Annotated in this window: 46 protein-coding genes; 21 read left to right on the top strand and 25 right to left on the bottom strand. The window is 71.4% G+C overall.

The annotated features are described in order from the left end of the window. Positions 1-339: 339 nt before the first annotated feature. On the bottom strand, positions 340-1,347 hold the full coding sequence (locus ACFZBT_RS38285; RefSeq protein WP_391114310.1) for a stage II sporulation protein M: 1,008 nt from the start codon (positions 1,345-1,347) through the stop codon (positions 340-342). 128 nt (positions 1,348-1,475) lie between these two features. Between ACFZBT_RS38285 and ACFZBT_RS38280 the strand changes: the two genes are divergently transcribed. Continuing rightward, the gene (locus tag ACFZBT_RS38280; RefSeq protein ID WP_391114307.1) at positions 1,476-2,432 is read left to right on the top strand and encodes an RDD family protein; all 957 of its coding nucleotides are present in this window, start codon (positions 1,476-1,478) and stop codon (positions 2,430-2,432) included. A gap of 37 nt (positions 2,433-2,469) precedes the next feature. Here the strand turns inward: ACFZBT_RS38280 and ACFZBT_RS38275 are convergent, their stop codons facing one another. Together ACFZBT_RS38275 and ahcY are read right to left on the bottom strand one after the other, a co-directional pair. Further along, positions 2,470-3,084, bottom strand: coding sequence for a hypothetical protein (locus tag ACFZBT_RS38275; RefSeq protein WP_391114304.1), 615 nt, complete (start codon positions 3,082-3,084; stop codon positions 2,470-2,472). Between the two features lie 116 nt (positions 3,085-3,200). Further along, positions 3,201-4,658, bottom strand: a complete 1,458-nt coding sequence (gene ahcY, locus ACFZBT_RS38270; RefSeq protein WP_391114301.1) for an adenosylhomocysteinase — start codon at positions 4,656-4,658, stop codon at positions 3,201-3,203. 531 nt (positions 4,659-5,189) lie between these two features. Here ahcY and ACFZBT_RS38265 point away from each other — a divergent pair. Continuing rightward, entirely contained in the window at positions 5,190-7,232 is a 2,043-nt protein-coding gene (locus tag ACFZBT_RS38265; protein ID WP_391114299.1) for a fructose-specific PTS transporter subunit EIIC, read from the top strand. 73 nt (positions 7,233-7,305) lie between these two features. Here ACFZBT_RS38265 and ACFZBT_RS38260 read toward each other — a convergent pair whose 3' ends face one another. The 7 genes from ACFZBT_RS38260 to ACFZBT_RS38230 all read right to left on the bottom strand — a co-directional run bounded on the left by ACFZBT_RS38260 (position 7,306) and on the right by ACFZBT_RS38230 (position 14,764). Next, positions 7,306-8,286: a cation diffusion facilitator family transporter gene (locus ACFZBT_RS38260; RefSeq protein WP_391114296.1), complete on the bottom strand. Its 981-nt coding sequence runs from the start codon at positions 8,284-8,286 to the stop codon at positions 7,306-7,308. A 144-nt stretch (positions 8,287-8,430) separates the two neighbouring features. After that, positions 8,431-9,582, bottom strand: coding sequence for a mannose-6-phosphate isomerase, class I (gene manA, locus ACFZBT_RS38255; RefSeq protein ID WP_391114293.1), 1,152 nt, complete (start codon positions 9,580-9,582; stop codon positions 8,431-8,433). Between the two features lie 87 nt (positions 9,583-9,669). Beyond that, positions 9,670-10,797, bottom strand: coding sequence for an SIS domain-containing protein (locus ACFZBT_RS38250; protein WP_391114290.1), 1,128 nt, complete (start codon positions 10,795-10,797; stop codon positions 9,670-9,672). Between the two features lie 112 nt (positions 10,798-10,909). Next, positions 10,910-11,080 (bottom strand): Trm112 family protein, encoded by a 171-nt coding sequence (locus ACFZBT_RS38245; protein ID WP_184598287.1) that lies wholly within the window; start codon positions 11,078-11,080, stop codon positions 10,910-10,912. A gap of 71 nt (positions 11,081-11,151) precedes the next feature. Next, positions 11,152-12,516, bottom strand: a complete 1,365-nt coding sequence (locus tag ACFZBT_RS38240) for a phosphomannomutase/phosphoglucomutase (protein WP_391114286.1) — start codon at positions 12,514-12,516, stop codon at positions 11,152-11,154. A 106-nt stretch (positions 12,517-12,622) separates the two neighbouring features. Continuing rightward, positions 12,623-14,221: a lactate permease LctP family transporter gene (locus ACFZBT_RS38235; RefSeq protein WP_391114283.1), complete on the bottom strand. Its 1,599-nt coding sequence runs from the start codon at positions 14,219-14,221 to the stop codon at positions 12,623-12,625. Between the two features lie 120 nt (positions 14,222-14,341). Further along, positions 14,342-14,764, bottom strand: a complete 423-nt coding sequence (locus ACFZBT_RS38230) for a DUF3499 domain-containing protein (RefSeq protein WP_189726709.1) — start codon at positions 14,762-14,764, stop codon at positions 14,342-14,344. Positions 14,765-15,058: 294 nt separating this feature from the next. Between ACFZBT_RS38230 and ACFZBT_RS38225 the strand changes: the two genes are divergently transcribed. Next, on the top strand, positions 15,059-15,514 hold the full coding sequence (locus tag ACFZBT_RS38225; RefSeq protein WP_391114279.1) for a metallopeptidase family protein: 456 nt from the start codon (positions 15,059-15,061) through the stop codon (positions 15,512-15,514). A gap of 13 nt (positions 15,515-15,527) precedes the next feature. Here ACFZBT_RS38225 and ACFZBT_RS38220 read toward each other — a convergent pair whose 3' ends face one another. The 3 genes from ACFZBT_RS38220 to ACFZBT_RS38210 form a co-directional block, all read right to left on the bottom strand. Further along, positions 15,528-16,994 (bottom strand): DUF5719 family protein, encoded by a 1,467-nt coding sequence (locus ACFZBT_RS38220; protein ID WP_391114276.1) that lies wholly within the window; start codon positions 16,992-16,994, stop codon positions 15,528-15,530. Further along, a complete protein-coding gene (locus ACFZBT_RS38215; RefSeq protein WP_391114273.1) occupies positions 16,991-20,716 on the bottom strand; it encodes a glycosyltransferase in 3,726 nt (1,241 codons plus the stop codon). Before ACFZBT_RS38215 ends, ACFZBT_RS38220 begins: the two co-directional genes overlap by 4 nt. 163 nt (positions 20,717-20,879) lie before the next feature. Then, positions 20,880-21,143, bottom strand: coding sequence for a WhiB family transcriptional regulator (locus ACFZBT_RS38210; protein WP_003990679.1), 264 nt, complete (start codon positions 21,141-21,143; stop codon positions 20,880-20,882). A gap of 660 nt (positions 21,144-21,803) precedes the next feature. Here ACFZBT_RS38210 and ACFZBT_RS38205 point away from each other — a divergent pair. The 4 genes from ACFZBT_RS38205 (at position 21,804) to ACFZBT_RS38190 (ending at position 25,686) form a co-directional block, all read left to right on the top strand. Continuing rightward, positions 21,804-22,310 (top strand): cupin domain-containing protein, encoded by a 507-nt coding sequence (locus ACFZBT_RS38205; RefSeq protein ID WP_391114270.1) that lies wholly within the window; start codon positions 21,804-21,806, stop codon positions 22,308-22,310. Between the two features lie 33 nt (positions 22,311-22,343). Further along, positions 22,344-23,303 (top strand): 2-phospho-L-lactate transferase, encoded by a 960-nt coding sequence (gene cofD, locus ACFZBT_RS38200; RefSeq protein WP_391114268.1) that lies wholly within the window; start codon positions 22,344-22,346, stop codon positions 23,301-23,303. Continuing rightward, positions 23,300-24,613 carry a coenzyme F420-0:L-glutamate ligase gene (locus ACFZBT_RS38195; RefSeq protein WP_391114266.1) on the top strand — a complete coding sequence of 438 codons (1,314 nt, stop codon included), beginning with the start codon at positions 23,300-23,302 and terminating at the stop codon, positions 24,611-24,613. The genes cofD and ACFZBT_RS38195 overlap by 4 nt, the downstream gene beginning before the upstream one ends. A 71-nt stretch (positions 24,614-24,684) precedes the next feature. Continuing rightward, the gene (locus ACFZBT_RS38190; RefSeq protein ID WP_391114264.1) at positions 24,685-25,686 is read left to right on the top strand and encodes a DNA-3-methyladenine glycosylase family protein; all 1,002 of its coding nucleotides are present in this window, start codon (positions 24,685-24,687) and stop codon (positions 25,684-25,686) included. A 172-nt stretch (positions 25,687-25,858) separates the two neighbouring features. On the opposite strand, the gene ACFZBT_RS38185 is transcribed toward ACFZBT_RS38190, so the two are convergent. Both ACFZBT_RS38185 and ACFZBT_RS38180 read right to left on the bottom strand, forming a co-directional pair. Then, positions 25,859-26,941, bottom strand: a complete 1,083-nt coding sequence (locus tag ACFZBT_RS38185) for a sugar phosphate nucleotidyltransferase (protein WP_391114261.1) — start codon at positions 26,939-26,941, stop codon at positions 25,859-25,861. Positions 26,942-27,075: 134 nt separating this feature from the next. Next, positions 27,076-28,530, bottom strand: coding sequence for an N-acetylmuramoyl-L-alanine amidase (locus ACFZBT_RS38180; RefSeq protein WP_391114258.1), 1,455 nt, complete (start codon positions 28,528-28,530; stop codon positions 27,076-27,078). A gap of 149 nt (positions 28,531-28,679) precedes the next feature. Between ACFZBT_RS38180 and ACFZBT_RS38175 the strand changes: the two genes are divergently transcribed. The 6 genes from ACFZBT_RS38175 to ACFZBT_RS38150 all read left to right on the top strand — a co-directional run bounded on the left by ACFZBT_RS38175 (position 28,680) and on the right by ACFZBT_RS38150 (position 38,366). Next, the gene (locus tag ACFZBT_RS38175) at positions 28,680-29,435 is read left to right on the top strand and encodes a TIGR03089 family protein (protein WP_391114255.1); all 756 of its coding nucleotides are present in this window, start codon (positions 28,680-28,682) and stop codon (positions 29,433-29,435) included. 279 nt (positions 29,436-29,714) lie between these two features. Beyond that, positions 29,715-30,950 (top strand): LCP family protein, encoded by a 1,236-nt coding sequence (locus ACFZBT_RS38170; protein ID WP_391114253.1) that lies wholly within the window; start codon positions 29,715-29,717, stop codon positions 30,948-30,950. Between the two features lie 240 nt (positions 30,951-31,190). Further along, entirely contained in the window at positions 31,191-32,957 is a 1,767-nt protein-coding gene (locus ACFZBT_RS38165) for an LCP family protein (RefSeq protein ID WP_391114250.1), read from the top strand. A gap of 73 nt (positions 32,958-33,030) precedes the next feature. Continuing rightward, positions 33,031-34,671: an LCP family protein gene (locus ACFZBT_RS38160; protein ID WP_391114247.1), complete on the top strand. Its 1,641-nt coding sequence runs from the start codon at positions 33,031-33,033 to the stop codon at positions 34,669-34,671. Positions 34,672-34,857: 186 nt separating this feature from the next. Continuing rightward, positions 34,858-36,609: an LCP family protein gene (locus ACFZBT_RS38155; protein WP_391114244.1), complete on the top strand. Its 1,752-nt coding sequence runs from the start codon at positions 34,858-34,860 to the stop codon at positions 36,607-36,609. A gap of 92 nt (positions 36,610-36,701) precedes the next feature. Next, positions 36,702-38,366 (top strand): LCP family protein, encoded by a 1,665-nt coding sequence (locus tag ACFZBT_RS38150; RefSeq protein WP_391114241.1) that lies wholly within the window; start codon positions 36,702-36,704, stop codon positions 38,364-38,366. Between the two features lie 52 nt (positions 38,367-38,418). Here the strand turns inward: ACFZBT_RS38150 and ACFZBT_RS38145 are convergent, their stop codons facing one another. Beyond that, positions 38,419-39,456 carry a glycosyltransferase gene (locus tag ACFZBT_RS38145; RefSeq protein WP_391114238.1) on the bottom strand — a complete coding sequence of 346 codons (1,038 nt, stop codon included), beginning with the start codon at positions 39,454-39,456 and terminating at the stop codon, positions 38,419-38,421. Positions 39,457-39,583: 127 nt separating this feature from the next. On the opposite strand from ACFZBT_RS38145, the gene ACFZBT_RS38140 reads away from it, so the two are divergent. Beyond that, the gene (locus tag ACFZBT_RS38140) at positions 39,584-41,074 is read left to right on the top strand and encodes an LCP family protein (protein WP_391114235.1); all 1,491 of its coding nucleotides are present in this window, start codon (positions 39,584-39,586) and stop codon (positions 41,072-41,074) included. A 31-nt stretch (positions 41,075-41,105) separates the two neighbouring features. On the opposite strand, the gene ACFZBT_RS38135 is transcribed toward ACFZBT_RS38140, so the two are convergent. Beyond that, on the bottom strand, positions 41,106-41,663 hold the full coding sequence (locus tag ACFZBT_RS38135; protein WP_391114231.1) for a hotdog domain-containing protein: 558 nt from the start codon (positions 41,661-41,663) through the stop codon (positions 41,106-41,108). A gap of 119 nt (positions 41,664-41,782) precedes the next feature. Here ACFZBT_RS38135 and ACFZBT_RS38130 point away from each other — a divergent pair, with 119 nt between their 5' ends. Continuing rightward, positions 41,783-43,084: an LCP family protein gene (locus ACFZBT_RS38130; RefSeq protein WP_391114227.1), complete on the top strand. Its 1,302-nt coding sequence runs from the start codon at positions 41,783-41,785 to the stop codon at positions 43,082-43,084. A gap of 59 nt (positions 43,085-43,143) precedes the next feature. Here ACFZBT_RS38130 and ACFZBT_RS38125 read toward each other — a convergent pair whose 3' ends face one another. Then, positions 43,144-43,509 carry a four-helix bundle copper-binding protein gene (locus ACFZBT_RS38125; protein WP_391114224.1) on the bottom strand — a complete coding sequence of 122 codons (366 nt, stop codon included), beginning with the start codon at positions 43,507-43,509 and terminating at the stop codon, positions 43,144-43,146. A gap of 243 nt (positions 43,510-43,752) precedes the next feature. On the opposite strand from ACFZBT_RS38125, the gene ACFZBT_RS38120 reads away from it, so the two are divergent. Further along, positions 43,753-44,958, top strand: coding sequence for a phospholipase D-like domain-containing protein (locus ACFZBT_RS38120; protein WP_391114222.1), 1,206 nt, complete (start codon positions 43,753-43,755; stop codon positions 44,956-44,958). 54 nt (positions 44,959-45,012) lie between these two features. Here the strand turns inward: ACFZBT_RS38120 and ACFZBT_RS38115 are convergent, their stop codons facing one another. After that, entirely contained in the window at positions 45,013-46,170 is a 1,158-nt protein-coding gene (locus ACFZBT_RS38115) for an acyl-CoA dehydrogenase family protein (RefSeq protein WP_391114219.1), read from the bottom strand. A gap of 189 nt (positions 46,171-46,359) precedes the next feature. On the opposite strand from ACFZBT_RS38115, the gene ACFZBT_RS38110 reads away from it, so the two are divergent. Continuing rightward, positions 46,360-47,703 carry a nucleotide sugar dehydrogenase gene (locus ACFZBT_RS38110; protein WP_391114217.1) on the top strand — a complete coding sequence of 448 codons (1,344 nt, stop codon included), beginning with the start codon at positions 46,360-46,362 and terminating at the stop codon, positions 47,701-47,703. A gap of 98 nt (positions 47,704-47,801) precedes the next feature. Here ACFZBT_RS38110 and ACFZBT_RS38105 read toward each other — a convergent pair whose 3' ends face one another. Continuing rightward, a complete protein-coding gene (locus tag ACFZBT_RS38105) occupies positions 47,802-48,308 on the bottom strand; it encodes a CGNR zinc finger domain-containing protein (protein ID WP_391114214.1) in 507 nt (168 codons plus the stop codon). Between the two features lie 116 nt (positions 48,309-48,424). Here ACFZBT_RS38105 and ACFZBT_RS38100 point away from each other — a divergent pair, with 116 nt between their 5' ends. After that, complete coding sequence (locus ACFZBT_RS38100) at positions 48,425-48,796, top strand: VOC family protein (RefSeq protein ID WP_391114211.1); 372 nt, start codon at positions 48,425-48,427, stop codon at positions 48,794-48,796. A gap of 14 nt (positions 48,797-48,810) precedes the next feature. Further along, positions 48,811-49,203, top strand: a complete 393-nt coding sequence (locus ACFZBT_RS38095; protein WP_391114208.1) for a VOC family protein — start codon at positions 48,811-48,813, stop codon at positions 49,201-49,203. 30 nt (positions 49,204-49,233) lie between these two features. On the opposite strand, the gene ACFZBT_RS38090 is transcribed toward ACFZBT_RS38095, so the two are convergent. Together ACFZBT_RS38090 and ACFZBT_RS38085 are read right to left on the bottom strand one after the other, a co-directional pair. Further along, the gene (locus ACFZBT_RS38090; RefSeq protein WP_391114205.1) at positions 49,234-50,367 is read right to left on the bottom strand and encodes a membrane dipeptidase; all 1,134 of its coding nucleotides are present in this window, start codon (positions 50,365-50,367) and stop codon (positions 49,234-49,236) included. Positions 50,368-50,473: 106 nt separating this feature from the next. After that, a complete protein-coding gene (locus tag ACFZBT_RS38085) occupies positions 50,474-50,833 on the bottom strand; it encodes a MerR family transcriptional regulator (RefSeq protein WP_391114313.1) in 360 nt (119 codons plus the stop codon). A gap of 52 nt (positions 50,834-50,885) precedes the next feature. Here ACFZBT_RS38085 and ACFZBT_RS38080 point away from each other — a divergent pair, with 52 nt between their 5' ends. Continuing rightward, complete coding sequence (locus ACFZBT_RS38080) at positions 50,886-52,019, top strand: alkene reductase (protein ID WP_391114202.1); 1,134 nt, start codon at positions 50,886-50,888, stop codon at positions 52,017-52,019. Here ACFZBT_RS38080 and ACFZBT_RS38075 read toward each other — a convergent pair. The 3 genes from ACFZBT_RS38075 to ACFZBT_RS38065 are packed head-to-tail and all read right to left on the bottom strand — an operon-like array spanning position 51,968 to position 54,815. Then, a complete protein-coding gene (locus tag ACFZBT_RS38075) occupies positions 51,968-53,146 on the bottom strand; it encodes a membrane dipeptidase (RefSeq protein WP_391114199.1) in 1,179 nt (392 codons plus the stop codon). The genes ACFZBT_RS38080 and ACFZBT_RS38075 overlap by 52 nt on opposite strands. Positions 53,147-53,151: 5 nt before the next feature. Further along, entirely contained in the window at positions 53,152-53,679 is a 528-nt protein-coding gene (purE, locus tag ACFZBT_RS38070; protein WP_184598238.1) for a 5-(carboxyamino)imidazole ribonucleotide mutase, read from the bottom strand. After that, the gene (locus ACFZBT_RS38065; RefSeq protein WP_391114195.1) at positions 53,676-54,815 is read right to left on the bottom strand and encodes a 5-(carboxyamino)imidazole ribonucleotide synthase; all 1,140 of its coding nucleotides are present in this window, start codon (positions 54,813-54,815) and stop codon (positions 53,676-53,678) included. Before ACFZBT_RS38065 ends, purE begins: the two co-directional genes overlap by 4 nt. A 163-nt stretch (positions 54,816-54,978) precedes the next feature. Here ACFZBT_RS38065 and ACFZBT_RS38060 point away from each other — a divergent pair, with 163 nt between their 5' ends. Further along, positions 54,979-55,473: a GtrA family protein gene (locus ACFZBT_RS38060; RefSeq protein ID WP_391114192.1), complete on the top strand. Its 495-nt coding sequence runs from the start codon at positions 54,979-54,981 to the stop codon at positions 55,471-55,473. The last annotated feature ends 138 nt before the right edge of the window (positions 55,474-55,611 follow it).

The raw sequence follows: 55,611 nt of genomic DNA, 5'->3' as shown, positions 1-55,611 counted from the left end.
CTTGCGTTTCCGACTCTATCAGATCTTTCCGATCCGATTTCCTCGGTGCTTTCCAGGTTCCCGCTTCCGCGTTTCCCTTTCCGGCGGTTCCGACTTTATCAGAAGTTTCAGGCCGTACTGACCGGCCGCTCATTTCCGAATCATCGGGAGTGGCTTCAATGAAATCAGCGTTTCAAGGAGCCGACAGATGCTCACGATCGCCGTCTGGGGTGGAACCCCTCTATAGGCAACTGTTCGAATCTACCTCCCCGCACTCGCCGTGTCAACGGCTCCTGCGGGGCGAAGAGGAGACTAGCAGCTGAACGGACGTGGTCGCACATCCGGCGGACGCAAGGACGTTTAGGCCGCTGTCGGAACGGTGGCGCTGCGCTCTGCTGCCTCTACGTCACCCGTGTCTCCGGCGCGGGCCGCCCGACCGCCCAAGACGTAGACGTAGGCGAGGAAGGCCAGTTCGGCGGCGACTCCGATGGTGATGCGCGCCCAGGTGGGAAGGCCCGAAGGGGTGACGAAGCCTTCGATGGCGCCGGAGACGAAGAGGACCAGGGCGAGGCCGATGGCCATGCCGATGGCGGCTCGGCCCTCTTCCGCCAAGGCCGTGCGTCGCGTGCGGGGGCCCGGGTCGATGAGGGTCCAGCCGAGGCGCAGGCCGGCGCCCGCGGCCACGAAGACGGCGGTCAGTTCTAGCAGGCCGTGCGGGAGGACCAGACCGAGGAAGGTGTCGAGGCGGCCGGCCGAGGACATCAGGCCGAAGCCGATGCCCAGGTTCAGCATGTTCTGGAAGAGGATCCAGATGACCGGAAGCCCCAGGAAGACCCCGAGGATCAGGCACAGGGCGGCGGCCCAGGCGTTGTTCGTCCAGACCTGGGCGGCGAAGCTGGCGGCCGGGTGGCTGGAGTAGTAGGTCTCGTACTGGCCGCCGGGGCGGGTGAGCTCGCGTAGTTCGCTGGGGGCCGCGATGGACGCCTGTACCGGAGGGTGGGTGCCGATCCACCAGCCCAGGAGCACGGCGACGGCCGTGGACAGGAGCGCGGTGGGTACCCACCAGTGACGTGACTTGTAGACCGCTGCGGGGAAGCCGTGGGCGAGGAAGCGGGTGACGTCGCGCCAGGAGGCTCGTCGGGTGCCTGTCACGGCACTACGCGCGCGTGCCACCAGCTGACTGAGCCGTCCGGTCAGCTGAGGGTCGGGGGCGCTGGACTGGATCAGGGAGAGGTGCGTGGCGGTGCGCTGGTAGAGGGTGACGAGTTCGTCGGCTTCGGCGCCGTTGAGGCGGCGCTGGCGACGCAGCAGGGCTTCGAGGCGGTCCCACTCCGCTCGGTGGGCGGAGACGAAGACGTCGAGGTCCATCGGTGTGCCTGCTCCTCGGCTGTTCGTCGAAGACTCGTCGTGGATCAGCTTGTCGTACTGCGGCGCGATGCGCCCTCAGCTTGGCAGACTGGCCCTGTCCGGGGCAGGGCAGGGGAAGGACGGCGGGCGTGAGTGAGCTGGTGACGGGTGAGGCTGTGGCGTTGGAGCTGCGCCCCGCGAGGCTGCCCAGCAGGGCGCTGGCCGTGCTGCTCGATCTTGTGGCGGCCATGGCCGTCTATGTGGCGGTGACCATCGTGCTGGTGACTTCCACGGCCTCGCTGGACGAGGCGGCGCAGACGGCGCTGTCGATCGCGACGTTCGTTCTCGTGCTGGTGGGTGCGCCGATCGCGGTGGAGACGCTCAGTCATGGGCGGTCGCTCGGGAAGATGGCGTGCGGACTGCGTGTGGTGCGGGACGACGGAGGTCCGATCCGGTTCCGGCATGCGCTGGTGCGGGGCTTGATCGCGGTGATCGAGATCCTCATGACCTTCGGGGTCGTGGCCTGTATCGCCTCGTTCGTGTCGGCGCGCGGGCGGCGGCTGGGGGATGTGTTCGCGGGAACCCTTGTCGTACGGGAGCGGATTCCGGTCACGCGGACCGGCTTTGTGCCGCCTCCTCCGCCCTGGCTGGCGGGACGGTTCTCGGGGCTCGATCTGTCCGCGGTGCCCGACGGATTGTGGCTCGCCGTCCGTCAGTACCTGACGCGTATGCAGCAGCTGGATCCGCAGGTGGGCTCGTCGATGGCGGAGCGGCTGGCGGCGGATCTGGCGGAGCGTACGGGGGCGCCGGTGCCGCAGGGTGTTCCCCCGGCGGCGTATCTGGCGGCGGTCGTGCAGGAGCGGCAGGCGCGGGAGTCCCGGCGGGCTATCGGTGGCGGTTCGGCTCCCGCTCCCGCTCCGGCTGCGGATGGGCCTTCGGCCGTGTACGGGGCTCCGGCTGCCGTGTACGGACCGCCGGCTGCTGGCCTGCCGCCCGTTGTGGCGCCTGGTGCGGCGTCCGGGTCGACTGGTGGGGATCGGCCTGGGAAGGCGCCGGAGGGGCCGACGGGTGACCGGCCAGGTACCGGGTTCGTGCCGCCGGCTTAGTGGGAGCGGGGCTGCCCGCCTCTCTGTGGCCGCCGGGTCAGGTGAATGTCGACGGCGGTGATTCGAGGTCCTCGAGCTCGATGCCGGGGGCCGCGAGGATCACGTCGCCGGCGAGGTGCACGGCGTGCTGCTCGCCCGTGTCCAGGTCTGTGACCTGGTATTCGTCCACGGTCAGCGGGCCGTTGTCAGTGGCGTGTGCTTCTCTCTTCAGCAGGGACCACGACTGATCCACGGTGCGCGGGGCGAGCACCGGGTCGGTGAAGGCGACGAGGCGTACGCGGGTGGCGGCCGCGGAGGGGGTGAGGCGCAGGAGACGGGCGGTGGCGACGAGGAATGCCGGGGAGGTGCCGGTGAAGGCGTGGGCGCGCACATTGCCTTCGGTGGCCTCGGTCCCGGTGGGGTCGGTGCGGACCCAGGTGACGCCGTCGAGGGCGGCTCCGCGGACTTGCCAGGCGGCGGCGTGGAGTTCGAGGCGGATGGGGCGGCCGAGCTCGTCGAGGGTGAGGTCGACGGAGCCGTGGTGATCGCCCGAGGGGGTGGTCAGCTGGGAGACGTAGCGCCAGCCGGAGGGGCCGGTGGCGCAGTGGAAGTGCTCTTCTGCGAGGGGGGTGTGATCGTGCGGATCGTGGAGCGAATAGCGGCCGCGGGGCATGGGGGTCGTCCTGGGGCTTGACGGGCCGGTCCGGCCGCTGGTCCGGGAAAGGGGCAGGCCCCCGGCACGGGGGTGCGGGGGCCTGCCTCGAAGGACCTGCTGCCGGGCGGCTCGGCTCAGTAGCGGTAGTGGTCCGGCTTGAACGGGCCCTCGACCTGGACGCCGATGTACTCGGCCTGCTCGGGGCGGAGCGTGGTCAGCTTCACGCCGAGCGAGTCGAGGTGGAGGCGGGCGACCTTCTCGTCGAGGTGCTTGGGCAGCACGTAGACGCCGGTCGGGTACTCGTCGGGCTTGGTGAACAGCTCGATCTGGGCCAGGGTCTGGTCCGCGAAGGAGTTGGACATCACGAACGACGGGTGGCCGGTGGCGTTGCCCAGGTTCAGCAGGCGGCCCTCGGACAGGACGATGAGCACCTTGCCGTCGGGGAACGTCCAGGTGTGGACCTGCGGCTTGACCTCGTCCTTGACGATGCCGGGAATCCTGGCGAGGCCGGCCATGTCGATCTCGTTGTCGAAGTGGCCGATGTTGCCGACGATCGCCTGGTGCTTCATCTTGGCCATGTCCGAGGCCATGATGATGTCCTTGTTGCCGGTCGTGGTGACGAAGATGTCGGCCTTGTCGACGACCTCGTCCAGCGTGGTGACCTGGTAGCCGTCCATCGCCGCCTGAAGCGCGCAGATCGGGTCGATCTCCGTGATGATCACGCGGGCGCCCTGGCCGCGCAGGGACTCCGCGCAGCCCTTGCCCACGTCGCCGTAGCCGAAGACGACCGCGGTCTTGCCGCCGATCAGGACGTCGGTGGCCCGGTTGATGCCGTCGACGAGCGAGTGGCGGCAGCCGTACTTGTTGTCGAACTTCGACTTGGTGACGGCGTCGTTGACGTTGATCGCCGGGAACAGGAGGTTGCCGTCGCGTTGCATCTCGTACAGACGGTGCACGCCGGTCGTGGTCTCCTCGGTGACACCGCGGATCTCCGAGGCGAGCTGGGTCCACTTCTGGGAGCCGTCGGTGATGGTGCGGTTGAGGAGTTCGAGGATGACGCGGTGCTCGTCGTTCTCGGCGGTGTCGACCGAGGGGACCTTGCCGTCCTTCTCGTACTCGACGCCCTTGTGGACCAGGAGGGTGGCGTCACCACCGTCGTCGAGGATCATGTTCGGGCCGCCGGTGGGGCTGTCCGGCCAGGTCAGCGCCTGCTCCGTGCACCACCAGTACTCCTCCAGCGTCTCGCCCTTCCAGGCGAAGACCGGGACGCCCTGGGGGTTGTCGGGCGTGCCGTTCGGACCGACGGCGATGGCGGCCGCGGCGTGGTCCTGGGTGGAGAAGATGTTGCAGGAGGCCCAGCGGACCTGCGCGCCCAGGGCGACCAGGGTCTCGATGAGCACGGCCGTCTGCACGGTCATGTGCAGGGAGCCGGTGACACGGGCGCCGGCGAGGGGCTGCGCCTCGGCGTATTCCTTGCGGATCGCCATCAGGCCCGGCATCTCATGCTCGGCGAGGGTGATCTCCTTGCGGCCGAAGTCGGCCAGGGAGAGGTCGGCGACCTTGAAGTCCTGTCGGTTGTCGACAGTCGTCATTGGGAGCTGCTCCTCGGAGTTGGGTCGAGGTGTATACGGCTGGTCTGCGCGGCGGCGGGCACAGGGGTGCCCAGGGAGGACACTGGCATGCCCGCGTACACGCAGCGCAGTCCGTCGGAGGCCCTCTCTCCCTCGGCCGGTCCGCGGTGGGACCGCCCGACCGCCATCAGCAGCGACGTCTGGCTCCGTCCCAAGCTACACCGGGAGGCCGGGCCGTCCCCAGTCCGTGTCCGAACAGATCGCGCCATCGAGCAGGAGGGGCCGCCCGGGGGGCGGGGGTTGGTCGGGCCGTGGAGGCAGGTCACGGGACGGCGGGTGTGCGGGCGGTGGGCGGGCGGGCGGTGGGCGGGCGCGATAACAGGACACCAACGAACGGTCGACACGAGGCGACAAAGCGGAACTATCAGGGATCTTTTGACCTTTGAGTCTGCGGCGGGGTGGTGCAGGATGCCCGGGAGATCTGAACAACTGATCGATCTTGCGGGGCGTCCGGGACGGCGATCCGCATGACAAAGGCGTTAGGAGATCGATGTGACCAGTCCGGCCGGCCCTCCCCCCACGGGCAGCGGTGACGGCGAGCAGAAGAGGTTGAAGCTGCTCGCGGTGACCGCCTGTCCGACCGGCATCGCCCACACGTACATGGCGGCTGAGAAGCTCGCGCAGGCCGCCGAGAGCCGCGGTATCGAGATGAAGGTGGAGACGCAGGGGTCCATCGGGGCTGAAAACGTCCTCGATGACAACGATGTCAAGCACGCCGACGGCGTCATCGTCGCCGCGGACAAGGACGTGGATCTGAGCCGTTTCGCGGGGAAGCGGGTCCTGACCGTCGGGGTGTCGGAGGGCATTCGTCACCCGGAGCAGTTGATCGAGCGGGTGCTGTCGGCGCCCGTGCACGCGGAAGGGGGCGCCCCCACGGCTCCCGCGGCCGGTGGCGGCAAGGAGCGGAGCCTCGGGTACAAGGCGCTGATGAACGGGGTCAGTTACATGATCCCGTTCGTCGTGGTCGGCGGGCTGCTGATCGCGATATCGCTCTCGCTCGGCGGGCATGCCGATCCGTCGGGCGGTCTGGTCATCCCGAAGGACTCCTTCTGGATGGATGTGAACAACATCGGTGTCATCGGCTTCACGCTGATGGTGCCGATCCTGTCCGGCTACATCGCGTATGCCATCGGGGACCGGCCCGCGCTCGTGCCCGGCATGATCGGCGGCTGGATCGCCAACACCGGTGAGCTGTACGACTCCAAGGCGGGCGCCGGGTTCATCGGGGCGATCGTGACCGGGTTCCTCGCCGGGTATCTGGTGTTGTGGATCAAGAAGGTCAAGGTCCCGAAGTTCGCGCAGCCGATCATGCCGATCATCGTGATCCCGATCGTGGCGACGACGGCGCTCGGGCTGTTCTTCATCTATGTCATCGGCCAGCCGATCTCCTGGGTGTTCGAGCACCTGACCGACTGGCTCAGCGGGATGACCGGCACCAGCGCGATCCTGCTCGGCGCGGTCCTGGGGCTCATGATCGCGTTCGACATGGGCGGGCCGGTCAACAAGACGGCGTTCCTGTTCGGGACCGGGCTCATCGCGACCGGCAACCAGACGGTCATGGGCATGTGCGCGGCCGCGATCCCGGTCATGCCGCTGGGGCAGGGGCTGGCCACGCTGATACGGAAGCGGCTGTACTCCGAGCAGGAGCGGGAGACGGGGCTGGCCTCGCTGTTCATGGGCTGCTTCGGCATTTCTGAGGGGGCGATCCCGTTCGCGGCCGCGCGGCCCGCGCAGGTCATCCCCGCCAACATGCTGGGCGGCGCGGTCGCCGGTGCGGTCGCCGGGGTCGCCGGGGTCGAGGACGCGGTGCCGCACGGCGGGCCGATCGTGGCCGTGCTGGGTGCGGTGAGCGGCGTGCCGATGTTCTTCGTGGCCGTGGTGATCGGCTCGCTCGTCACCGCGCTGACGACGGTGGCCCTTGTCGACCTGGGTGAGCGCAGGCGGCGCGGGGACGCGGGCTTCGGTGCGGGTGCTGCTGGGCTTGAGCCCGCGCCGGCCGGAGTGCTCAGTGGCGGTGGCGGTGCGGTCGTAGAACAGACGACCGTGCGTGCGACGTCCGGCCCCGGCGGCACCTCCGCCGAGGTTCTCTCCGGTTACCTCACCGACGGGACCGTCAAGGTCGGCCTCGAAGCGGGCGACAAGGAGGCCGCCATCCGGGAGATGGCGGAGCTGCTGGCCCGTACCGGCAAGGTCGCGGACCTGGACGAACTGGTGGCGACCGCGCTGCGGCGGGAGGCGCAGGGCACGACCGGGCTCGGTGAGGAGATCGCGATTCCGCATGCCAAGACGGATGCGGTGACGGAGCCGGTCGTCGGTTTCGCGCGGTCCGCTCAGGGCGTCGAATGGGGCTCGCTGGACGGCACGAAGGCGCGGCTGGTGTTCATGATCGCCGTGCCGGAGGCGGCGGCGGGTGACGAGCACCTGAGGATTCTGGCGCTGCTGTCGCGGAAGTTGATGGACGCCGGGTTCCGGGAGCGGCTGCTGGACGCGTCGGACCGGTCGGCTCTCCTCCAGGTGTTGCGCGAGGTCGAGTAGGAGGAAGCGCTGAGGGCCCGCCGATTGGTTCGGCGGGCCCTCAGCGCGTTCGGGCAAGTGCTGCTGCGGGACGTCAGTGTCCGGCGTCGCTCGGCGTCGGTCCCCCGGGCGTCGCCTCGGGGTCGGGACCCTTGGCGGCTTCGGTCTCGCTGTAGATGTCCGGCTCGAGGTAGATCACGCGGGCGATCGGGACGGCCTCGCGGATGCGGGACTCGGCGGCGTCGATGGCGGCGGCGATCTCGGTGGCCGTCTCCTCGTGGCGGACGGCGATCTTGGCGGCGACGAGGAGTTCCTCGGGGCCGAGGTGGAGCGTGCGCATGTGGATGATGCGGGTGACCGTGTCGCCGTCGACGAGGGCGGTCTCGATCTTCTGCGTCTCCTCGACGCCGGCGGACTCGCCGAGCAGCAGCGACTTGGTCTCGGCGGCGAGGACCAGGGCGATCAGGATGAGCAGGATGCCGATGCAGAGGGTGCCGACGCCGTCCCAGACGCTGTCGCCGGTGAGCAGGGCGAGGCCGACGCCGCCGAGGGCGAGGATCAGTCCGACGAGGGCGCCGAGGTCCTCCAGCAGGACGACCGGGAGCTCGGGGGCCTTGGCGTGGCGGACGAACTCCTTCCAGGACTTGCGCCCACGCAGGACGTTGGACTCCTTGATGGCGGTCCGGAAGGAGAACGTCTCGGCGATGATCGCGAAGACCAGGACGCCGACCGGCCAGTACCAGTGCGTCAGCTCGTGCGGGTGCTTGATCTTCTCGTAGCCCTCGTAGAGGGCGAACATGCCGCCGACCGAGAAGAGGACGATCGAGACGAGGAAGGCGTAGATGTAGCGCTCGCGGCCGTAGCCGAAGGGGTGTTGCGGGGTGGCCTCGCGCTTCGCCTTCTTGCCGCCGAGGAGGAGGAGTGCCTGGTTGCCGGAGTCGGCGAGCGAGTGCACGGACTCGGCGAGCATCGAGGACGAGCCGCTGAAGAGGAACGCCACGAACTTCGCTACCGCGATCGCGAGGTTGGCGGCCAGTGCCGCCACGATCGCCTTGGTTCCGCCTGACGCGCTCATATGTTCGCGTTGTCCCTTCGTACGCCGTTCCAGGGCCCGGGCGCTCGCCTTGGTGCGTCGCCCTTGGCTTTGCCCGTGCTTGACGGTGGGCCATTGTTGCAGCCCGCTCCGGCAGCGGTGCGGCAGGTCACCGTCGTAGGGAGGTCAGGCGATGACCGTAGCCCGGAAGAGGGTGCCGGTTCCGGACACTTCGGCCTTTTCGCCGGCCGGGACGAAGACGGACCGGCCCGGCGTGAGGTCGTGCTCGCCCGCGCGGACGGCGCCGGCCGTGCAGAGCAGGATCTGCGGGGTCGGACGCGTGAGGTCGTGGGTGGCGCCGGCCTCGGGCAGGACGTAGCGGGAGAGGCGGAACTCGTCGATCGGGGTCTCGTATACCTCCTCGCCGTCCGGGGAGGCCTCGGGGCGCAGGACGCCGGGGTCGCCGGCGCGGAAGTGGACGATGCGCAGGAGTTCGGGGACGTCGACGTGCTTGGGGGTGAGGCCGCAGCGCAGGACGTTGTCGGAGTTGGCCATGATCTCCACGCCGAGGCCCTGGAGGTAGGCGTGCGGGACGCCGGCGCCGAGGTAGAGGGCCTCGCCGGGCTGGAGCCGGACGTGGTTGAGCAGCATCGCGGCGATGACGCCGGGGTCGCCCGGGTAGTGGTGGGCGATGTCGGCGTAGGGGGCGTAGGCACCGCCGAGGCGGTCGCAGGCGGCGGCCGCCTCCTCGACCGTGCGGGACATCTCGTCGGGGTCGGCGGTGAGGATCGCCGTGAGGACCTCGCGCAGGGCCGCGTCCTCGGGGTGGGCGTGCAGCAGGTCGACGTACGGCTTGAGGGAGTCGACGCCGAGGTCGTCGAGCAGGCCGGCGGCCTCGAGCGGGTCGCGGAAGCCGCACAGGCCGTCGAACTCGGTGAGCGCGCAGATCAGTTCGGGCTTGTGGTTGGCGTCCTTGTAGTTGCGGTGCGGCGCGTCCACGGGGATGCCACGGCGCTCCTCGTCCGCATAGCCCTCCTTCGCCTGCGCCAGGTCGGGGTGGACCTGGAGGGAGAGCGGGGCTCCGGCGGCGAGGATCTTGAGGAGGAAGGGCAGGCGGGGGCCGAACTTGGCGACGGCGGCAGGGCCGAGTTCCTTCTCGGGGGCGGCGTCGACGACCTCGACTAGCGTGCCCCGGCCGGTGCGCGAGGGGGCGCCCGGGTGGGCTCCCATCCACATCTCCGCCTGCGGCTCGCCGGTCGGTTCGACGCCGAGCAGGTTCGGAATGGCGGTCGGGGAACCCCAGGCGTAGGGGCGGATGGTGTTGTCGAGGCGGTCCATGGGGATCTCTCTGGTCCTGTGAGTGCGTACGTACGCCTGCTGCTCCCGGGCGGCTGCCGCGTGGGCGTCAGGGTGTCCCGGGCATGATCAGGCCCTCGAAGCGAGCGCCAGGTAAACGGCGGCGAAATCCGTGATGGCGATCAGTTCGGCGAGGGTCTCCAGCTCGTCGCCCGCCTCCGGTTCCAGTTCGCTGATCGGGGTGTCGTGGCTGAGGGCCAGGTCGCGGGCGCCGGGGGCGGCGGTGAGGCCGCCGATGGGGCGGTCGCGGAGCAGCACCACGCGCGCGTGGAGGGCGGGTGCCTCCTCGACGCGGTCGCGGAAGAAGTCGTCGGGGTCGGCGCTGGCGGCCAGCGGGCCCGCGAGCAGGGCGCTGTGCGCGGCGAGGGCCTCGGGCAGTTCGGCGACGACCGCGGGGGTGCCGGACAGTTCGGCGAGGGCGGCGGCGAACCGGCGGCCGGCCGGTCCGGCCGAGACACCCTCGGTCCAGACGATGGGGAGCGCGTCGGCGAGTTCGGCGGCCAGGGTCTTGGCGGCGTTGCTGTACGTCGCGATGGCGGGGCCGCAGCGTTCGGCGATGCGGTCGAGGCGGTCGGCGACCTTGCCGAGGGCCTCCGGCGGGGCGGTGAGCACGCCCGCGCGGTCCAGGAGCGCGAGGAGCGGGGTGAGCAGGGCCCACAGGACGCCGGGGGCGGAGGCGGCGAAGGGCTCTTCCTGGTCGTACGGGGCGGTCGCCATGGGGACGAACAGGCCGTGCGAGCCGTTCACGGCGTCGGCGAGGGGGGACCTGCTGGGGGCTACGGCGACGACGGTGCAGCCGCGGCGGTAGGCCTGCTCGGCGAGGAGGGAGAGGCCCGGTTCGGTCCCGTCCGGGGTGGTGATCAGGAGGAGATCCACCGAGCCGACCCAGCCTGGCAGTTCCCAGCGCAGGGCGCCCGCGGCGGGGGCGACGCCGGTGGGAGCCAGGCGGGTGACCGGGCTGCCGGCGCCGGCGAGCGTGCCGAGGAGGTCGGCAGCGTGGGTGGCGGCGGCGCCCGGGCCGGCGATCAGGACGCCGCGGGGGCGGCCGTCGGGCTTGAGGTCGTTTATGCCCGCCTCGGCGGCGTGGCGGGCGGCCGTGCGGACGCGCGCGCCGGCTTCCGCGGCGCCGCGGAGCAGGCCTCGGTGGTCGGCCTCAGCCAGGCCCTCGGGGGAGTCGAGCAGCGATTCGTCGAGCATGGGGCGGCAGCCTCCGATCGCCGGGGTCCGTTATGGGGTGTCGTCCTACTGCGGTGCCCGTTGTGCCGGGGGCTATGTGCACCGGGCTCACGCGGGTGTCCGCCCGGGTGTCCTAGGCGGGGCGGCGGGCCTCGTCGACCAGGAGGACGGGGATGCCGTCGCGGACGGGGTAGGCCAGGGCGCAGCTCTGGTCGGTGCAGATCAGTTCGGTGTCCTGCTCCTTGAGCGGGGCGTGGCAGGCCGGGCAGGCGAGGATGTCCAGGAGGCCGGATTCGAGGGGCATAGGGGGTTCCTTCGAGGTGCGGGCGCTTGGGGTTGTGCCAGGTCAGGTTACCGCCGGTGGGGGGTGGGGCCTCAGCCTCTGATGATCGCCAGCGCCTCGTCCCTCACCCGGGCCATCGTCTGCGGGTCCCTCGCCTCCGCGTTCAGGCGCAGCAGCGGCTCGGTGTTGGAGGGGCGGACGTTGAACCACCAGTCGGCGGCGGAGACGGTGAGGCCGTCGAGTTCGTCCAGTTCCACGCCCTCGCGGGTCTCGTACGCGGAGCGGATCGCGGCGAGGCGGGCCGTCTGGTCGGTGACCGTGGAGTTGATCTCGCCGGAGCCCGCGTAGCGGTCGTACTGGGCGACGAGGGCGGAGAGGGGGCCCGCCTGGCCGCCCAGGGCCGCCAGGACGTGGAGGGCGGCCAGCATGCCCGTGTCGGCGTTCCAGAAGTCGCGGAAGTAGTAGTGCGCGGAGTGCTCGCCGCCGAAGATCGCGCCCGACCTGGCCATCTCCGCCTTGATGAAGGAGTGGCCCACGCGGGTGCGGACCGGGTCGCCGCCGTTCTCCTTGACGACCTCGGGGACCGACCAGGACGTGATCAGGTTGTGGATGATCACGCCCTTGCCGCCGTGCCTGGCGAGCTCGCGGGAGGCGACCAGCGCGGTGATCGCGGACGGGGAGACCGGCTCACCGCGCTCGTCGACGACGAAGCAGCGGTCGGCGTCGCCGTCGAAGGCGAGACCCAGGTCGGCGCCCTCCTCACGGACGCGCTTCCGCAGGTCGACGAGGTTGGCCGGGTCGAGAGGGTTGGCCTCGTGGTTGGGGAAGGTGCCGTCGAGCTCGAAGTACATCGGGACCAGGGTCACCGGCAGGCCGGCGAAGACCTCGGGAACCGTGTGGCCGCCCATGCCGTTGCCCGCGTCGACGACGGCCTTCAGGGGGCGGACGGAGGCCAGGTCGACCAGCGAGAGCAGGTGCGCCGCGTAGTCCGGCAACGTGTCGCGGCCGGTGATCGTTCCCGTCTTCGCGGCCGGCTCCGGGGCGCCCGACTCGCTCCAGCCCTCGACGAGTTCGCGGATCTCCGCGAGGCCGGTGTCCTGGCCGACCGGGGCGGCGCCCGCGCGGCACATCTTGATGCCGTTGTACTGCGCCGGGTTGTGGGAGGCGGTGAACATGGCGCCCGGCAGGTCCAGCGCGCCCGAGGCGTAGTACAGCTGGTCCGTCGAGCACAGGCCGATCTCCGTGACGTCGGCGCCCTGCGCGGCGGCACCGCGCGCGAAGGCACGCGACAGGCCCGGTGAGGAGGGCCGCATGTCGTGCCCGGTCGCGATGGCACTCGCACCGGTGACCCGGACGAAGGCCGCCCCGAAGAGCTCGGCCAGGGACTCGTCCCACTGGTCCGGCACGACCCCGCGTACGTCGTACGCCTTCACGACCTGCGACAGATCAGCAGCCACGGCCAACCTTCCCTGAAAAAGTACTGTCGGTCGGCCCAAACTACCCGGCCCCGCTGACAGCGCGCCGTGCGGACGCTGTGCGGGTGCCCGGACCTCGCCTCGGGCGTCAGGGCAGCATCCAGCCCAGGACCGGTGTGCTCTGGCCTACGACGATCAGGCACATGACCAGCAGCAGGCCCAGGCTCCACGGCAGCACCTGGCGCAGCAGGTCGCCCTCCCGGCCTGCGAGGCCGACGGCCGCGCAGGGGGAGATCATCTTGCCGAGGACGCCACCGGAGCTGTTGGCGGCGGCCAGCAGGTCGGGAGAGAGTCCCGATTCGCGGGCGGCGGTCACCTGGAGGGCGCCGAAGAGGGCGTTGGCCGAGGTGTCGGATCCGGTCACGGCGACTCCGAACCAGCCGAGGACGGGTGAGAGGAACGCCAGTCCGGCTCCGGCCGCCGCGACGAAGTGGCCGATCGTCGCCGCCTGGCCGGAGAGGTTCATGACGTAGGCGAGCGCCAGCACGGAGGTCACCGTCAGGATCGCGAAGCGCAGCTCGTGGACGGTCGCGAGCCACTCTTTGACCGCCACGCGCGCGTGCACCCCGATGACGGCGGCCGTGCAGACGCCGGCGAGGAGCACCAGCGTGCCGCCGGTCGAGACGATCGGCCAGGTGAAGACGTTGCCGCTGACCGGGTCTCCGTCCGGCCCCGCCACGTTCAGGAAGGGCCAGTCGTAGGTCTGGGTGGTCTGGGCGAGCCAGTCCTTGAGGGCCGGTATCTGCGCGAGGGAGAAGATCACGACGATCAGCGCGTAGGGGGCGTAGGCGCGCAGGATCTCGCGGGGCGGGTCCTCCTGGTCGAGTTCCTCACTGCGGGCGCCGGTCAGCACGGAGGCGCGGACGGACTCGGCGGCGGGCACGCGCGCGTGCGGTACGGCGACCAGGGCGCCGGCGCCGGCCAGGGCGGCTCCGATGTCGGCGAGTTGGGCGGAGACGTAGTTGGAGGCGGCGAACTGGGCGACGGCGAAGGCGACTCCGCACGCCAGGGCGGGCACCCAGGTCTCGCGCAGCCCGCGCCGGCCGTCCACGAGCCAGACCAGCACCAGGGGCACCACGAGGGCCAGCAGCGGCGTCTGACGGCCCACCACGGACGCCACGGAGTCCAGGGGCAGTCCGGTGACCTGGGCGAGGGTGACGACCGGTGTGCCCATCGCGCCGAAGGCCACGGGCGCGGTGTTGGCGACCAGGGCGACCACGGCGGCGCGCACCGGTTCGAAGCCGAGGGCGACCAGCATGACCGCGCTGATCGCGACGGGCGCCCCGAATCCGGCGAGTGCCTCCAGCAACGCCCCGAAGCAGAAGGCGATGACGAGTGCCTGGATGCGCGGGTCGTCGGAGAGCCGCCCGAAGGACCGGCGCAGGATGTCGAAGTGCCGGGTGCGGACGGTCATCCGGTACACCCACAGGGCGTTGACGACGATCCACAGGATGGGGAAGAGGCCGAAGACGGCGCCCTGGGCGGCGCTGGAGAGGGTCTGGCCGAGAGGCATGCCGTACGCGAGCCGGGCGACGAGCACGGCGGCGAGGAGGCCGGTCAGGCCCGCGAGGTGCGCTTTGAGGCGGACGCCGCCGAGCAGGACCAGGACGATCACCAGGGGTAAGGCCGCCACGAGGGCGGACACACCCAGTGAGCCGGCGACGGGTTCCAGTTCCTGGACGTACAACGGGCGCCTCCCCGGTTTCCGTCATGTGAAAGCGATTTCTCGCATCCCCAAACGGAATGGTCATGTCCGCGCCAAGCTCGCGTCAATGGGTGTGCGCGAGACAGCGGCCGGACGGGGCGCTCAGTTGTCGGGGGACCGCAGAACCCGCAGATGACCCCGCCGCGCGACCTCCATCGGGTCGGCCGCACGCCCTCCGCCACCGGCCCCGGCCGCCCGCTCCTGAGGGCGGGCCGCCTCGCGCACGGCGTTGGCAAGGGCTTCCAGGTCGTCGCCGCTGGGGCGGGCCGGGGCGGACCCGTCGAGGAGCCGGACGACCTCCCAGCCGCGCGGGGCGGTGAGGCGCTCGGAGTGCTCGGCGCACAGGTCGTAGCAGTGGGGTTCGGCGTAGGTGGCGAGCGGGCCGAGGACCGCGGTCGAGTCGGCGTAGACGTACGTCAGCGTCGCGACGGCGGGACGGCCGCAGGCGGTGCGCGAACAGCGACGTACAGGGCTCACGATGTTGGACGGTACCGCACTCTTGAGCGGGCCGCGACGACTCTCCACCAGGTCACTCCACCGTGTCGCGTTGTGAAACGCCCCACAGGACCCTGCCGACCCACCCGGCTGACCTGCCCGGACACCGTCGCCCGGCGGTGCGGACGAGCCCCCAAGCGGACAAGAGTCGTCACAAAACCCTCAATTGCCGTGACGTCACCGGTCTCGGCGAGATACGGAATCAAGCCCAACCTTGGCTTGAATGCTCATGTAACGACATGCCGTGGGCGTCGGCCAGAAGCCGTGCGTGCCGCCGCGCGGTGCCGGGCACACGTGCGTGGCGGGGACTACCCTTCAGCAGTGATGGAGAAGCCCGTAACGCCCCGTGCCGCCGCCCCCGGGCCCCGCCGTCGTGATCGCCACGGCCGGGGCATGCGCGGCCCGATCGCACCGCCGCAGGTGCCGCTCGCCGCGAGCCGCGCGGAGGCGTTCGCGGATCTGGTGCAGGACTCCGTGGAGCGTCTGGAGCGGCGGTGGCCGCAGCTCGCCGACATCGATTTCCTGGTGCTGGAGGTGCCGCGGCTCGACGGGCCCGGCGATGCCTGGAACGACGAGGCGGTTCCGCTCGGCGGCACCATCGGCGCGCGCGAGGGGCGCCCCGCGCGCGTGGTGGTCTACCGGCGGCCGGTAGAGATCCGCACCAAGGGGCGCGACGAGCGGGCGGCGCTGGTGCACGAGGTCGTCGTCGAGCAGGTCGCCGAGCTGCTGGGGCTGACGCCGGAGACGGTGGATCCGCGGTACGGCGAGGAGCAGGGCTGAGAAGCCGCGCCGGCTACTTCTGCAGCACCGACAGGTCCTCGTCCGCCTCCGGTACCGCCACCGTGCCCCGGTCGTCGGGGAGTGTCTGCACGGTGAAGGCGGGAACGCCGCTCTCGTCGGCCGCCAGGGTGCGGGCGCCGTAGACCGGGCCGCCGGAGACCGACTCGACCGTGAGGGCGTAGGTGCCCTTGAGGCCGCCGGGGGCCGGGGGCTCGATGTCCTGGGTCGTGCCTGCCTTGATCGTGTACGTCTTCGATGCCGGGGTGCCGCCCTCGCTGCCCGCCGAGGCGGTGACCTTGACCGTGGCGGCTCGGCCAGGGGCGGTCAGGGACAGGGTGCTGCCCTTGGCGCTGTTGTCCGCGGACGTCGCGCGCGTGCCGACGGGGCGGGTGGCCGGGATGAACGCCGTCTCCTGCTTGTCGCCCTTGCCGCGTACGACCCGCAGCGCCGCCACGACCGGTACGGACCGGTCCGTCGGCGTCAGCACCAGGGAGCCCGCCTCGCCGCGTGTGACGTCACCGAGGTCGACGGCGGTCGTCATGCCGCCCTTGACGTGCACCGTCTCGTGCCCGGCCGGGGTGATCAGACCGGAGGGGGAGGCGAGGCGCACCTTCAGGTCCGCGTCCTCGTCGCCAGGGGTGAAGGCGACCAGGCGCACGGAGGTGGCGTCCTTGGGGATGCCGGGCAGGACCAGGCCGCCCGAGGGGTCCGTGGACGCGGCCAGCCAGTCGCCGCCGAGCTTGTCGTCCAGGGCCTGCACGGAAGCGCCGACGCGTCCGCTGCGGACGTTGACGTGCACGGTCAGGTTGGTCTGCTCCTCGTCCGTGAGCGTGGACAGCAGGACCGGCTCACTGGAGTGCGGCTGCACGGTGATGCCCTCCCCCACCGGGGACTGCAGGGTGCCGTCCTTGCCGTAGAGCTCGACGTCGACCACGGCGGCCGAGTCGTCGGGGTTCGTCAGGTGGACGTAGTCGGTGCGATCGGCCGCCGTGCTGGCGCCCGGGAACCAGAAACTCGTGTCCGGAGCCGTGCAGTTGACGCCCTGAAGGCCGCGCCCGGTCCCCGCGGCGACCTCCGTGGTCTCCTGGACGGTCCAGCCGGGCGCGAACCTGCCGTCTGCGGTCCCGACGAGCGCGGGCGCGTCGGAACCCGAGCTGTCCCCGGTGACCGGCTTGCCGGGCTCCTTGGGAGTGAGCACGGGCTTTTCGGCCTTGCCCTTGGCCGAAGCCTGGAGTTCGGCCTTGCCGCCGCTGCCCGTGCCCTTCGTGACGGGTGTGAAGGACGTGTACGACGTCTCGGCGAGGTCGGACGTGCTGGGCGCCGGGCACAGCAGACTCGTGCGCTCCACGGGCAGTTGGGCGGCCGCCTTGGCGGTGGCGTCCGCACCGCCCGGGGTGTCCGGGGCGGACAGCGCGGCGAAGCCGGTGACGGCGGCGAGCGCGGTCACGCCGGCGATCAGGGACAGGGTGGTGCGGTTCACTGCTGGCTCCCGTCGGGACGCTCACTGCCCGTGCCGTGGGGGCGGTGCTGCTGTTGCTGCTCCTGCGCCGGGTCGTACGGCGTGCCGTAGCCCTGGTTGTAGGCCTGGTCGTAGCCCGCCGGGTCGTACTGCGGTGCCTGGGGCGAGCCGCCGTACGCGTACGGGTCGTACTGGCCGCCCTGGTACGGGTCCGCCTGGTACTGCCCGCCGTGGGCGTCCGCCGGGTACGGGGCGGCCTGGTACTGGTCGCCGTAGCCCGCGTACTCGCCGCCCGGGTAGCCCGCGGCATCCCACTGACCGCCGTTCTGCTGCTGCGGCACCGCCGCCGGCGGCTGCTCTGGCTGCGGGGGCGGGAACTCCCCGGTCCCGGGGGTTCCTTCCGCCTCGGTCTCGGCCTCGGCCTGGGCGCGCAGGCGGCGGGCGCGGCGGCCCTCGCCGGCGACCGCCTGGGCCGGGACGGCCGGCTCCTCGGGCATGTCGTCGTCGATGTCGCGGCGCCGGCCGGGCAGGGCGAGCACCACGAGGACGACGGCGAGCAGGCCCTGCGTCCACAGCCACACGGTGTGGCCGATCGGGTCGTCGTAGGTGACGTCCAGCGTGCCGCCGGTGGCGGGGAGTTCGAAGCCCTGGGCCCAGCCGTCGACCGTGGTGCGGGTCAGCGGCTTGCCGTCCAGCGTGGCGGTCCAGCCGTCGGCCGCGGTGTCGGCGAGGCGCAGTACGCGCCCGTCGGTTCCGGTCGGGATCGTGGTGTGGATGTCGACGGGCCCGGCGGCGACGGGCTGCGGGGTGCCGGATCCGGAGGCGGGGACGATGGCGGCGCGCGCGACCTGCCGGTCGAGGCGCCAGAGCGCGCCGCCGCCCTGCTGGCTGAGCCGGGTCAGGCCGGGCGTGGCGTCCAGGACTCGGGTGACCTCGCGGGGCGCGCCCTGGTGGACGAGGACGTAGCGCACGGCGAAGCCGCCGAGCTGGTCGGCCTGGTCGGCGCCGGAGCCGGCGACGAGGTTGGCGACGACCTTGTCGAGCCTGCTGTTCTCACCGTCGGCCGCGGCCACCTCGCCGTCGCCGAGGCGGGCGCCGGAGCCGCGCACCAGCATGTAGCCGACGTGGGCGCTTGAGTCGCTGTCGAGGACGAGGGTGCGGGCCTGGTCGCTGCTGCCGCTCTCCTCGGCGACGAACGCGGGGACCTGGGTCGGGTCGCGCCGCTCCAAGGGCCCGTCGGCGCCGCGGATCATCCAGCCTGCGGCGACGAGCAGCGGGCCCGCGGCCGAGGCGAAGGCGATCAGCACGGCGACCGGCTGGCGCCAGCCGAAGCTCTGCTCGGCCACGCGCGCGCGTGCCCCGTCGGCGCCGAGCGCGGCGGCCGCCAGGAGGGCGATGCCGTAGACGAGGGTCGCGGGGCCGGCCCAGGTGGAGCTGTTGGACAGGGCCGCGAGGACGAAGCCCACGAGGGCGACCGCCCAGGCCGTGCGGATGCCCGACTGGCGCTCCGAGCGCAGCAGGGCGGCGAGCGCGGCCAGCACGATGCCGATGAGCATCAGGCCGCTGACGGTGCCGGGGCCGCCCGGGCTGGCGCCGAGCAGGTCGAGGGCGGAGGCGGAGCCGGCTCCGTACTCCAGGCCGGCCTGCTGGAAGAAGCCGAACGGGAGCAGCGACAGCGACCAGGGCGCGAGGACCAGCAGGGGCGTGCCGAGCTGGGCGAGGAACCGTGTCCCGTACGCCGTGATGTCCGTCCGGCGCACGGCCAGCAGCCCCACTCCGAGGATCAGCGCGACGGGCCACACGATCGGGGTGAACGCGGTGGTGATGGTCAGCAGCAGTGCGTACGCCCAGGTGGCGCGCCAACTGCCCCGCGCTGCCGCCGGGTTCGCCAGGCCACTGGCCGCGATGCCCGCGCGCGCGATGAGTGGCAGCAGGACGGCCAGGACCGCCGTGCCGATGCGGCCGCCGGCGAGGGCGCCGGTGGCGGCGGGCAGGAAGGCGTAGCCGACGGCCGCCCACGCGCGCAGCAGCCGGGACTCGACCAGCGGGCGGGAGGCGAAGTAGGCGGCGACACCGGCCAGCGGCACCGAGCAGACGAGCAGGACGGTGACGGCGAGGCCGGTCGAGCCGAACAGCAGGGACGCCAGCATCGCGACGAGCGCGACGTACGGCGGCGCGGAGGAGGTGCCGCCGGCGCCGACCGGGTGCCAGGCGTCCAGGTAGCGCGCCCACAGGGCGGCGGAGTCGGCCGGGGCGGGCAGCAGGGCGCCGCCCGCGAGCGCGCCGCCGCCGAGGAGTTCACGGCAGGCGAGCAGGGAGACGAGCAGCAGGACGAGGAAGAGCACCGGGCCGGGCTTGCGCGCGATGCGCTTGAGCCGGGCGAACTGCTCGATCTGCAGGAAGTCCGCGTCGTCGCCGCCGGGGCCCGACTCGACGGCACCGCCGTGCCGTCCGGCACCGGAGGCGGCCTCGGGGTCGGAACTGCCGACGAGATTGCCCGCGACCTGCTCCACGGTCATGCGGACGGTCGCGCCGGGCGGCGGGAACAGCGGCCGCAGTTCGCCCTTGTCGACCTGGGGGGTGCCTCTGCGGCGCCGCCCGGCGAGGATCCGCTCGGGCCGCAGCAGGGTGCCCATGAGGCCGCGGATCTCGTCGACGGCCTGTCCGGGGACCTTGCCGACGAGGTAGGCGACGGTGCGCAGCAGGGTGCCGAGCACGACGCGCAACAGCACCCAGGGGAGCACGGCCGTACGCGTGTTGACGAGCAGGCTGTAGACGGCGCCGGCCTTGTCGACCTTGTGCGGGGACGCGGAGGTGCGCCCCACGCAGTCGACGGCGCGGCGCTCCCGGGAGGCCGCCTCGGCGTGCCGGACGACGGCTTCCGGGGCGATGAGCACGCGGTGGCCCGCGGCGTGCGCGCGCCAGCACAGGTCGAGGTCGTCGCGCATGAGGGGCAGGTGCCGGTCGAAGCCGCCGAGTTGTTCGAAGACGTCGCGGCGGACGAGCATGCCGGCGGTGGACACCGACAGCACGGTCCGGACGTGGTCGTGCTGGCCCTGGTCCTGCTCCCGGCGGTCCAGGCCGGTCCAGCGGCGGCCGGAGTTGGCGATGGAGACGCCGACCTCCAGCAGCTGCCGCCGGTCGTACCAGCCGCGGAGCTTGGGGCCCACGACGGCGACGTCCTCGCGGCCCAGCTCGTACTCGTTGTCCACGACGCGCAGCAGCTGGGCCAGGGCGTCGGGCTCCGGGGCGCAGTCGTCGTGCAGCAGCCACAGCCATTGCACCGGCTCGCCGTGCGGGAGCTCGGGCATGTCGTAGGCGTCGTCCCGCCACGAGCGCGTGACGGGGTCCCAGCCACTGGGGCGCTTCAGGTACGGCAGTTCGTCCGGGGTGAGGACCGGGGCGCTGCGGTCGCACTCCTCGACTGCCTGGCCGAAGCCGGTACGGCGGGCGAGGTGCAGCACCCGGTCGGCGCCGAGCGCGTCGGTGACCAGCTGGGCGGAGGCGTCCGCGCTGCCGGTGTCGGCCCCCATCGCGTACTGGACGGGGCGCTCCTGGCCGAGCAGCCCGGCGAGCGCCTCGGGCAGCCAGCGGGCGCCGTCGTGGGAGACGAGGACCGCGGTCACCACATGACGCGGGAACTCGGGCGGGCGGGCCGGGTCGAACGCAGGTGGGCGGGCCGGGTCAAACACGGCTGTGGCAGCGGGGTCGTGATGGGCTGCCGGGTGGCTGTGCACGGACATCGAGGTACGGGCCCCGGTTCGGTGGACTGCGGTGGACGCCTGCGACCGGCGGGGGCCGCGGGGCGTCTCGGACGAGCGCCCACACTATCGGCTGGCAGCAAGCGGGCCCGCCGCCTGTGGACAACCCACCGGCGACGGGCCGTTCACGCACCCATGGGTCCGGTCAGACCGCGGCCTTCTTCAGCCGGCGGCGCTCCCGCTCGGAGAGGCCGCCCCAGATGCCGAAGCGCTCGTCGTTGGCGAGGGCGTACTCGAGGCACTCGGAGCGGACCTCGCAGGAGAGACAGACCTTCTTGGCCTCCCGGGTCGAGCCGCCCTTCTCGGGGAAGAAGGACTCGGGGTCGGTCTGGGCGCACAGCGCGCGCTCCTGCCAGCCGAGTTCCTCGTCCGCGTCGTCGACCAGCAGTTGCTGCACCAGCTCGGTCATGTGCGCCCCTCGTCTGTTCTTTTCCGCGTCCCCGTGATGTAGCCGTTACCGATTGCGGCTGAACGACACGAGTGAAATTACAAGTGTGCTGCTCCGGGCGAGTCAAGCCGAGATCTGCTATTGAGCCCCTTATTCACTCTGCGGAACCAAGGCCATGCGGAAAGTGTTCAAATCGGCATAAACCTTGACACGCTGGCGGAGCCCGCGAGAGGCCCCACCGTCACCCGGACCCCGTACGGACCTGTACAGGGGAGGACGCCCAGGAGTTCGATCTCGTTCCGACGCACATGCCGAAGCGAATCTGATCACAGTCTGATCACGAGTACGCAACGAGGTTTGTGCGCCCGGTGAACGCCAAGTGTCCCGACCTGGCCATGAACAAACCTTTCATCTGAGTGAACGACCGGATGAGGTGAACCTCGTCCCACATACCGGGTGCCGAGTTGACACCGGAGGTGTGAGCCGGTGTCCTAGTGGGCATGCTCGCGAACTTGGCACTCACCTCGACCCGCACCGCCGGGTCCCACGGTGCTGCCCGCGCTCGCTGTAGCTGTTGCTGTTCCAGCTGTTGAGCCACACCCGCTCCAGCTGAAGGCCGAGCCACCAGTCCCTCGGCCCTTGTTCCCTCTGACCTACTTTCACTGAGGAACCACGCACCCCATGAACAGCGACAGCGACCTCCAGATCGCCGGTGACATCCTCGAAGTCCCGCACCTGCTCCAGCTGGAGCGCGAGCACCCGGCCACCGTGGCCGAGTTCGTCGGCCTCGCCCGCTCCATCGCCGCCGACCGCTCCCAGTGGGAGCACCTCGTCCGCTACGACGCGACCACCCGCTGGTACCACCGGCTGCGCACCGGCCCGGGCTACGAGGTGTGGCTGCTGTCCTGGGTGCCCGGGCAGGGCAGCGGGCCGCACGACCACGGCCGCTCCTCCGGTGTGCTGACCGTGCTGGACGGCACGCTGACGGAGCGCACGGAGCGGGGCACGCGCGCGTTGCGGGCGGGCGCGCAGCGTGTGTTCGCGCCGGGGTACGTGCACGAGGTGGTGAACGACGCACTGGAGCCGGCGGTGAGCCTGCACGTCTATTACCCGGGGCTGACGGAGATGCCGATGCACACGGCGCAGCACTGCGAGGCCCGGAGCGTACCGGGTGCCGTAACTGCCTGACTCGTTGTCGTAGGGGCCTGCAAGACTGCACCCATGCGCATTGTGGTTCTGGCAGGCGGCATCGGTGGTGCCCGGTTCCTGCGTGGTCTGAAGCGGGCCGCGCCGGACGCGGACATCACGGTCATCGGCAACACCGGAGACGACATCCACCTCTTCGGGCTGAAGGTCTGCCCGGACCTCGACACGGTGATGTACACGCTCGGCGGCGGCATCAACGAGGAACAGGGCTGGGGCCGTGCCGACGAGACCTTCCATCTCAAGGAGGAGCTCGCGGCGTACGGCGTCGGGCCCGAGTGGTTCGGCCTGGGCGACCGGGACTTCGCGACGCACATCGTGCGGACCCAGATGCTCGGCGCCGGGTACCCGCTGAGCGCGGTGACGGAGGCGCTGTGCGAGCGCTGGAAGCCGGGCGTGCGGCTGATCCCGATGTCCGACGACCGTGTCGAGACCCATGTCGCCGTCGAGGTCGACGGGGAGCGCAAGGCGGTCCACTTCCAGGAGTACTGGGTGCGGTTGCGCGCCTCGGTGCCCGCCGAGGCGATCGTGCCGGTGGGCGCCGACCAGGCGAAGCCCGCTCCGGGGGTCCTGGAGGCCATCGCCGAGGCGGACGTGATCCTCTTCCCGCCGTCCAACCCGGTCGTGTCGATCGGCACGATCCTCGCCGTGCCCGGCATCCGGGAGGCGATCGCCGACGCCGGGGTGCCGGTGATCGGCCTGTCCCCCATCGTCGGCGACGCGCCAGTGCGGGGCATGGCCGACAAGGTGCTGGCCGCCGTGGGCGTCGAGTCGACCGCGGCGGCGGTGGCCGAGCACTACGGCTCGGGCCTGCTGGACGGCTGGCTCGTGGACACGGTGGACGCGGGCGTGGTGGAGCGGGTCGAGGCGGCCGGGGTGCGCTGCCGGGCCGTGCCGCTGATGATGACCGACACCGACGCGACCGCGCGGATGGCCCGCGAGGCGCTGGCCCTGGCGGAGGAGGTGCGGGGCGCATGAGCGGCGAGGGTGCCGAGGGGTACCGGGTCTGGGCCGTGCCCGGGCTGCCCGAGGTCGCGGCCGGGGACGACCTGGCCAAGCTGATCGCGGCCGCCGAGCCCGGTCTGGCCGACGGGGACGTGCTGCTCGTCACCTCGAAGATCGTGTCCAAGGCGGAGGGCCGGATCGTCCAGGCGGCCGACCGGGAGGCGGCCATCGACGCGGAGACGGTACGGGTGGTGGCCCGGCGCGGCGCCCTCCGGATCGTCGAGAACCGGCAGGGCCTGGTCATGGCCGCGGCCGGGGTCGACGCGTCCAACACCCCTTCCGGGACCGTGCTGTTGCTGCCCGAGGACCCGGACGCGTCCGCCCGCGCGATCCGTGACGGGCTGCGGGACATCCTCGGCGTCGAGGTAGGAGTCGTCGTCACCGACACGTTCGGGCGGCCCTGGCGCGCGGGGCTCACGGATGTCGCGATCGGCGCCGCCGGGGTGCGCGTCCTGGACGATCTGCGCGGGGGCACGGACGCGTACGGCAATCCGCTCAGCGCCACCGTCGTCGCCACGGCCGACGAACTCGCCTCCGCGGGCGATCTGGTCAAGGGCAAGGCAGCGGGTCTGCCGGTGGCCGTCGTCCGCGGGCTTTCGGACCTGGTCGCGGAGGACGGCGACGCGGAGGGAGCGCGAGCCATGGTGCGCGGCGCGCGCGACGACATGTTCCGGCTCGGCACGTCGGAGGCGGTACGGCTGGCGGTGACCCAGCGGCGTACGGTCCGGGCCTTCACGGACGAGCCCGTCGACCCCGGTGCCGTACGGCGGGCGGTGGCCGCCGCCGTGACGGCTCCGGCGCCGCACCACACCACGCCGTGGCGTTTCGTGCTGCTGGAGTCCGAGGAGTCGCGGACGCGACTGCTCGACGCCATGCGTGACGCCTGGATCGCCGATCTGCGGCGGGACGGCAAGACGGAGGAGTCCATCGCCAAGCGGGTGCGGCGCGGGGACGTCCTGCGGAACGCTCCGTACCTCGTCGTCCCCTGCCTGGTCATGGACGGCTCGCACAGCTACGGCGATCCGCGGCGGGACGGCGCCGAGCGGGAGATGTTCGTGGTCGCCTCGGGCGCCGGTGTGCAGAACCTCCTGGTCGCGCTGGCCGGGGAGCGGCTGGGGTCGGCGTGGGTGTCGTCGACGATGTTCTGCCGGGACGTGGTGCGCGAGGAGCTGGGGCTGCCGGCGGACTGGGATCCGATGGGCGCGGTGGCGGTCGGGCATCCGGCGGAGGAACCGCGGCCTCGGCCGGAGCGAGACGCGGGGGCGTTCATCGAGGTGCGGTGACCGGAGTGCGGCGGCGTCTACGCTCGTAGGGCCGCCTCTCTCCGCATTCCAGGACATCGAGGACTTCATTCATGGCAGGACGGTTCGCTTCCCGGCCCACGCGTACCACCGTGCGCGGCGGCGAGGTCGCCGTGCCCGTTCCACGTCAGGCGGTGCGGGCGGACACCGGGCGGGTGCGCGACTGGGTGCCGGACGGGCCGCTGGATCTCGGTCTTGTGCTCGGGCCGCTGCGGCGTGGGCCGGGTGATCCGACGTTCCGGACCACGCCGGACGGGTCGGTATGGCGGACCGCTCTCACCCCTGCCGGGCCCGGGACGCTACGGGTGCGCGCGTCCGGCGGTGGGGTGCGCGGGGAGGCCTGGGGGCCCGGGGCCGAGTGGCTGCTGGAGCGGTTGCCGGAGCTGCTCGGGGCCGCCGATGATCCGTCCGCGTTCGTGCCGCGGCACCGGCTGGTGGCCATGACCTGGCACCGGCGGCCGGGGCTGCGGCTGACGCGGAGCGGGCTGGTGCTGGAGTCGCTGATTCCGTCGATCCTCGAGCAGAAGGTCACGACCGATGAGGCGTATCGGGCGTGGCGGTTGCTGGTGCGGAAGTTCGGGGAGCCGGCGCCGGGTCCCGTACCCGTGCCGATGCATGTGATGCCGGGGCCTCGGACGTGGGCGTTGATCCCGTCGTGGGAGTGGCATCGGGCCGGGGTGGACAACAAGCGGGCGTCGACGATTCTGCGCGCGGTTCGGGTGGCCGGGCGGCTGGAGGAGGCGGCCGGGATGGAGCCGGGGGCGGCTCGGGCGCGGCTGGAGTTGGTGCCGGGGGTGGGGCCGTGGACGTCGGCGGAGACGGTGCAGCGGAGTCATGGGGCGGCGGACGAGGTGACGACGGGGGATCTGCATCTGCCGCGGATCGTGGGGTGGGCGTTGGGCGGGGATCGGGATGCGGATGACTCCGTGATGCTGGAGTTGCTGGAGCCGTATGCGGGGCAGCGGCATCGGGCGGCTCGGTTGGTGTTGTTGAGTGGGAGGGTGCCTGGGCGGCGGGCGCCGAAGATGCCTCGGTGGGATATCGGGGCTTTGTGACGTCCTGCCCGTTGTTGCGTGCTGGGTGTTGGTGCTGGGGGCGGGTGGGTGCGCAGCTCGGCGGGGCGAGGTGCCGCTGCGCCCACCCGTGCCGCCCCCAGCGGCACGCATGCCCGCAGCTCGGGCAGCGCGCATGCCCGCAGCGGGGCGGTGGGCGGCGCGGGGCTGGTGCCTACTGGTCCGAGGAGAAGCGGACCGCACCCGCTGGGATCTGGGTGTCGCACCAGATGCGGGTGCCTTCCAGAAGTTCGTTGTCGGGGCCGATGGTCGCGCCGTCGCCTATGACCGTGCCGGTGAGGACGGTGCGCCGGCCGACTCGGGCCCGGGCGCCTATGAGGGAGTCGGTGATGACCGCGCCGGGTTCGATGACGGCGCCGGGCATGATCGTGCTGCCGAAGACCCGCGCGCCCTCGGCGACGAAGGCGCCCTCCCCCACCACCGTGCCGCCCGACAGCTTGGCGTCGGCCGCGACCGTCGCCGTCGGCAGCACCAGGCGGTCGCCGCAGCGGCCGGGGACGGCGGGCGACGGTGCCCGGCCGAGGACCAGGTCCGCCGAGCCCCGGACGAACGCCGCCGGTGTGCCGAGGTCCAGCCAGTACGTCGAGTCGACCATGCCCTGGAGGTGGGCTCCGGCGGAGAGGAGGTCGGGGAAGGTCTCCCGTTCCACCGACACCGGCCGGCCCTGCGGGATCGTGTCGATGACCGAGCGGCGGAAGACGTACGCCCCCGCGTTGATCTGGTCGGTGACGATCTCCTCGGGGGTCTGCGGCTTCTCCAGGAACGCCAGGACCCTGCCCGTGTCGTCCGTGGGGACCAGACCGTAGGCACGCGGGTCGGTGACCTTGGTGAGGTGCAGGGAGACGTCCGCGCCCGTCGACTCGTGGGTGTCCACCAGGGCGCGGATGTCCAGGCCCGTCAGGATGTCGCCGTTGAAGATCAGGACCGGGTCGTCGGGCCCGGAGCGCAGCCGGGAGGCGACGTTGCGGATGGCGCCGCCCGTGCCGAGGGGCTCCTCCTCCGTCACGTACTCCAGGTGCAGGCCCAGCGCGGACCCGTCGCCGAAGTACGGCTCGAAGACCTCGGCCAGATAGGACGTGGCCAGGACGATGTGCTCGACGCCCGCCGCTCTCGCTCTCGCCAGCTGGTGCGTGAGGAAGGGCACCCCGGCCGCCGGGACCATGGGCTTGGGCGTGTGCACCGTGAGCGGGCGCAGCCGGGTGCCCTTGCCACCGACCAGGAGGATCGCTTCAGTCACGTGTCGTCTCTGCTTCCTGCCGGGACCGGCCGAACTGTCTTTCGGCCGGTCAGTGTATGCAGACCGTTCCGTGGCGCCTTCGCTGGCCGTGCGGCATTCCGCCTTCCTGCCCCCCGACGGCGGTGAACGTGTTCTCAGCGGCCCTGGTAGCGGGCCGCCTTGGAGCGTGCGGAGCCGAGCTTGCCGTAGAGCTTCCGTCCCGGGCAGGCCGTCTTGAAGCCGTCCCGGTGACCGGAGATCACGTTCAGTCGTACCTTCTTGCCCTTACGGTGGAGATTGCTGCCGGCCGACTTCAGGTAGGTCTTGCCCCGCGGGTTCATCCGGTACAGGCCCAGCTTCCACGCCGTGACCCGGGCAATGGCCTTGACGGCGGCGGACGACGGTTTCTTTGCTCCGTACGATCCGATGACGGCGATGCCCATGCTGTTGCTGTTGAAACCAAGGGTGTGTGCGCCGAGGACCGGCCGCGCCACGCCACCCGCGCGCCCCTCGTAGATCTTTCCGCACTTGTCGATGAGGAAGTTGTAGCCGACGTCCCGCCAGCCCATGCTCTTGACGTGGTAGCGGTAGATACTGCGGATGAGTGACGGGGACTGCGAGCAGTTGTACTTGTTGCCGCTGGCCGTGTGGTGCACGAAGGCCGCCTTGACCTTCTTCGTGTAGACGAATTTCCGCTCCCGCAGCCCCTCGTTCGCGCCCCAGCCGCGGCGCGTGACGATCCGCGGGCGGGGGCCGACATACGGCTTCGCCCGCTTCCGGTCCACCGGCCCGCCGGCGCGGAGGGTGTGGAACTCGCGCTCGGTCGCCGCGCGGCTCAGGGCCGGGATCTCGGTGGCGCCGAGGGGGGCGAGGTCCGCGTTGGCGGCGGAGGCGTCGGTGGCGGCGGAGGCCTCGGTGTTCAGGCCGCCGGTGCGGGGGCCGTCCACGGGACCGCCGGGGAGTGCCTCGTCGCCCTCGCCGGGGTCGACGAGTTCCAAACGGAGGCCGGAGGGGAGCGGGGGCGCGGCGACCGCGACGCTGCGGCCACCGGTGCCCGGGAGTTCCGAACGGACCCGGAGTTCCACGCCGTCGGAGGCGCCCACCCACAGCGGTGCCGTGGCGCCGCGTACGCGCCCCGAGGTGCTCTCGGGGGTGTCCAGGTCGGCCGCGTGGTCGGCGTTGTGCGTCTCCACCACCTGCCAGCCCGACCACTTGCCGGTGCCGGCGGCGCGGGTGCGGACATGGACGCGGCCGTGCAGTTCGGCACGGGGGTCGTCCCAGATGACGCCGACGAGGGAGAAGCGCCGTACGGCACGGCGGGACAGGCCCTGCTCGGCGGCGGCCGAGGCGGAGGCGGAGGGGGTGGCTCGGTTGCGGGTGAGGGGTTCGAGGGGGAGGGACTGGGTGCTGCCGGAGGCGTACGGTTCGGCCCCGCGCCGGGCGGTCACGGCAGTGTCCGGCGTCCCCGCGTGGGGCGCGGGTCTCGCGGCCGTGGCGGCCTCGGCGGTCGGCACCGGTCCCGCCGTCGCCGCGAGGGCGGGCGGGGTGAGGGGAAGGGCCAGGGCGGCCGCACAGGTGACACCGATCGAGGAAGCAAGGAATCCACGCATGCCCCTGATCTTGGACATAGTCTTATATGTCTGTCCATTTGGGATTTGACGGACTGTCGGCCCAGGTTGAGCCGAACCGGTGGTGAACGCGCGGCGGGCGGTGGCCGGGCCGTTGGGCGGCGGCCGGTGCGCCGCGTACGCTTGCGCGGGTGAACGCCACCGATCGCACCCCCGCCGACCTGCTGAGTTCCGCGCTCGCCGCGGATCCGGGACGCCCCCTGGTGACCTTCTACGACGACGCCACGGGCGAACGCGTCGAACTGTCCGTGGCCACCTTCGCCAATTGGGTGGCCAAGACCGCGAACCTGCTCCAGGACGAGCTGTCCGTCGAGCCCGGGGACCGGGTCGCGCTGCTGCTGCCGGCGCACTGGCAGACGGCGGTGTGGTTGCTCGCGTGTGCGTCGGTCGGGGTGGTCGCGGATGTGTCCGGGGACGCCCGGGCCGCCGATGTCGTGGTGAGCGGGCCGGACGGGCTGGAGGCGGCCCGGGCGTGTTCCGGGGCGCGGATCGCGATGGCGCTGCGGCCGCTCGGGGGGCGGTTCCCGCAGACGCCCGAGGGGTTCGTCGACTACGCGGTGGAGGTGCCGGGGCAGGGGGACCGGTTCGTGCCGTACGCGCCGGTGGATCCGGAGGAGCCCGCGCTGATCGTGGCGGGGCGGGAGTTCACCGGGGCCGAGGTCGTGGAGCGGGCTCGGGCGGGGGCGACGGGGCTGGGGTTGACCGGGCCCGGGTCGCGGATTCTGTCGGGGTTGCCGTACGACACGTGGGAAGGATTGAACGCGGGGTTGTACGGGCCGCTGGCCACGGGGGGTTCTGTGGTGTTGTGCCGGAATCTGGAGTTGGCGGGGGGCGAGGTGCTGGACAAGCGGGTGGAGAGTGAGCGGGTTACGGCGCTGGCCCGGTAGGCCGATTCACGGCGCTTGCCGGGAGGCCGTTTTCCCGTGCCGGGTGTTGGTGCTGGGGGCGGGTGGGTGCGCAGCCCGGCGTGGCGGGGTGCCGCTGCGCCCACCCGTGCCGCCCCCAGCGGCACGCATGCCCGCAGCTAAGCGGCTCAGCGGCGCGCATGCCCGCAGCTGGGTGCCCCGTTCGGCCCATCCCGACCCCTCCCCCGTCCCTCATCCGCGCCACAGTCGTAGGAGCAGTGCGCACGGCGCGTTCGTACGACGTGAGGGGTGGTCCCTGTCGTGGCCGACACCGGTGGTGGGTCCTTGCCGAGGCTCGGGCCGGGTGCGGGGGCCTCGGCCGGTGGGCGGGGGCTGGCGCGGCGGCGTCGGCGGCGGTGGGTGCGGTTCACGGCGTTCGGGATCACCGGCCTGGTCGTGGCGGCCGCCGGGGCCGGGTGGGCCGTGTACGCCAAGCTCAGCGGGAACATCACGCCCGACGAGGCCGCCGCCGCCGAGCTCGCGAAGTACGAGAAGGAGCGGCCCACCTCGCTGGTCAAGGGCGCGCGGAACATCCTGCTGATCGGCTCGGACTCGCGGGAGGGCGACGACAACGCCCGCTACGGCCGGGACTCCGGGACCGAGCGGTCGGACACCACGATCCTGCTGCACCTGTCCGCGGGCCGGAGCAGCGCCACCGCCGTCTCCCTGCCCCGGGACCTGATGGTGGAACTGCCGGGCTGCCGGCGCCCGGACGGGTCCCGCAGCGCGCCGCGGTTCGCGATGTTCAACCAGGCCTTCGCACTGGGCGGTTCGGCCTGCACCATCCGGACCGTGGAGAAGCTCACCGACGTCCGCGTCGATCACCACGTCGTCGTCGACTTCCACGGCTTCAAGGAGATGGTCGACGCGGTCGACGGTGTCCAGGTCTGCCTGCGGGAGCCGGTCGACGACCGGGCCGCCAAGCTGAGGCTGCCGGCGGGACGCGTGACGCTCGACGGCGAGCAGGCCCTCGGCTACGTCCGTGCCCGCAGGTCCCTGGGCGACGGCAGCGACACGGAGCGGATGGAGCGGCAGCAACGATTCCTCGGCGCACTCGTCAACAAGGTGCGCAGCAATGACGTCCTGCTGAATCCGGTGAAGCTGTATCCCGTGCTGGACGCCGCCACGTCCTCTCTCACAACGGACCCGGATCTCGCCAGCCTCCGCGGTTTGTACGAACTCGTGCGCGGACTGCGCGACATCCCCATGGAACAAGTGCAATTTCTGACCGTCCCCCGGGAGTCGTACGCATACGACGCCAATCGCGACCAACTCGTGGAGCCCGAGGCGGACAGGCTGTTCGAGCGGCTGCGGACGGACACTCCGGTGGCGGTCGCGGGGGACGCGCCGGGAAGTTCCGCCCCGCGGAGGCCTGCCGATTCGCGTGACGGGTCGCACGGGGATCCGTATCCGGGTCCGTTCACGAAATCCGCCGTCACCGTTTCTCCTCCACCCACGTTCCGTGGAAACACGGCAGCCGAGGACACCTGCGAGTAAAGCGGACACCAAGGCCGCCTCAAGGTAACGCGCCCTCCGCCCGGGAAATGGGCGAATTGCCCAGGTGTAGGGACGTGGACTTCGTCACCGTCGTCGCTCGACGCTGAACTGGGCGGTTAGTGTGAGCGATCCCGGTGCGACCGGCTCTGAGGACGCCCCGGAGACAGCGCACTGTGTGACCTGGACCGAGCGCCTTGGAGGGGTAGGCGCCGCGTGCCCCGACGGAGGAATCAGACAACCGTGGACGCGCAAGGCCGTGGGCGGGCGGACGACATCGATCCCGCCGACCAGTGGGTACTCAACCCGAACACCGGCGAATACGAAATGCGACTGCCCCCTTCCGCACCGCAGTCGGGAGTGCCCGGGCCCCGCAGACCACCGGCCTCCGACACGGACCCGTCGGCACTCGGCAGCACGCAGCCGCTCGGCCGCACCGAGGCGCCCGGCCGCCGGCGGCCCGAGGCGCCCGGCCGTGCGGTGCCGCCGCAGCGCAGGCGGCGCGGGGCTCCGGCTCCGGAGGAACCGCTGCCGGGGCGGCGTGGGCGCCGGCCCGCCAAGAAGGCCGCGAAGGGCAAGAAGGTCCTGCTGTGGACCGGCGGCGTGATGGCGTTCGTGCTGGTCGCCGGGGCGGGCGCCGCGTACTTCTACATCGAGCACCTGAACAGCAACATCGCGTCGGTCTCCGACGACGGCGCGAGCACCGGTGGCTTCGAGAAGGACAAGGCCATCAACATCCTGCTGATCGGCACCGACAAGCGCACCGGCGCGGGCAACGAGAAGTACGGCGACGCGGGCAGTGTCGGGCACGCCGACACCACGATCCTGCTGCATGTCTCCAAGGACCGTTCGAACGCGACCGCGCTGAGCATCCCCCGTGACCTGATCGTCGACATCCCGGACTGCCCGACCACGCAGGCGGACGGGTCGCAGAAGGTCATCCCGGGCACGCCGAAGACCCGCTTCAACACCAGCCTCGGCCAGGACGACCGAACCCCCAGCTGCACCATGCGGACCGTGACGGAGCTGACCGGGGTCAAGCCGGACAACTTCATGGTCGCCGACTTCAACGCGGTCAAGACGCTGACCAGCGCGGTCGGCGGGGTCGAGGTCTGTCTGGGCAAGGACATCGACGACCCGGACTCGCACCTCAAGCTGTCGAAGGGCAACCACACCATCGAGGGCGAGCAGGCGCTGGCCTTCGTGCGCACCCGGCACTCGGTCGGCTTCGGCGGCGACCTGAGCCGGATCGGGCTCCAGCAGCAGTTCCTGAGCGCGCTGATGCGCAAGCTGAAGGACAACGACACGCTCACCAGCCCCTCGAAGATGCTCGACCTGGCCGAGGCGGGCACGAAGGCGCTGACCGTCGACTCGCAGCTGTCCAGCATCGGCAAGCTCAAGGACCTCGGTCTGGAGCTGGGCAAGCTCAACACCAAGAACCTGACGTTCGCCACCACCCCGGTGATCGACAACCCGGCGGAGAAGGTCCCGACCACGGTCGTCCTCAACGAGTCGTCGGCCCCGCAGGTCTTCGACATGATCAGGAACGACGTCTCCTTCACCGCGGTCAAGGAAAAGAAGAAGAAGGAAGCCGCCGCGGTGGCCGCCCGGCTCAAGGGCACCAAGGCCGCGGCCTCCGAGGTGCGGGTGCGGATCATGAACGGCGGTGCCGTCGCGGGCAGCGCCCAGGAGACGCTCAGCTGGCTGCAGGTCGAGGAGGGCGTGACCAAGTCGGAGAACGCCGGCAACGCCCCCGCCGAGCTGGCGAAGACGACCCTGGAGTACGCCCCCGACCAGGCCGACCAGGCCCGCCGCCTCGCCGACATCATGGGCCTGCCCGGGTCCGCGATGAAGCCGGGCAAGAGCGTGAACAACTCCCAGGGGGTGCCCGCGATGACGCTGACCCTCGGCAAGGACTTCAAGGGCGCGGGCGCTTCCCAGACCACTCCGGCCAAGGCGCCGGCGGACGTGGACAAGTCCACGGCGGACAAGGTGGAGTGCGCCGAGTGACCTGAGGGGCCTGTCGTACGTCTCACTGGGCGCAGGGCAGGCCTTTTCGGTGACACGGGGGTGGGGGAAGCAGATGGCGCGCAGCAGCGGTGTGTATGGGGAGGGGACGAAACCGGGTGCCGTCCCGCGTGAGCCGGCCCCGGGCGGCTCCACCGGGCCGGGCGGCGGGAACCGTCGCGGAGGCCGTAGGGCCCGCCGCGGACGCCGGGTCCTGCGCTGGTCGGCGACGACCCTGTCCCTGGTGGTCCTCGCGACCGCCGGCGCCGGCTACCTCTACTACGAGCACCTGAACGGCAACATCGAGAAGGGCCAGCGCAGCAGCGGCGACTCCAAGACGCGGCGGGCCGCTCCGAACGCGGCCGGGCAGACGCCCCTGAACATCCTGCTGATCGGCTCCGACAGCCGTAACTCCGACGAGAACGTGAAGCTGGGCGGCGCCAGGAACGACCGGGGCACTCCACCGCGGGGCGATGTGCAGATGCTCATCCACCTGGCCGCGGACCGCGAGAGCGCCGCCGTGGTGAGCATTCCGCGGGACACCAGGGTCGACATACCCAAGTGCACCGACCCGGAGTCCGGCCGGACGTACCCGCCGGTCAACACGATCATCAACGCCTCGCTGGCCCGGGGCGGAGCGGGCTGCACGCTGGCGACCTGGCAGAACCTCACCGGGGTCTACATCGACCACTGGATGACGATCGACTTCGCGGGCGTGGTGAAGATGGCCGACGCCATCGGCGGGGTCGAGGTGTGCGTGGAGCAGAACGTGTGGGACCGCCCGCTGCCCGGCGTGCCCGGCGGCTCCGGCCTGAAGCTGAAGGCCGGCAAGACCAAGGTCCAGGGCGAGCAGGCCCTGCAGTGGCTGCGCACCCGCCACGCCTGGGGCAGCGACCCGCTGCGGGCCCGGGCACAGCACATGTACATGAACTCGATGATCCGCACGCTCAAGTCGCAGAACGTCTTCACCGACACCGGCCGGCTGACGGACCTGGCCGAGGCGGCCACCGAGTCGCTGCACGTGTCCGAGGAGATCGGCACGGTGAAGAAGCTGTACGACCTGGGGGCGCAGCTGAAGACGGTGCCGACGGACCGCATCACCATGACGACGCTGCCCACGGCCGCGGACCCGGAGGACGCCAACCACCTGATACCGGCGGGCGCCGACGCCGACCGGGTGTGGGAGATGATCCGCGACGACGTGCCGTTCGACGGCAAGGGCGGGAAGCCGGGCGCGAAGAAGACGAAGGAGCCGGAGAGGGCCGAGAAGGCCGGGAAGGCCTCCCGGGATCCGGCCGCGGCGGACGGCGAGATCGGCGTCCTGGTGCGGAACGCCACCCGCTCCGGCGCTCTCGGCCCGGTGACCGGACGCGCGGGCGCCATCGCCCGGTCGCTCGTGGGGAAGGGCTTCACGAAGGCCGCGGCGGACTCCTCGGGCGCGTCGGCCGAGGAGCGGACCGTGGTGCGCTATCCGAGCGCCGAGTTGGCGGGCGACGCCCAGCACGTCGCCAAGGCGCTGGGCATTCCCCTGAGTTCGGTGCGGCAGTCCACCGACGTATCCGGCGTCACGGTCGTCGTGGGCGCCGACTGGCGTACGGGTACGGCGTATCCGAAGCAGCCGGCGCCGAAGGCCGGAGACCTGCCCGGTGACGCGGACGCGCTCAACGGCTCGGACGCCGGTAAGTGCATGAACGTGTACGCGCCCTACCGCTGGTAGAGATTCACAGAATGGAATTGGGCTGGATTGCCCAAATGTAGGGACGTTGAATTTGTCATTCAGCGCACACCGGCGTTCAACTGGGCGGATAGTGTGAGCGATCCAGTGCTTCTGTGATGACCAAGTACCCGCGCGCCTTCCGGGGGGAGAAGGCGCCGCGTGCCCCGACGGAGGAATCGGACAACCGTGGACGCGCAACGCCGTGGGCGGGGGGAACAGATGGACCCCGCAGACCAGTGGGTACTCAATCCGAACACGGGCGAATACGAACTGCGACTGAATACACCCGCAGCGCAATCGCGGACGGCTCCCCGGACGGCCACCGCACGTTCGACCACCGCACGTTCGGCCGCTCCCCGCGGGGCCGCTCCCCGCAGGGGTGCTCCCCGTGAGGGCGCGACCCGCACCGAGGTGCCGCCGCAGCGCAGGCGGCGCGGTGCTCCCGAGGAGCCGCCGCCGGGGCGCCGCGGCGGTCGCCGGCCAGTGCAGCAGAAGCCGGGCAAGGCGAAGAAGGTGCTGCTGTGGACCGGCGGCACGATGGCGTTCGTGCTGGTCGGCGTCAGTGCGGCCGGCTACTTCTACCTCCAGCACCTGGAGGGCAATGTCTCGACGACCGACGTCGGCAGCGCGGGTGCCAGCAACTTCAGCAAGGACGAGGCCTTCAGCGTCCTCATCATCGGTACGGACAAGCGCACCGGCGAGGGCAACGAGGGCTACGGCGACAAGGGCAGCTCCGGGCACGCCGACACCACGATCCTGCTGCACGTCGCCGAGGACCGCTCCAACGCGACGGCCCTGAGCATCCCGCGCGACCTGATCGTGAACATCCCCGACTGCCCGACGAAACTGGAGGACGGCTCGGAGAAGGTCGTCCCGGGGATCCGGGGCGCCCGCTTCAACCGGAGCCTCGGGGAGAGCGGCCGGGACCCCGGCTGCACGATGCGCACGGTGAAGGAGAACACCGGCATCACCGTCGACCACTTCATGATGGCCGACTTCAACGCGGTGAAGACGCTGACGACGGCGGTGGGCGGGGTCGACGTCTGCGTGGAGAAGGCCGTCAACGACAAGGAGTCCAAACTCGTCCTGCCCGCAGGCGAGTCGACGGTCGAGGGCGAGCAGGCCCTCGCCTTCGTCCGTACGCGCAAGAGCTTCGGCAACAGCGGCGACCTCGACCGGATCAAGGTGCAGCAGCAGTTCCTGGGCTCGCTGATGCGCAAGATGTCCTCCGGCGACACCCTCACCAGCCCCTCGAAACTGCTGAACCTGGCCGAGGCCGCGACGAAGGCGCTGACCGTGGACCAGGCGATCGGCAGGGTCAGCACGCTCAAGGACGTCGCGCTCGAGCTGAAGAAGGTGCCGACGAAGAACATCAGCTTCACGACGGTGCCGGTGGTGGACAACCCGGCGGAGACGGTGAAGGCGACGGTCGTCCTCGACGACTCCAAGGCCCCGCAATTGTTCGACATGATCGAGAACGACGTGTCGCTCACCGAGGTCAAGCAGCAGGAGAAGAAGGAGAAGGACGCCCAGGCCGCCCGGCTGAAGGGCACCAAGGCCGCGGCCTCCGAGGTGCGGGTGCGGATCATGAACGGCGGTGCCGTCGGCGGCAGCGCGCAGAAGACCCTCCAGTACCTCCAGGTCGAGGAGGGCGTGACCAAGTCGGAGAACGCCGGCAACGCCCCCGCCGAGCTGGCGAGGACGACCCTGGAGTACGCCCCCGACCAGGCCGACCAGGCCCGCCGCCTCGCCGACATCATGGGGCTGTCCGGGTCCGCGCTGAAGCCCGGCGAGAGCGTGACCAACTCCCAGGGCGTGCCCGCGATGACCCTGACCCTCGGCAAGGACTTCAAGGGCGCCGGCGTGAAACTCAACGCCCCGGTGGAGAAGGCGGACGTGGAGAAGTCCACCGCCGACAAGGTGAAGTGCGCTAGTTGACCCTTTGAGGGCAACTGACAGGCCCGTCGTGCGTCTAACAGGAGGCAGGGCGGGCCTGCTGCATGCGCCGGGGGGCGGAGAGGACCGGGGAAGTGACGCAGAGCGGTGTGCGGGAGGACGGTGAGCGGCAGAGCGTCCGCCACGAACCGGACCCGGACGAGGAGGAGCCGACGCCGGGCGGTCGGTCGCCCGACGACGACGCGTCGGCGCAAGACACGGACATGCCCGGCCCCGGCCGTACCCGGTCCCCGCGCAGGCGGCGGTTGCTGAAGTGGTCCGCTCTCGTGCTGGCCGTGCTGATACTCGGCACGGCCGGGGCGGGCTACCTCTACTACCGGCATCTGAACGGCAACATCAAGAAGGACACCCTGAACCTCGGCGACAGCAAGGTCGCCGCTCCGACGCCCAACGCCGCCGGGCAGACCCCGCTGAACATCCTGCTCATCGGCTCCGACGCGCGGGACAGCAAGGAGAACCAGAAACTCGGCGGCGCCCGCGAGACGTTCGGCGCCACCCCCCTCGCCGACGTCCAGATGCTGCTGCACCTCTCCGCCGACCGCACCAACATGTCGGTCATCAGCATGCCCCGCGACACCCTGGTGAAGATCCCGAAGTGCACCGACCCGGACGACGGGAAGGTGTACGAGGCGACCCAGGGGCGGGCGATGACCAACCAGAGCCTCGGACACGGCGGTCCGGGCTGTGCCGTGGCCACCTGGCAGGAGCTCACCGGCATCCACATCGACCACTTCATCATGGTCGACTTCGCGGGCGTGGTGTCGATGGCCGACGCCGTCGGGGGCGTCCCCGTGTGCGTCGACGCCAACATCCACTCCCGCACCTCCGACGGCAAGGGCTCGGGCCTGAGACTGGAGAAGGGCACCTCGTACATCCAGGGCGAGCAGGCCCTGCAGTGGCTTCGCACCCGCTACGGCTTCGAGGACGGCAGCGACCTCGCCCGCGCCAAGGCCCAGCACATGTACATGAACGCGATGGTCCGCCAGCTCCGCGACAACATGACCCTGAGCAGCCCGAACAAGCTCCGCAGACTGGCCGAGGAGGCCACCCGGGCCATGACGGTCGACCCGGGCCTCGACACCGTCAAGAAGCTCTACGACCTCAGCGACGAGCTGCGCAGGGTGGAGCCGAAGCGCATCACCATGACCACGATGCCCAACCGCTATGTCGGCGCCCGCGTCGAACCCACGGAGGACGCCGAGCAGCTGTTCCGGCTGGTGCGGGAGGACATCGCCCTGGACGGCAAGGACAAGGCGAAGAAGCCGGCCGCGGAGAAGGCCTCCGCCGACCCGGCCGCGGAGAAGGCCTCCGCCGACCCGGCCGCGGCCGACGACGAGATCGCCGTCCAGGTCCGCAACGGCACCCGCACCGACACCCTGGCCCCGGCCCGCGGACGCGCCGGCACCGTGGCCGGCCTGCTGAAGGAGGAGGGTTTCACCCAGGCCGTCGCCGACACCGACGGTTCATGGAGCGAGGACAAGACCCTCGTCCGCTACCCGAGCGCCGATCTGGAGGGTGACGCCCAGCGCCTCGCCAAGGCCCTGGGCATCCCGTCGAGTTCGGTGAAACGGTCCACCGACGTCTCCGGCATCACCCTCGTCGTGGGCGCCGACTGGCGTGAGGGCACGGACTACAAGGCGCCCGAGGAGAACGACAGGACCCCGAAGTCGGCCGAGGCGCTCAACGGCGCCGACGACAAGGCCTGTATGCAGGTGAACCCGGCGTTCACCTGGGACTGAACGGCGACGGGCCCCTTCCCGGCCGGGAGGGGGCCCGTGAACCCACTGCCGGTCAGTTCGCCGGGGCGTCCGCGCGGACCGCCGGCCGCCGGCTCGCGATCACCTTGCGGGCCAGCGAACGCGGGCTGGTCAGGAAGCCCCAGCCCCACGACATGTGCATGGTGGCCAGCGCCACGGGAATCTGCAGCCGGGCCTTCAGCGGCAGCCCCTTGCCCGCCGGGACCGAACCGGCGACGATCGCGGCGAGATAGCCGCCGGGCACCACGAAGCCCCACGGCGTCAGCAGCGCGCCCACCACGACCCCGGCCGCGATCGCGCACACGGCGGCCGGCGGGGCGAGGTAGCGCAGGTTGATCGAACCCTCGTGGTAGCGGGCGACGACATGCCGCCAGCGCCCGTAGTCCTTGTACTGCTTGGCGAGGGCCTTCACGCTCGGCCGCGGCCGGTACGACACCCGCAGCTCGGGCGAGAACCAGATCAGCCCGCCGGCCTCACGGATGCGGAAGTTCAGCTCCCAGTCCTGGGCGCGGATGAACTCCACGTTGTAGCCGCCCTGCTGTTCCAGCGCCTCGCGCCGGAAGACGCCGAGGTAGACGGTGTCGGCCGGCTGGGCCTCGCCGCCCGTGTGGAAGGCGGCGTTGCCGACCCCTATCTTCGAGGTCATCGCGGCGGCGACGGCGTGCTCCCAGTCGTTCTCGCCCTCGGCGTGCATGATGCCGCCGACGTTCTGCGCGCCGGTCTCCTCCAGGAGCCGTACGGCGGTGGCGATGTAGTCGGGCGAGAGCATGCCGTGCCCGTCGACACGCACGACGATCGGGTGGCGGGAGGCGTTGATCGCCGCGTTCAGGGCGGCCGGCGTACGGCCGGTCGGGTTCGGGACGGTGTGCACACGCGGGTCTTCCGCGACGAGCTGAGCGGCGATCTCGTCCGTGCGGTCCGTGGACGGACCCAGGGCGATCACGACCTCCATCTCGCCGGCGTACTCCTGCGCGAGGATCGCTTGGACTGCTCCCCGCAGATGCCGTTCCTCGTCGAGGACGGGCATGATCACGGAAACGGCGGGGTGGCGCACGTCGGGATTGGCGTTCATAGGGGCCTCACGTTACCGCGAACGGGGGACACCGTTGCGCGCCGCCGGGCCGGTACCGCGGGCTGCAGATCGTATCGGCCTACGGTGTCACGGATCCCAGGTACGGCCGTCGTCCGGAGGTGTCCTCTTGCCCACGCCGCCGCGGTCCCCCCGGACCACCGCCGCCCCGCAGCGCCGCCCGCAGCCGCCCTCCTCCCGCCGGCCCCCGCGCGGGCCGGCGCGGCCCGTGCGGCGCCGGAAGCCGCGCTGGGGCATGCGGGCGCTCACCACGCTGTCCGTGGTGGTCCTCGCGTCCGCCGGTATCGGGCACGCGGTGGTCACGAGCCTGGACGCGGACATCGCCCGGGTCGACGCCTTCAAGGACATGAAGAACCGGCCCGAGCCGGGCCACGGCATGAACGTGCTGCTGGTCGGCACCGACGGCCGCGAGAAGATCAGCCGGGAGGAGCGGCAGAAGTACCGGCTCGGCGGCGCGCCCTGCCACTGCACCGACACGATGATGATCGTGCACATCTCGGAGGACCGGGAGCGGGCGAGCGTGGTGAGCCTGCCGCGCGACTCGTACGCCGAGACGCCGGCGCATGTCGACCGTACGACGGGCAGACGGCACGAGGGCCACCCGATCAAGCTGAACGCGGCGTACGCCGAGGGCGGGGCGCCGCTGACCGTACGGACCGTCGAGAACATGACCAGGGTGAAGATCGACCACTATCTGGAGGTCGACTTCACGAGCTTCATGAAGACGGTGGACGTGGTCGGGGGCGTGCAGATCTGCACGGCCGCTCCCCTGAACGACAGCTACACGGGACTGAACCTGCCGGCCGGGCGCCACACCCTGGAGGGCGGGCAGGCGCTTCAGTATGTGCGCGCACGCCATGTCGACGGGGCGTCGGATCTGGGCCGTATGAAACGGCAGCAGCGGTTCATGGCCGCTCTCGTGGAGCGGGTCATGTCCTCCGGGATCCTGCTGAACCCGATGAAGTTCCGGGACGTGACCCGGGCGGTGCTCGGCTCGGTGCGGGCCGACAAGGGCTTCGGCACGGGCGAGATGCTGGCCCTGGGCCGGGCCATGCGGAACTTCTCCCCCTCCTCCTCCGAGTTCACGACCGTCCCGATCCAGCAGCTGGGATACCCCGTGGAGGGCGTCGGCTCCACGCTGAAGTGGGACCCCGTGAAGGCGGAGCGGCTCTTCCACGCCCTGCGCGCGGACCAGCCCCTGTCCGTGCGGCGGTCGGGCGGCGAGGCCCGGGTCGTCCCGGTCGCCCCGCAGCAGATCAGCGTCCAGGTGGAGAACGGAACCCCCACGCCCGGCCTCGGCCGCCGGGTCGACGCGGCGCTGGTCGCGACGGGCTTCCGTACGACCGGGGCCCCGGTGAACGCCGCCACCCCCGACGTGAAGCGGACGGTCATCGTCTACGACCCCCGCTGGGACCGCTCCGCCAAGTCCCTCGCGGCGGCCCTGCCGGGCAGCGAACTGCGCGCCGCCCCGGGCCTGGGCGCGACCCTGAAGGTCATCGCGGGCACGGACTTCGAACGGGTACGCAAGGTGCGGGCGGAGGACGCGGGGCAGGGCGAGTCGGGCGTGGTGGTGCGGGGGGACGAGGTGGCGTGCTCGTAGAAGCTCGCCGTGGGACGAGAGGCCGGGCCGGTCAGTCCTCGAAGCCCTCCGCCGCCCGCTTCTCCCGCAGCTCCATGATCGCGCGGCGGCGGGCCAGGCGGTGGGTGCGGCGGATCTGGGCTTCCTGGTAGCGGCGCTTGTCGCGTTCGGTCTCCGGGAGGACCGGCGGGACCCGGCGGGGCTTGCCGTCGGCGTCGACCCCCGCGAAGACGAGGTAGGCGGAGCCGACCTGGGTGGCCGGGGCGGACTCGTTCCAGCGTTCGGCCAGGACCCGGACGCCGACCTCCATGGAGGTCCGGCCGGTCCAGTTGACCTGCGCCTTGACGTGGACCAGGTCGCCGACGCGGACGGGTTCGAGGAACGCCATCTCGTCCATGGACGCGGTGACCGCCGGCCCGCCGGAGTGCCGCCCGGCCACGGCCCCCGCCGCGTCGTCGACCAGCTTCATGATCACCCCGCCGTGCACCGTCCCCAGCAGGTTCGTGTCGTTGTGGGTCATGATGTGGCTGAGGGTGGTGCGGGACGCCGAAGTCGGCTTGCCCGGGATATCCGTACTGCCGGAATCCGCAGCTGGGGCCTGGTCTGTCATGGCCCCCACCCTATGCCGAGGCGGTATGGGGACGTTTTGTGTCAGCTTCGCCACAGCCGTGCTCTGATTTTCCGACGACTCTTGTATGGCGCACTACGGGGACCTGCACACTGGTCCGCATGAACACTTGGCCCGAGGGGCGGTCCGACGACAACCGCGGCAACCGCTACGGACGCGGAAGCTCGAGCGCACAGCCCGAGAGCGCCCGCGTCATGCGGCAGGTCCGCCGTGGCCCGGCGCCGTCGCCCGGGCAGGCCGGGTACGGCGGTGCGCCGCCGTACGGCGGCGGAGTACCGCAGCAGCCGTCGTACGTCGACGGCGGCTACGGCGGCCCCGGCGAGAGCTACGACAGCGGCTACAACACCGGCCAGGTCTACGGCTCCCCCGGCGGCAGGGGCCCCGGCGGCCCGGGCGACGGCTACTACGAGCCGCGTCCCGCGCCGAACTGGCGCCGCCGTATCAAGGTGACGACCATCACGCTGGTGACGGTGCTGGTGGTGACCAGCGTCGCCACCTACTTCTGGGCCGACTCCAAGCTCAACCGCGACGTCGACCTGTCGAAGGTCATCGACCGTCCGGAGGCGGGCGAGGGCACCAACTACCTGATCGTCGGCTCCGACAGCCGTGCGGGCATGTCGGCCGAGGAGAAGAAGAGACTGCGCACCGGTTCCGCCGAGGGCAAGCGCACGGACTCGATGATGATCCTGCACACCGGCAGCAACGGCCCGACGCTGATCTCCCTGCCGCGTGACTCGAACGTCACGATCCCGTCGTTCGTGGGCTCCGACTCCGGCAAGTCCTACCCGGGCACGGGCCGCCAGACGAAGCTGAACGCCGCGTACGCCGAGGACGGCCCGGAGCTGCTGGTCCGTACCGTCGAGGCCAACACGGACCTGCACATCGACCACTACGTGGAGATCGGCTTCGGCGGCTTCGCGAGCATCGTGGACGCGGTCGGCGGCGTCGAGATGGACATCCCGCAGGACATCAAGGACACCAAGTCCGGCGCGGACCTCAAGAAGGGCAAGCAGACCCTGAGCGGCGAGCAGGCCCTCGCCTTCGTCCGCACCCGTTACGCCCTCAGGGGCTCCGACCTGGACCGTACGAAGAACCAGCAGAAGTTCCTGTCGGCCCTGGCCAACCAGGTCGCCACGCCGAGCACGGTCCTCAACCCGTTCAAGCTGTACCCGACCATGGGCGCGGGCCTGGACTCCCTCGTGGTCGACAAGGACATGGGCCTGTTCGACCTGGCGTCCATGTTCTGGGCGATGAAGGGCGTCAGCGGCGGCGAGGGCAAGTCGATGAACATGCCGATCTCGGGCAACGCCGCGAACGGCAACCTCCAGTGGGACGCCGCCAAGGTGAAGACGCTGGTGCAGCAGCTGAAGAACGACGAGAAGGTCACCGTCTCCGGCAACTGAGCGTGCGGGCAGCAGAAGGGGGCACCCGGACGGGTGCCCCCTTTGCCGTGAGGCGGTCCTCACATCGCGGCGGCCGACATCGAGCGGCACATCTCGGCACAGCGGCGACACGCCTCGGCACAGCGCATCATCTGGTCGTCGTCCGGCATGGACATACACGCCTCGGCGCACATGTCGCAGGCCTTGGCGCACATCGCGCACATCTCGGCCGACAGCGGCGAGCGGCGCATCATCATGTCGGCGCACATGCGCGTCATCTCGGCGCAGTCCATGACGGCGCGCATGATCTGCATCTGGGCCGGGCCGCCCATCTGCAGGCAGGAGCTCATGGTCTCCTCGCACACGCTGTGGCAGGCCATGCACGCCTGGACGCAGTCCTGCATCTCCTTGCTGAGCGGGGTCGCGGTGGTGGGCTGCTGGGTCATGACGTCCTCCAGGGGGTGGCGGGAGCCGCGGTTCGACGCCCGCACCTCTCGTCCTACGCCTGTGGCCCCATGAGCACCACAGGGCGGACCCACCCGTGTGCGGTGCGCTTCCGGTTGTGAGGCACGACGCACCGGGCGCTGCGTGAAACCGCCCGCAGCGGCAAAACGGGGTGCAGGCGCGCCGGGGGCCCGGCCTCGCGAGGGCGGGGCGGCGAGACACACCTGCAGGGGGGAGACCCGGACATGACACAGCAGACGTACGACGAGACGAGAACTCCGGAGCCGAGAGGTACCGAGGAGCAGAAACAGCGGCTGCGCAGACGGCTGGAGCGACTGCTCGGCATCGCGGCGACCGAGGGGAACGAGCTCGTGCCGTTGCGCAACGGCGACGAGATCTTCCCGGCGATGCTGGCGGCCATCCGGGCCGCGGAGCACACCGTCGACATGATGACGTTCGTGTACTGGCGCGGCGAGGTCGCCCACGAGTTCGCCGCGGCCCTGGCCGAGCGGGCCCGCGCGGGGGTCCGGGTGCGGCTGCTGCTGGACGGCTTCGGGGCGAAGGAGATAGAGCGCGACCTGCTGGACGCCATGGACGAGGCCGGTGTCCAGGTGGCCTGGTTCCGCAGACCCACGCGCCTGTCGCCGATGCGGCAGAACCACCGCTGCCACCGCAAGGTGCTGGTCACCGACGAGCACACCGCCTTCACCGGGGGCGTGGGCATCGCGGAGGAGTGGTGCGGCGACGCGCGCAACCCGGACGAGTGGCGCGACACCCACGTCCAGGTCCGCGGCCCCGCCGTGGACGGCATCGCCGCGGCCTTCGCGCAGAACTGGGCCGAGTGCCACGACGACCTCTACGACGAGCACGACCGCTTCACCGCCCAGGAGCAGCCGGGCCGGGCCACGGTCCAGGTCGTGCGGGGCTCGGCCTCCTTCGGCTGGCAGGACATGCAGACGCTCCTGCGGGTCCTGATCACCTCGGCGCAGGAACGCCTGCGGCTGGCGACGGCCTACTTCGCCCCCGACACCTACTTCATCGACCTGCTGGCCGCGGCGGCCCGCCGCGGGGTCCAGGTGGAGATCCTGCTGCCCGGCCCGCACACCGACCAGCGGGCGTGCCTGCTGGCCGGGCGGCAGCACTACCAGACGCTGGTCGACGCCGGTGTGGAGGTGCGGGAGTACCAGCCGACCATGCTCCATACGAAGATCATCACGGTGGACGGGGTCTGCTCCCTCATCGGCTCCACCAACTTCAACCGCCGCTCCATGGAGCACGACGAGGAGGTCGTCCTGGCTGTCCTCGACGAGGACTTCACCGCGCGGCTCGACGCCGACTTCGAGGTTGACCGCAAGCACAGCGACCCGATCGACACGGCCCGCTGGAAGCGCCGCCCGCTGTCCGAGCGCCTGGCCGAGGCCGCGGTGACCCCGATCCGCCGTTTCCTGTGAGACACGTCGGCCCCCGGCACGAGCCGGGGGCCGAGGGGTGTCCGCGGGGACGGGCTACGGCAGGTTGCGCGCGATCACGATGCGCTGGACCTGGTTCGTGCCTTCGTATATCTGTGTGATCTTGGCGTCGCGCATCATGCGCTCCACCGGGTAGTCGCGCGTGTAGCCGTACCCGCCGAGGAGCTGCACCGCGTCCGTCGTGACCTCCATCGCCACGTCCGAGGCGAAGCACTTGGCGGCGGCGCCCTGGTAGGTGAGGTCGGCGTCGCCGCGCTCGGAGGCGGCGGCGGCCTGGTAGGTCAGGGCGCGGGCGGCCGAGATCTTCATGGCCATGTCGGCGAGCATGAACTGGATGCCCTGGAAGTCGGCGATCGGCTTGCCGAACTGCTTGCGCTCCTGGACGTAGCCCTTGGCGTAGTCGAGGGCGCCCTGGGCGATACCGAGGGCCTGGGCGGCGATGGTGATGCGGGTGTGGTCGAGGGTCTTCATCGCAGTGGCGAAGCCGGTGCCCTCCTCGCCGATCATGCGGTCGGCGGGGATGCGGACGTTGTCGAGGTAGACCTCGCGGGTCGGGGAGCCCTTGATGCCGAGCTTCTTCTCGGGGGCGCCGAAGGAGACGCCCTCGTCGGACTTCTCGACGACGAAGGCCGAGATGCCCTTGGAGCGCTTGGCCGGGTCCGTGACGGCCATCACCGTGTAGTACTCGGACTCGCCGGCGTTGGTGATCCAGCGCTTCACGCCGTTGAGGATCCAGTGGTCGCCGTCGCGGACGGCCTTGGTCTTCATGCCGGCGGCGTCGGAGCCCGCGTCCGGCTCGGAGAGGCAGTACGAGAACATGCCCTCGCCCTTGGCGAGCGGGGTCATGTACTTCTTCTTCAGGTCCTCGGAGCCGGAGAGGATCACCGGGAGCGAGCCCAGCTTGTTCACCGCGGGGATGAGGGAGGAGGAGGCGCAGACGCGGGCGACCTCCTCGATCACTATGACGGTGGCCAGCGCGTCGGCGCCCGAGCCGCCGTACTCCTCGGGTACGTGCACGGCGTGCAGGTCGTTGCCGACGAGCGCCGCGAGCGCCTCCTGCGGGAAGCGGGCTTCCTCGTCCACCGCGGCGGCGTGCGGCGCGATCTTCGCCTCGGCCAGGGAGCGGACGGCGTCACGGAGCATGTCGTGCTCCTCGGACGGGCGGTACAGGTCGAAGTCAGCCGATCCGGCCAAGGTCTCTCACGCTCCAAAACGCTGCGATGCTGACGCTAACTACCGTTAAGTAATCAAAAGTTTATGGGGTCGCCCCCGGGAGTGATACGTGAGCTAGACGACAGCGGAGAAGTTGCCCAGTGAAGCGCCTTCCCATGCCCCGGATATGCTCGGGCGCGCACCGCATGCCGTAGACCCCTGGAGCACCTCATGGCCCTGAAGATCACCGTGATCGGCACCGGTTATCTCGGTGCGACACACGCGGCGGCCATGGCCGAGCTGGGCTTCGAGGTGCTCGCCCTCGACGTCGTGCCCGAGAAGATCGAGAAGCTGGAGCGCGCCGAGGCCCCGATGTACGAGCCGGGCCTGGAGGAGCTGCTGCGCAAGCACGTCTCCGGCATCGAGGGCTCCAGCGGGCGGCTGCGCTTCACCCAGGACTGGGCCGAGGTCGGTGCCTTCGGGGATGTGCACTTCGTCTGTGTGAACACTCCGCAGCGGCACGGCGAGTACGCCTGTGACATGTCGTACGTCGACTCCGCGATCGCCTCGCTCGCCCCGCATCTGCACGGACCGGCCCTGGTCGTGGGCAAGTCGACCGTGCCCGTGGGCTCCGCGGACCGCCTCGCCGCCTACCTGGCCGCGCACGCGCCCGCCGGCGAGGACGCCGAGCTGGCCTGGAACCCGGAGTTCCTGCGCGAGGGCTTCGCGGTCGACGACACGCTGCACCCCGACCGGCTGGTGGTGGGTGTGCGCAGCGAGCGGGCCGAGAAGCTGCTGCGGGAGGTGTACGCCACGCCGATCGCCGAGGGCTCGCCGTTCGTGGTGACCGACTTCCCGACCGCGGAGCTGGTGAAGACCTCCGCGAACTCCTTCCTCGCCACGAAGATCTCGTTCATCAACGCGATGGCGGAGGTGTGCGAGGCCGCCGGCGGTGACGTCGCCAAGCTGGCGGAGGCCATCGGCTACGACGACCGGATCGGCAAGAAGTTCCTGCGGGCCGGGATCGGCTTCGGCGGCGGCTGTCTGCCGAAGGACATCCGGGCGTTCATGGCGCGCGCCGGTGAGCTGGGCGCGGACCAGGCGCTGACGTTCCTGCGGGAGATCGACTCCATCAACATGCGCCAGCGCGGGCAGATGGTGGAGCTGGCGCGGCAGGCGCTGGGCGGCGGGCCGTTCCTCGGCAAGCGGGTGGCGGTGCTGGGCGCGACCTTCAAGCCGGACTCGGACGACGTCCGGGACTCCCCCGCGCTGAACGTCGCCGGGCAGATCCACCTCCAGGGCGGCCAGGTCACGGTCTTCGACCCGAAGGGCATGGACAACGCCCGCCGTGTCTTCCCGACCCTCGGCTACGCGGACTCGGCACTGGAGGCCGTCCGGGGCGCCGACATAGTGCTGCATCTGACGGAGTGGCGGGAGTTCCGGGAGCTGGACGCGGAGGCCCTCGGCGAAGTGGCGGCGACCCGTCTCATCCTGGACGGCCGCAACGCCCTCGACCCGGACCGGTGGCGCAAGGCCGGCTGGACGTACCGCGCGATGGGGCGCCCCAAGGCCTGACGACGCGTAAGGAAGGGTGACGCCGGTTCGGCCGAGGCTCAGTCGGCCGAACCGGCGTCGCCTTGCATTCTGCCCCACCGGGCCCGTGCGCGGGCGGGTCACATCCCTTTCGCCCGGTAACGCCGCATCTTCGCGCGAGCCCCGCACACCTGCATCGAGCACCAGCGGCCCCGGCCCGCCGGGCTGCGGTCGTAGTAGGCCCAGTGACAGTCGGGGGCCTCGCAGGCCTTGAGGCGGGTCCAGGTGCCGGCGGCCAGGGATTCGGCGACGGCGGCGGCCACGCGGGCGGGCAGGGTGTGGTCGCCGGCGGGGGTCAGGGCGGCCGAGCCGTCCGTCGGGTCGACCGTGACGATGAGCGGGGCCCGGGCCAGGAGGTCGCCGAGCGGAGGCGTCTCGCGGTGCGGCGGGTGGCCGGCGTGGGCGAGGAGGGTCGCGCGCAGGGACTCGCGCAGGGCCCGGGCCCGGTCGGTCCCGTCCGGCGTGATGCCGAAGCGCGCCCGGCCCTCGGGCGAGTCCAGCGCGTCGGCGCCCGACTCGATGTCCAGCGTGTTCACCAGGGCCTCTACCAGGGCCAGGCCGCCGGGCGCGGGCGATCTCTCCGTCATGGCTGGACCGTACCTCTCGCGTTCTCCCTTGCGAGGTTACCGCCAATGGGGGAGCATGCAGTAACGGTTACTGGTTAACCGACTCTGACGGTAACCGCGACTCCGAGGAGGAAGTCATGGCTCTCGCCAAGCTGGGTTTCGTCGTCCTGGACTGTCCCGACCCGCACGCGCTCGCCGCCTTCTACGCCGAGGTGCTCGGCGGCACGCCGGAGGTCGCGTCCGACGGGGAGGACGAGTGGGTCGACCTGAAGGTGCCGGGCGGTACCCCGCTGGCCTTCCAGGCCGCTCCCGGTTTCGTACCGCCGGCGTGGCCGTCGCCCGACGCCTCGCAGCAGTTCCACCTCGACCTGGACGTGGAGGACCTCGACGCGGCCGAGAAGGGCGTGCTGGCGCTCGGCGCCAAGCCGCTGGACACCGAGGACCGCTCACGGAGCTTCCGGGTTTACGCCGACCCGGCCGGGCACCCGTTCTGCCTCTGCGCCTGCTGACACCGGGAGGGCCCATGTCCGCCGTGGCACATTTCCGCTCCGTGGTCGTCGACTGCTCCGACCCCCGCGAGCTGGCCCGCTTCTACGCGGCGGTCGGGGGCGGCACCCTCGAGGACGACGACCCCGACTGGGTGGTGCTGCGCCTCCCCGGCGGGCCCCGGCTCGCCTTCCAGCGCTCGCCCGGCCACACCCCTCCGGAGTGGCCCCGGTCCGACCGCAACGCCCAGCAGTTCCACCTGGACTTCGACGGTGGTGCGACCTGGGAGGAGATCGACGCGGCCGAGGAGCGGGTGCTGGCGCTGGGGGCGCGGGTGCTGGACAAGGAGGACGACGTCAAGAAGGACTTCCGGGTCTACGCGGACCCGGCGGGGCACCCGTTCTGCCTCTGCCGGATCGCGCACGACTGACCCCGCGGAGGCAAAGGAGGGGACCGGCTCTCACCCGTCCAGCTCCGAGATCGTCGCCTTCGACGGCGCGCGGCGCTGCTGCGCCGCACGTGCGGTGAAGTCGGCCCCGCGCAGGACGCGCTGGACGTTTCCCCAGGTCAGGAGGGCGACATCGCCCTCGTCCCAGCCGCGCCGCAGCAGCTCCGCGATCAGCCGCGGGTAGCAGGAGACGTCGCCGAGTTCCTGCGGGTGGGCCGCACCGGAGTCGTAGGTGCCGGACAGTCCGACGCTGTGCGCTCCGGCCACGGCACGGATGTGGTCGAGGTGGTCGGCGACGTCCCGGACGGTCGGGCCGGTCTGCTCGGCCGTCAGCGGCACCAGGCACAGCCCCTTGGCGGCGCCCAGCTCGGCCAGCAGGTCGTCGGGGAGGTTGACCGGGTGGGGGCGGATCGCGCGGGCCGCGGAGCGGCTGAACAGCACGGGTGCCCGGGAGAGGCTCAGCACGCGGCGGACGGTCTGCTCCGGGGCGCCGGAGAGGTCCGCGATGACACCGAGCCGGTTCATCTCGCGCACGACCTCCTCGCCGAACCGGGTCAGTCCCGCGTCGCTCGCCCAGGACACACCGGTCAGCGTCAGGGCGCGCAGGCCGAGGAGGTGCAGCTGGCGCAGGGTGCCCAGCGAGTCGCCCACGGCCGAGGCCCCGGCCGGACCGAGGAGCACGGCGACGCGGCCGCAGTTGCGGGCGTCGGCGACCTGCCCGGCCGTACAGGCGGGCCGCAGGCCCTCGTCGCAGGTGCGGACGATGGACTTCGCCAGGTCGAGCTGTTCCAGGGTGGCGCCGACGGCCCGGTCTCCGTCGAGGCCCTCGGGCAGGTGCAGCGACCAGAACAGCGCGCCCACATGGCCGCTGCGCAGCCGGGGCACGTCCGTGTCGACGGTGCTCTCGCCGTCCTCGAGGTCGTAGTAGGACAGCCGCTTGAGCGCCCAGGGCAGTCCGTTGTACCCGTCGGCGACGGGGTGGGCAGCGAGGATGGAGTGGGCCCGGGTGAGGGGCGCGTCATCCGGATCGGAGACGGGCTCGTAGGGCTCCGCCGCGACGACGCCCTCGTCGGGGTACGGCTCGGCCAGATCGTCGAACTCGCCGGTCGCGGCGGTGGGGCGCAGGTCGTGCTGGAGATCTGCCATGGCGGCTCCGTACGGTGCTCGTGACGTACGGTCACCGTCGCATGGGGCGACGGGCTGTTCCTGGTGAGCGGGGCGTTCGGAGTACGGCCCGGGCCCCGGCGGGAGCTCAGGGCAGCCGGGCCGCGTCGATCACCTCGTCCAGGGTGTCCCGGGAGCGGACCAGGTCGGCGATCATCCGGTCGATGCGGGCGCGCTCGGCGGTGAGGTTGGCGACCAGGCTGGGGGTGGCCCGGGCCGAGGGGCCGCCGTCCGCGTCCCGCATGCAGGGCAGCAGCTGGACGATCTTCTCGCTGCACAGTCCCGCCGCGAACAGCTCCTGGATCCGGATGACCCGGTCCACGGCCGCCTCCGGGTACTCCCGGTGCCCGCCGGGCGTCCGCTCGGCGGAGAGCATGCCCTGCTTCTCGTAGTAGCGCAGGGACCGCTCGCTGACGTTGGTGCGCCGGGCCAGTTCACCGATCCGCACGTTCACTCCCGGGCTTGAATCTGACATGAGTGTCAGGTTCTAGCGTAAGGGCATGACGCAGCGCACGACAGCACTCTTCGCACCGGCTCGTCTCCCCGGTCTCCACCTGCCGAACCGTCTGGTGATGGCGCCCCTGACCCGCAACAGGGCGGAGGCAGACGGCACCCCGACCCCGCTCATGGCCACGTACTACGCCCAGCGTGCCTCGGCCGGGCTGATCATCGCGGAGGCCTCGACACCGAACCCGGTCGGTCAGACGTACCCCAACATCACGGCCGTCCACAGCCCGGCGCACGTGGCGGGCTGGCGGCTGGTCACGGACGCCGTACGGGGCGCGGGCGGGCGGATGTTCCTGCAACTCCAGCACGGCGGGCGGGTCGGCCACCCGGCGACCAGCGGGCTGACGCCGGTCGCGCCCTCGCCCGTCGCGCTCCCCGAGACGATCTTCACCCCGGAGGGCCACCGTCCTGCCGTCGTACCCAGGGAGATGACCGCCGAGGACATCCGCACCACCGTCGCCGACTTCGCGCGGGCCGCGCGGAACGCGATCGACGCCGGATTCGAGGGCGTGGAGGTGCACTCGGCCAACGGCCACCTCCTGCACCAGTTCCTGGCCGCGAACACCAATCTGCGCACCGACGACTACGGCGGACCGGTCGCCGCCCGGATCCGGTTCACGGCCGAGGTGACCGAGGCCGTGGCCGCCGAGATCGGCGCCGAACGGGTCGGGCTCAGGGTCTCCCCCGGCAACACCGTCAACGGCATCGCGGAGGGCGAGACCGAGGAGATCTACCCGGCGCTCGCCGAGCGCCTCGGCGGGCTGGGGCTCGCCTATCTGCACCTGGGGTACGCCGACCCGGAGACCCCGGTGTTCCGGCGGGTGCGCGCCGCCTGGCCCGGGGCGATCATCGCCAACCCGGTGCTGAAGGAGGTCACCACCAAGGAGGTGCACCGGGCGTCGGAGGCGCTGCTGGCCGCCGGGGCGGACCTGATCGCGCTCGGCCGGCCCTTCCTCGCCAACCCGGACCTGGTGACCCGGCTGCGGCTCGGGGCGCCGCTGAACGAGCTGCGCGACGGGTACTTCATGTATGTGGGCGGGGCGGCCGGCTACACCGACTACCCCGCCCTCGATGATCAGCCGTCGAGCGACTCGATCGTGGCGTTGGACGCCGGCCGCGTCGCCTGAAGGCCGCGGGCCACGTCCTCGGCGGCGCCGAGCACCCGTACCGCGTTCTTCCAGGTCAGCTTGGCCAGGTCGGCCTTCGACCAACCGCGCTCCAGCAGCTCGGCGAGGAGGTTCGGGTAGCCGGAGACATCGTCGAGGCCGTCGGGAGTGAAGGCCGTGCCGTCGTAGTCGCCGCCGATGCCGAGGTGGTCGATGCCGGCGACCTCGCGCATGTGGTCCAGGTGGTCGGCGACCGTCGCCACCGTCGCGACCGGGCGCGGCTGACGCTCCTCGAAGGCGCGGTGGACCTTCATGGCCTCCGCGGTGGTGTCGAGGTGGTGGAAGCCGTGGGCGCGCATGTTCTCGTCGGCCGCGGCCGTCCAGTCCACGGCCGCCTGGAGCACGAACTTCGGCACGAACGTGACCATCGCGACACCGCCGTTGGCGGGCAGCCGCTCCAGGACGTCGTCCGGGATGTTGCGCGGGTGGTCGCACACGGCCCGGGCGGAGGAGTGGGAGAAGACCACCGGGGCGGTGCTCGTGTCGAGGGCGTCGCGCATGGTCGTCGCCGCCACGTGGGAGAGGTCGACGAGCATGCCGACGCGGTTCATCTCCCGTACGACCTCGCGGCCGAACGCGGTGAGGCCACCGGCCTTCGGTTCGTCCGTCGCGGAGTCCGCCCAGTCCACGTTGTCGTTGTGGGTGAGGGTCAGATACCGCACACCGAGCCCGTACAGACCGCGCAGGGTGCCCAGGGAGTTGGCGATGGAGTGACCGCCCTCCGCGCCCATGAGGGAGGCGATCCGGCCCTCCCCACGCGCGGCCTCCATGTCGGCGGCCGTCAGCGCGGGCCGCAGGTCGGCCGGGTGGCGGGCGAGCAACTGCCGTACGCAGTCGATCTGTTCGAGGGTGGCCGCGACCGGGTCCGGCGAGTCCGTGCGGACGTACACCGACCAGTACTGCGCGCCGACCCCGCCCGCGCGCAGCCGCGGGATGTCGGTGTGCAGGTGGGCGCTCTGGTCGGCGGCGACATCGCGGGCGTCGAGGTCGTAGCGGACCTGCTCGCGCAGCGCCCAGGGCAGGTCGTTGTGGCCGTCGGCGACCGGGAACTCACGCAGGAGTTCCCGAGCCGACTCCAGGGACGTCATCGCCGTCACTTCCCGGCGCCGAAGCCGAAGCCGCCCGAGCCCTCGACCTTGGAGCGCAGGCGCTTGCCCTTCTCGGTGGCCTGGTCGTTCAGCTCCTGCTGGAAGTCGCGCATCCGGCCGCGCAGTTCCTCGTCGTGCGCGGCGAGGATGCGGGCGGCCAGCAGCCCGGCGTTGCGGGCACCGGCGACGGAGACCGTGGCGACGGGGACACCGGCCGGCATCTGCACGATCGACAGGAGGCTGTCCATGCCGTCGAGGTACTTCAGCGGCACGGGCACGCCGATGACCGGCAGCGGGGTCACCGAGGCGAGCATGCCGGGCAGATGGGCGGCGCCACCGGCCCCGGCGATGATCACCTTGAGCCCGCGGCCGTCGGCCTGCTCGCCGTACGCGACCATCTCGCGCGGCATGCGGTGGGCCGACACGACGTCCACCTCGTAGGGGATCTCGAACTCGTCGAGGGCCTTCGCGGCGGCCTCCATGACGGGCCAGTCGGAGTCCGACCCCATGACGATGCCAACAACAGGGCTCATTCGGTGATGGTGCCTCTCAGGTAGCCGGCCGCGTGGGACGCGCGCTCCAGCACGTCGTCCAGGTCGTCGCCGTAGGTGTTGACGTGTCCGACCTTGCGGCCGGGCTTCACGTCCTTGCCGTACATGTGGATCTTCAGCTGGGGGTCGCGGGCCATGCAGTGCAGGTACGCGGAGTACATGTCCGGGAAGTCGCCGCCCAGGACGTTGACCATGACGGTCCACGGGGCGCGCGGGCGCGGGTCGCCGAGGGGCAGGTCCAGGACCGCCCGGACGTGGTTGGCGAACTGGCTGGTGACCGCGCCGTCCATCGACCAGTGGCCGGAGTTGTGGGGGCGCATCGCCAGCTCGTTGACGAGGACGCGCCCGCCGCGGGTCTGGAACAGCTCGACCGCGAGGTGCCCGACGACGCCGAGTTCCTTGGCGATGTTCAGGGCCATCTCGGAGGCCCGGACCGCGAGGTCCTCGTCGAGGCCGGGGGCCGGGGCGATGACCGTGTCGCAGACGCCGTTCACCTGGCGGGACTCCACGACCGGGTAGGCGACGGCCTGGCCGTGCGGCGACCGTACGACGTTGGCGGCGAGCTCGCGCAGGAAGTCGACCTTCTCCTCGGCGAGCACGGGGACACCGGCCTTGAAGGGGTCCGCGGCCTCCTCGACGGAGTCGACGACCCACACGCCCTTGCCGTCGTAGCCTCCGCGCACGGTCTTGAGGACCACGGGGAAACCGTCACCCTCGGCCGCGAAGGCCGCCACATCGGCAGGATCGGACACGATCCTGTGTCTGGGGCAGGGCACGCCGATCGCGTCGAGCTTCGCGCGCATCACGCCCTTGTCCTGGGCGTGCACGAGCGCGTCGGGACCGGGGCGCACGGGGATGCCGTCCGCCTCCAGGGCCCGGAGGTGCTCGGTGGGTACATGTTCGTGATCGAAGGTGATCACATCGCACCCGCGGGCGAACTCGCGCAGCGTGTCGAGATCGCGATAGTCGCCGATGACGACATCGCTCACGACCTGCGCAGCCGAGTCCTGCGGGGTGTCACTGAGAAGCTTGAACCTGATGCCCAGCGGGATGCCCGCCTCGTGTGTCATACGAGCGAGCTGGCCACCGCCGACCATGCCGACTACCGGAAACGTCACTCCCTCAGGGTATCGGCCGCGCCAAGGTGGCCGGTTTCCTGTCCCTCCCCGGACCGGCCCGGACCATCTCCGGCCGTCCACCGGTATCCGCAGGAAGATCGCGCGGGAGGGTGGTTAGCATGGCTGCGTTGACGCCAACTGAGGGACGGGGGCCTGCACGACCATGGGACATGGTGCCTCTCGGCTCCGACGGCTCGTTCGCGAAGTCGCCAAGTTCGGCGCGGTGGGCGGGGCCGGGGTGCTGGTCAACCTCCTCGTGTTCAACCTGGTGCGGCATGTCACCGACCTCCAGGTGGTACGCGCGAGCGTCATCGCGACCGTCGTCGCGATCATCTTCAACTACATCGGCTTCCGCTACTTCACGTACCGCGACCGCGACAAGTCCGGCCGCACCCGGGAAATGACCCTGTTCCTGCTGTTCAGCGCGGTGGGCCTGGTCATCGAGAACGGCGTGCTGTACGCGGCGACCTACGGCTTCGGCTGGAACACCCCGCTCCAGAACAACGTCTTCAAGTTCGTCGGCATCGGGGTCGCCACACTCTTCCGCTTCTGGTCGTACCGCACGTGGGTCTTCGTCGCCCTCCCGGCCCCGGCGCCGGCGTCGGAGGACACCGGCCCGACGGCGGAGCAGGAGCGGAACAAGCAGCGGGTGCCGTAGCCCTACGAAAACCGCCCTACGAAAAGCCCTACGAAGCGACAGGCCTAGGGCCTGTCGTTTGGATCACGCCGCAGACGCGGGGCCTGGCACGCACATCTGCCGCGTTCTCGTCGGTCGCCGACTCCCCCACGCTCGGCT

This window comes from Streptomyces sp. NPDC008137 (assembly GCF_042957035.1).
Taxonomy (GTDB): domain Bacteria; phylum Actinomycetota; class Actinomycetes; order Streptomycetales; family Streptomycetaceae; genus Streptomyces.
This window is presented reverse-complemented; position numbering and strand designations above follow the sequence as displayed.

What these genes read in the sequence shown, in the direction of transcription:
- ACFZBT_RS38285 (WP_391114310.1), bottom strand. Translation starts at nt 1,347, where the DNA reads ATGGACCTCGACGTCTTCGTCTCCGCCCACCGAGCGGAGTGGGACCGC.
- ACFZBT_RS38275 (WP_391114304.1), bottom strand. Translation starts at nt 3,084, where the DNA reads ATGCCCCGCGGCCGCTATTCGCTCCACGATCCGCACGATCACACCCCC.
- ahcY (WP_391114301.1), bottom strand. Translation starts at nt 4,658, where the DNA reads ATGACGACTGTCGACAACCGACAGGACTTCAAGGTCGCCGACCTCTCC.
- ACFZBT_RS38260 (WP_391114296.1), bottom strand. Translation starts at nt 8,286, where the DNA reads ATGAGCGCGTCAGGCGGAACCAAGGCGATCGTGGCGGCACTGGCCGCC.
- manA (WP_391114293.1), bottom strand. Translation starts at nt 9,582, where the DNA reads ATGGACCGCCTCGACAACACCATCCGCCCCTACGCCTGGGGTTCCCCG.
- ACFZBT_RS38250 (WP_391114290.1), bottom strand. Translation starts at nt 10,797, where the DNA reads ATGCTCGACGAATCGCTGCTCGACTCCCCCGAGGGCCTGGCTGAGGCC.
- ACFZBT_RS38245 (WP_184598287.1), bottom strand. Translation starts at nt 11,080, where the DNA reads ATGCCCCTCGAATCCGGCCTCCTGGACATCCTCGCCTGCCCGGCCTGC.
- ACFZBT_RS38225 (WP_391114279.1), top strand. Translation starts at nt 15,059, where the DNA reads ATGGAGAAGCCCGTAACGCCCCGTGCCGCCGCCCCCGGGCCCCGCCGT.
- ACFZBT_RS38215 (WP_391114273.1), bottom strand. Translation starts at nt 20,716, where the DNA reads ATGTCCGTGCACAGCCACCCGGCAGCCCATCACGACCCCGCTGCCACA.
- ACFZBT_RS38210 (WP_003990679.1), bottom strand. Translation starts at nt 21,143, where the DNA reads ATGACCGAGCTGGTGCAGCAACTGCTGGTCGACGACGCGGACGAGGAA.
- ACFZBT_RS38205 (WP_391114270.1), top strand. Translation starts at nt 21,804, where the DNA reads ATGAACAGCGACAGCGACCTCCAGATCGCCGGTGACATCCTCGAAGTC.
- cofD (WP_391114268.1), top strand. Translation starts at nt 22,344, where the DNA reads ATGCGCATTGTGGTTCTGGCAGGCGGCATCGGTGGTGCCCGGTTCCTG.
- ACFZBT_RS38195 (WP_391114266.1), top strand. Translation starts at nt 23,300, where the DNA reads ATGAGCGGCGAGGGTGCCGAGGGGTACCGGGTCTGGGCCGTGCCCGGG.
- ACFZBT_RS38190 (WP_391114264.1), top strand. Translation starts at nt 24,685, where the DNA reads ATGGCAGGACGGTTCGCTTCCCGGCCCACGCGTACCACCGTGCGCGGC.
- ACFZBT_RS38180 (WP_391114258.1), bottom strand. Translation starts at nt 28,530, where the DNA reads ATGCGTGGATTCCTTGCTTCCTCGATCGGTGTCACCTGTGCGGCCGCC.
- ACFZBT_RS38160 (WP_391114247.1), top strand. Translation starts at nt 33,031, where the DNA reads ATGGCGCGCAGCAGCGGTGTGTATGGGGAGGGGACGAAACCGGGTGCC.
- ACFZBT_RS38145 (WP_391114238.1), bottom strand. Translation starts at nt 39,456, where the DNA reads ATGAACGCCAATCCCGACGTGCGCCACCCCGCCGTTTCCGTGATCATG.
- ACFZBT_RS38135 (WP_391114231.1), bottom strand. Translation starts at nt 41,663, where the DNA reads ATGACAGACCAGGCCCCAGCTGCGGATTCCGGCAGTACGGATATCCCG.
- ACFZBT_RS38130 (WP_391114227.1), top strand. Translation starts at nt 41,783, where the DNA reads ATGAACACTTGGCCCGAGGGGCGGTCCGACGACAACCGCGGCAACCGC.
- ACFZBT_RS38125 (WP_391114224.1), bottom strand. Translation starts at nt 43,509, where the DNA reads ATGACCCAGCAGCCCACCACCGCGACCCCGCTCAGCAAGGAGATGCAG.
- ACFZBT_RS38120 (WP_391114222.1), top strand. Translation starts at nt 43,753, where the DNA reads ATGACACAGCAGACGTACGACGAGACGAGAACTCCGGAGCCGAGAGGT.
- ACFZBT_RS38110 (WP_391114217.1), top strand. Translation starts at nt 46,360, where the DNA reads ATGGCCCTGAAGATCACCGTGATCGGCACCGGTTATCTCGGTGCGACA.
- ACFZBT_RS38105 (WP_391114214.1), bottom strand. Translation starts at nt 48,308, where the DNA reads ATGACGGAGAGATCGCCCGCGCCCGGCGGCCTGGCCCTGGTAGAGGCC.
- ACFZBT_RS38100 (WP_391114211.1), top strand. Translation starts at nt 48,425, where the DNA reads ATGGCTCTCGCCAAGCTGGGTTTCGTCGTCCTGGACTGTCCCGACCCG.
- ACFZBT_RS38095 (WP_391114208.1), top strand. Translation starts at nt 48,811, where the DNA reads ATGTCCGCCGTGGCACATTTCCGCTCCGTGGTCGTCGACTGCTCCGAC.
- ACFZBT_RS38090 (WP_391114205.1), bottom strand. Translation starts at nt 50,367, where the DNA reads ATGGCAGATCTCCAGCACGACCTGCGCCCCACCGCCGCGACCGGCGAG.
- ACFZBT_RS38080 (WP_391114202.1), top strand. Translation starts at nt 50,886, where the DNA reads ATGACGCAGCGCACGACAGCACTCTTCGCACCGGCTCGTCTCCCCGGT.
- ACFZBT_RS38075 (WP_391114199.1), bottom strand. Translation starts at nt 53,146, where the DNA reads ATGACGTCCCTGGAGTCGGCTCGGGAACTCCTGCGTGAGTTCCCGGTC.
- purE (WP_184598238.1), bottom strand. Translation starts at nt 53,679, where the DNA reads ATGAGCCCTGTTGTTGGCATCGTCATGGGGTCGGACTCCGACTGGCCC.
- ACFZBT_RS38060 (WP_391114192.1), top strand. Translation starts at nt 54,979, where the DNA reads ATGGGACATGGTGCCTCTCGGCTCCGACGGCTCGTTCGCGAAGTCGCC.